Genomic DNA, 57,671 nt, shown 5'->3' on the forward strand with positions numbered 1-57,671 from the left:
TGATCCGCTACTGCCATGCGCGTGCGATGTCCTTGTTGTTGTGTGCGTGTCCTTCTGCGCGGCAAAGATTATTCGTACTCAGTTTGCTCACAGAGGCCACCGGGCCGGGCCGCGGTGTAACGCTTGAACAGCTGGTTGGCGGCCCCCAACGGCCAGGCACTCTGTGCGAGAAGGGCTTGACGAATGCGGCCCGTCTATGACAGGGCGCAGGCGCTTCTGGCCCTATATATTGGGGTTTGCCTGAATTGCGATACAAGATAATGCGGTTTGGGGTGTAATGCAAGCTAACTGTGCTGGGGGTAGCTTGTGGATAAAATGTGGGTAATTGGCGAGGTCAGTAACCACTAATCGCCCAATATAGATGGCTGAGGCATTCGCGTTTTGGCGGCGGTAGCGCGGTGGCTTCGTGTATAGTTATACCGTTTTGTTCTATAGGATTTTTGCGATTGTGGCCGCCCAAAGTGGCGAGGGCAAAAGGCTGCACACCAACGGAGGCCGGTGATGGCAAACCATATGAAAGGCGCCCAGCAAGGCTTGGGCAGGGTAGTTAAAGCCACCCGATATTCCTGGCAGGGGTTGCGTGCCAGTTGGCAAACAGAGGCGGCGTTTCGTGAAGAGGCGATGCTTGCCATGGTGATGGTGCCTTTGGCCTTGTGGCTAGATTTGCCCGCAGTGGAAACAGCGCTGTTAATTGTTACCGTGATGTTGGTGCTGGTGGTTGAGCTGATCAACTCGGCGCTGGAGGCGGTGGTAGACAGGGTAGGGCTTGAGCACCATGTGCTCTCGGGCAAGGCGAAAGACGTGGGCTCGGCGGCGGTATTTACCATGTTGCTCACCACGGCCCTGACCTGGGGCCTGATATTGGTGGAGCATTATGGTTAGTTGCTAATCGTTAATTCCTAATCGCTAGAGACTAGAGACTAGAGACTAGTGACTAGAGACTAGAGACTAGAGACTAGAGACTAGAGACTAGAGACTAGAGACTAGTGATTAGCAACTTCTAAAGCCGCAGGCGCTTTACAGCTCGCCCAATAAAAACAGCATGAGCGCTTTTTGGGCGTGCATGCGGTTTTCCGCTTGATCCCATACCTTGCTGATAGCGTCATCTTCCAGCAACTCGGTAGCAACCTCTTCTTCACGGTGTGCCGGCAGGCAGTGCAGGAATATGGCATCGGCTGCGGCCTTGGCCATGAGCGCGTGATCCACTTTGAAATCTTTGAAATCGCGCATGCGGGTTTGCTGTTCTTCTTCCTGGCCCATAGAGGCCCAGACATCGGTGGTTACCATGTGCGCACCCGCCACGGCGGCGGCCGGGTCGTGGAAGATTTTCACGCGCGCACCGCCTGCATTTACAAACTCCTCGCTGGGCTCGTAGCCGGGTGGGCAGGCAATGTGCAGGTTAAAGCCAAATTTGATGGCGGCATTGATGTAAGACTGGCACATGTTGTTGCCATCACCCACCCAGGCCACGGTCTTATCGGCAATGGGGCCGCGGTGTTCGGTGAAGGTTTGCACATCCGCCAGCAGTTGGCAGGGGTGCAGCTTATCGGTGAGTGCGTTGATCACCGGCACCGAGGAGTACTCGGCAAAGCGCTCAAGCCCTTCGTGGGCGAAGGTGCGGATCATTACGATGTCTACCATGCGCGAGAGCACCCGCGCGGTATCTTCCACGGGCTCGCCCCGGCCCAATTGGGTGTCTCTGGGGGAGAGAAAAATCGCGCTGCCGCCCAGTTGGCTCATGCCGGCCTCAAAGGAGACGCGCGTGCGGGTGGAGGATTTTTCGAAAATCATACCCAGCACTTTACCGGTGAGCGGGCGTGGGCCACGGCCTTCACGGTGCAGGGTGCGCAGCTCTGTGGCCTTGGCAATAACCTGGTTTAATTCCTCGGTGCTGAGGTCGTCTAGTGATAAAAAATGTCTGCAACTCATGGTCTTGGTTTCTATTTTTTAGTTTCTGTTTTTTGGTTTGTATTTTTAGTGCTTCATTAAAGGTGCTAGCGACAGCTGCTCGCGCGATCAGGCGGGGCGCAAATTACGCGGGGCCGGGCAGCAGTGGCCCGGTAGGTTGTTTACCGGGCGACCTTTAACGCGGCTTGCAAGCAGGCGCCTTGTATCAGGCCGGGCTGAATTCACGCACCAGTTGAATAACGCCATCGCACAATTCGGTAAAATCGTCGTCGTTGATATTGAGCGTGGGCAGCAGGCGCAATGTGTTGCCGGCGGTGACGTTAAGCAGCAGGCCCTGCGCGCGCGCCTTGCCCACAAGTTCCGCGCAGGGGCTGGTAAGTTCTACGCCCACCATCATGCCCAGCCCGCGAATATCGGCCACCTGGGGGAGTTCACCCAGTGCCGCTTTGAGCCTGTCTACCAGCTCTTTGCCGCGGTGAGCGGCCAGGGTAATACACCCCTCGCTTTCCAGCGTGTTAATCACCGCAAGCGCCACCGCCGAGGCCAGCGGGTTGCCGCCAAAGGTGGTGCCGTGGTTGCCCGGTTGCAGCACCTTGGCCGCCGCGCCGCGCGCCAGTGTGGCACCAATGGGAAAGCCATTGCCCAGGCCTTTGGCGGTGGTGAGTACGTCGGGCAGTATGCCGTTGTGCTGGTAGGCAAAAAATTTACCGGTGCGCCCGTTGCCCGTTTGAATTTCATCGAGCATCAGCAGCCAGCCGTTTTTGTCGCACAGGCTTCTCAGGTTGTTCAGGTAGTCGGGTGCCGGCACGTGCACACCGCCTTCGCCCTGCACGGGCTCTACCAATACCGCCACAATCTGGTTGTTGCCTGACAGCGCCTCGACAGCGGCCACATCGTCGTAGGGCACGCGAAGAAACCCTTCCACCAGCGGTGCAAATCCCGCTTGAACTTTGGCGTTGCCGGTGGCCGAGAGCGCGCCCATGGTGCGGCCGTGAAAGCTGTGCTCCATCACAACGATGGTGGGGCATTGAATGCCCTTTTCGTTACCCCATTTGCGCGCCAGTTTAATGGCCGCCTCGTTTGCCTCGGTACCGGAGTTGCAGAAAAACGCGTTATCCATGCCGGTAATCTGGATGAGTTTGTCTGCCAGCTGCTCTTGGGCAGGAATGTTGTATAAATTTGAGGTGTGCACCAGGGTGGCGGCCTGGCTGGCAATGGCCTCGGTGATGGCGGGGTGGCAATGGCCCAGGCCACACACGGCAATGCCTGAAATGCCGTCCAGGTAGCTGTTGCCGGCGTCGTCCCACAGGCGCGAGCCCTGGCCTTTTACCAGGGTCAGGGTTCTTTCGCCGTAATTGTTCATGAGTGCCGATGTGGTCATTGCCGCTAATCCTTTGATTTATAAGGGCTTGAAATAAAAAACCGCAGATTCTGCGGTTTGGTTGCTCTTAAAGTGCAGATTATTCTATTTCCGTGCGCAGGCCTTGGCAAGGGGGTGGCCCGTTATTTCGCCTGCCTGCAGCCTTCCTCACGATAACAGGGATGCGTAATCCGATTCCAGTTGCTGGAAATTCAAGCCCGCAATAAACCGGCTAAAGCTAAGCCAGGCCGCCAGGCCTTTTAAATCGGCAAAGTGCGGCGGTACAAACTTGGGCGGCACCACAATGCCTTCTTGCATGAGTTGCACGATGGTGGGCATGTCTTCAAGTTGAATTTTGCCCACAAACAATAGGGGCAGTTTATCCAGCTTGCCCTGGGCAACTGCAAGCCGCATGAAGTTAAAGGTTTGCACAAAGCCTTTCATGTAGGCGATGTCTTTGGTGAAGGGCTTGCCAGTGGGGGTGCTGCCGCGAAATACCCGGCTCGCAATCTGGTAGCTGTCGTCGGCGGAAAGCTCCTTCTCCCTTAAATAGTTAAACACCTGCAGAAAGTCGGCACCGTTTTCTGCCAAGGTGACCGCGCGCACGCGATTGATGAGCTTGTACAGGCGCGTTGGCGTAGAGCGCAGGGTGATGATTTCGGTCAGCACCGCCAAACCCTCCTGGGTAACGGTGGAGGAGGGTTGGCCCTTACCCAGAAACGTGCAGTAGGGCTGAGCCATGCCGTTCAGGGTGGTACCCAGGTGTACCCAGCCCTCGTGTGCTTCCAGTACGTCTATGTCGTTTTGGTTTAGCGCTGCACCCTTGCGGATTTTGATGTAGTCGGTGCCGGCGGCGGCATCGGCGGTAATGCCATCGCTGATCATCACCCGAATGCCGTCGCTCGGAAATACCTGCCCCATGCGCCGGTTTAGCTCGGCCACGGCGGCCTCGGCATCGATGGTTTTGGGTGCTTCTTGCATGGAGCTGTGCTTCAGCAGGCTGACCAGCGTGGTTTCCATGTTGGTGCCAAGCTCTGCAACCGTTGGATCGCCTGCGTGAAACACGTCTGAGGCAGAGCCGTACAGCTCTTGCGACAAATCGCCAAACTCATCGGTGCCACGGGCCTCCAGCATGCGCACCACCATCTGGTATTCGCGGCAGGCGCGCCGCATCATGCCTGTCACCGGGCTCAGCTGGCCCAGCAGCCGGTTGATGTCGCGCTCGATGTTGTGAAACTCCTTGCGCTTGGCGTGCGGGTCGAAGCCGAGCTTGGTGTTGTCGTAGTAATCGGGGGTTACGGCGGGCAGTGCCTTGCAGTTGGCTGCAAAAAACTGGCGCTTGATGTCTGAATCCCATTTCACGGCATCGAGAATGCGAATGGGCTTTTGCGCCTCAACAATACGGTCTGAAAGGGCTTTAACCGTAGCGAGGTACTCGGAAGTGGCGGCCATGTGGTGTCCTTGGCGAGCGCAATAAAAGGCAGGAGTGTGACTAATTTATAGCAGCTTGGGAACCGCTAAAGGCGGCCCGTAGCGAAAGCGGGTGCGCTTGGGGTAGAATGCGCGGCAATACCTGAGTGCGTCAGTAGGAATTGCGGCGTACTCTTCTGGCAACACAGGCTTTGAAGTGGGGGTTTACTGTGGAAACGATCGAAACTATTAAGCAACAAATCGGCGAGAACGCCATCATCCTTTATATGAAGGGTTCGCCCAATGCACCGCAGTGCGGTTTTTCCCAGCGTGCATCGCAGGCCATCATGGCCTGTGGCCAGCGCTTTGCCTATGTGGATATCCTGGCCAACCCTGAAATCCGCAGCGAGCTGCCCAAGTACGCCAACTGGCCCACCTTCCCGCAGCTGTGGGTAAAAGGCGAGCTGATTGGCGGCTGCGACATCATCACCGAAATGCACGAAAAAGGTGAGCTGAAGCCGCTGCTGGACGAAGCCGCCAGCTAATTCGCCTGTTGGCGTATACAGAAAGCCCCGCATGGGGCTTTTTTTTCGCCCGCCATTTGGCGGGGCAGGTTAAATTAGGTTTGGTTATATAAACAGCGTCAAATAATCTTAGACTTTATAACGGCCCTATTTTATGTTGCTGCCTTTCTGGCCACCCTGCGCATTATTGCCCCATGCTGAATTTGCTTGAGTACTCCGAGACGCTTTCGCTGCTGCTGGTAGCGGGGTTGTTGCTGTGGATGCTCTACGCCTTTGTGCGCGAGCAGTTCAGCCCCGACGTGGTGGTGGCCATTGCCGTGGCCATTTTGTTGGTGACGGGCCTGTTGGAAAGCCGCGAAGTACTTGGTGTGCTCAGCAACAATGCCCCGGCCACCATTGCCTGTATGTTTATATTATCGGCAGCGCTAGAGCGTACGGGCTGTGTGGATTGGCTGGCCAACCGCATTAAAGCTATGTCGGGCGCCAGCCCCCGGCAGGCCATGCTGGTGTTAATGCTCTCGGCCATGGCCATGTCTGCCTTTATTAACAACACCCCGGTAGTGGCGATATTTACGCCCGTGGCCATTGCCCTGGCCGCCAGCCGCAACATCAAGCCCTCCAAGCTTTTGATCCCGCTTTCTTACGCCACTATTTTAGGTGGCACCATGACCATGATTGGTACCTCTACCAATATTCTGGCCGACGGTGTGGCGCGTGATTTTGGCATGACGCCCTTTTCCATGTTTGAAATTACAGGCCTTGGCCTCGGCATGGCGCTGGTGGGGGTGACGTTTATTGTGCTGTTTTCCCAGCGCTTGCTGCCGGATCGTGAAACCCTGTCAAACCAGCTGCGCATGAGCGGTGATCGCACCTTCATGACCGACCTGATGGTGCCGCACAACTCGCCCATGATTGGTAAAACCATTGCCGAGGCCGATTTAAACGGCAATAGCGGCAATCAGGTGCTGCGTATTTTTCGCGGCGATGAAGAACTCACCGAGCCCGCGCACAGCACCATTCTGGCCTCGGGCGATCGCCTGATATTGCACACCAACATGCAAGATGTGGTGGAGTTGCGTGAAAACGGCTTGCTGGAATTTACCGTTAACGGTGACGATAAATTTGAAACCATCACCACCCGCGATGTGATTTTGGTTGAGGCCATTGTGGGCCGCAACTCGCGCTATTGCGATCGCCCCATGCGCGATTTGAACCTCACTGCCCGCTACGGCATCCACGTGCTGGCCGTGCACCGCCAGGATGAAAATATTCAAACCAACCTCGACGACCTGCAATTGCAATTTGGCGATGTGATGCTGGTAGAGGGCAGTGCCGGGCAGATTAAAAAGTTCTCCGATAACGGCGACATGATTTCCCTCAACGCCGTGCAAGAGCGCGCCTATCGCCGTGATAAAGCGCCGCTGGCGATTTTCTGTGTGCTGGCGGTGATGGCGCTGGCGGCCTTTAACGTGATGCCCATTGAAGGTCTGGCGCTGGTGGCGGCGGCGGCGGTAATTATGTCTGGCTGTCTGGATGTAGACGACGCCTACAAGGCGGTGGAGTGGCGCATTCTGATGATTATTCTCGGCATGCTGGCCTTTAGCCTGGCCATGTCGAAGGTGGGGCTGGTGCAGTTGATTGTGGATCAGTTTTTGATTTGGTCGCCCTACCTGGGCCCCTGGCTGATGCTGAGCCTGATTTATTTGCTGACCTCGGTGCTCACGGAAATTCTCTCCAACAATGCGGTGGCTGTACTGGTGGTGCCCGTGGCCATTGGCCTGGCCCAGCAAATGGGCGTAGACCCGCGCCCCTTCGTGGTGGCGGTGATGTTTGCGGCCAGCGCCAGCTTCGCAACACCCATTGGGTATCAAACCAACACCTTTGTGTACTCCGCCGGTGGCTACCGCTTTAGCGACTTCCTGCGCTTGGGGGTGCCGCTCAATCTGGCCATGTGGCTGGTTGGTTCTTCGGTGATTCCGCTGATCTGGCCTTTCTAGGTGCGTGTTTAAACGCCTAAGTGTTTGTTGATGGGCCTCTCATTACCAGAGCGTCAATTGCCTCTTGTTTCTCTCTTACACCTAGCTTGTGCCTTTCTTACCCTGGTTCCTCTCTTACCCGATAGCACCGAATTTAACTGTGCATTTTTTAAGCAGTTTTACCGTTTGGCTAAGCGAAATACGGCCAAGGGCAATTTAAACTCAATCTAGTTGCGAGTGTTGTTGATAATGTTTCTCAAAAGCATTAAGATCCGCGCCATCTTGATTCAGTAGCCGCTCAAGCGGGCCCATTTAAGGAAATTAAGGAAAGGCACCATGTTGAAACAATCTTTGTTGGCGTTGGCCGTAAGCAGCGTTGCCATGAGCGCAGCCGCCCAGGAACCCACCAGCGCCGAGCTGTATGAGCTGATCAAGCAGCAGCAAAAGCAAATTGAAGCGCTGCAGCAAAAGCTCGAAGAAACAGACAAAAAAGTGGTGATTACCGAGCAGGATCTGGGTGCCAAAATTGAAGCCACAGCAGATGCCGTAGAGCAATCTGTGGCCGCCGGTGGCGCCTCTAAAACCTCTATCGGTGGCTACGGTGAATTGCACCTGAACCGCTTGAACGGTGTAAACGGTAAAGCCGACAAAAACCAAATTGATTTCCACCGCTTTGTGTTGTTCTTCGGCCACCAGTTCAACAACAAAGTGCGCTTCTACTCAGAGTTCGAGCTGGAGCACGCGCTGGCAGGCGAGGGCAAGCCCGGTGAAGTGGAGCTGGAGCAGGCTTACATCGAGTGGGATTACGCGGCCAATCACAGCGCCCAGGCCGGTGTGTTTCTGGTGCCGGTGGGCATCCTGAATGAAACCCACGAGCCGGATACTTTCTATGGTGTTGAGCGCAACAGCGTAGAGAGCGCCATTGTGCCCTCTACCTGGTGGGAAGGCGGTTTGAATTTCAAAGGTGAGCTGGCCGAGGGTTTAAGCTACAACCTGGCCGCTCACTCGGGCTTGTATTTGGATGTTATTGGTGATCCCGGGAATGAAAAAAATCCAGAGTACAAAATACGTAGCGGCCGAGAAAAAGTGGCGAACGCCCCTGCAGATACCTTTGCCTACACGGGTCGTATCAAGTACACCCCAGCACCTGGCCTTGAGCTGGCGGCTACCTTGCAGTACCAGGATGACCTTTTGCAGGGCAGCGATGCTCTGGGCCAAGGCAAGCTGGATGCCACCTTGTTTGAAGCCCACGCGGTATACCAGGCCGGTGATTTTGGCCTGCGCGCACTTTACGCCCAGTGGGCTTTGAACGACATGATTGACGATGTTAAAGACGGCGCCAGCGAGCAGGCCGGTTGGTACCTTGAGCCGAGCTACCGCATCAATGAAAACTGGGGCGCGTTCATTCGCTACAGCACCTGGGATAACCAGGCCGGTGCCTCAAACGATACCGACACCGTTGAATGGAATGTGGGTGCCAACTACTGGGTTGCGCCAACGGCTGTGTTGAAGTTCGATGTGATGCAACAAGAAGTTGGCGGCAGCGAAACTTACGAAGGCTTTAACCTGGGCGTGGGTTACTCTTTCTAAGTGGCCCACCAAGGTTAAAAGCGTGCAGCTGCGGGGTGTGAAACGCCTCGCAGCTTTTGCCGTTGTGGAGGGCAGTTGCTTTATACGGCTTCAAAGGTTGCTGCCAGTCACTAATGCTCGATTAGCAGTTGCAATTAACAGTTACCTGTAAACAGCTTCGCACCGGAGGTTGATGTGCTGACAACGAAACGCCGTTTAGCCAGACGTTCTGTATTTTGGTGGCTGCTGTTGTGTAGCTGGGCACTGGCTGCACCTGCACAGGCGCAACGTGGCGTATTTTTAACGGTAGATGAATTTCTAAACCAGCATTTTGACGGCGCGCCGCAAAGTGAAAGCTTCTGGCTAACGCCAGAACAAAAAACCGTTGCCCAAGATATTCTTCAACGCAGGCCGGGTTTGCGGGCCCGTTACTTTCGCGAAGGTGCCCGCACCGCCTGGATTCTGGAAGAAATTGGCAAGGAGCTACCCATCACCGTGGGCGTAGTGGTAGAACAGGGTCAGGTGGTGAATTTGGCGGTGCTTGAATACCGCGAAGTGCGCGGGGGCGAAGTGCGCTACCAGAGTTTTACCTCGCAATTTGATGGCGTGCGGCTACGCAATGAAGAAAACCAGCTCGATCGCCACATCGATGGCATTTCCGGCGCCACATTATCCGTGCGCGCGCTGCAAAAGATCGCTAGACTTGCCCTCTATTTTCACCAACAAGTAGGGGCGGCTCACGCCGACGTCACACCATCAACATGCTCAGAAAAACATGGCGACCCATCCTGTGGCGCTGGCACAAGCGTATCGGCCTCGGGCTGATCCTGCTGCTGCTGTGGTTGTCTGTTACCGGAATTTTTCTCAACCATACCGATGATCTTGCGCTGGCCGAACAGCCGCTGCGCCACCGCTTGCTATTAAATCTCTATGGTATTAGCGAGCCTGAAGTAGCGAGCCTCGCCATTGGCGAGGGCCAATGGCTCTCGCGCGCCGGTGATTACCTCTATTGGAATAGCCGCAAGCTCGCGCGCTGCCCCGGCAGCCAGATCAGCGCCGTGCCCCTGGCGCAAGATTTGTTGCTGGCACGCTGTGATCAGGCGCTGCTCATTCTGGCCAATGGGGAAATTGCCGAGCGCATCGGCGCAAGCTACGGCACGCCCCAACCCATGGGGCCCCTTGGCCATTGTGGTGGCGCTGTGTGCATGCAATCTGGCCGGGCCAATTACCTGTTTGATGTTGATCAGCTGCGCTGGACGCGCACCGAACAGGCCTTCACTCACACCCTTGAGGAGCAGCAACCCCCGGCACCCTTGCAGGCGGAACTGGGCAAGCGCTGGCTTACTGCCGATGTTAACTGGCAGCGATTGATGCTCGATCTGCACGCCGGTCGCCCCTTTGGTTTGGGGCCCTGGTTAATGGATGCGGTGGCCTTGCTCATTATTGTTTTGGCCATGAGCGGCTTCGGTATTTGGCTGGCCGGCCGCAAGCGCCGCCGCTAGAGCGCCTTTATTGCGCACCCGTTTGCGTGATTGCGACCTCAAGATAAACCGCTAGGCAACAGCCATAAAAAAACCGGTGCAACAGCAATGTTGTACCGGTTTTTATTTTTGCCAGTGGGCGCAAGGGCTTATGCGCGCTTCATAAATTGCAGCATCACATCCAGGTTGGCGGCGCCCAGGTGTTTGCTGCGCGCGGGCGACCAGCCCGCCATAGGCTCGGGCGTTTCAACGGTGTCTTTAAAGGGCATTTCCAGCGTCATGGCCAGGCAATCGAAGGTGTGGGCAATGAAGTTGGTGCAAATGGTGAGGTTGGCGGTGCCGGGTTTGTCTACGGCGTAACCGTGGGCTACCTGGAAGTCCGGATTAACGGCCATCAGGGTGTGCTTGTAGAAATCGAGCTCCGCTTGCTTGGCGTCACTCCAGGCTTCTATGCCTTCGGCACCGGCAATAAAGTTGTAGGGCAGGGCTTCATCGCCGTGCACATCCAGGCAGAAATCCAGCCCCACGGCTTTCATTTTGTTGAGCACGTACAGCACTTCCGGGCTGGCCTCGGCTGTGGGGTTCAGCCATTCGCGATTGAGGTTGCTACCCACGGCGTTGGTGCGCAGGTGGCCACGGCGGCTGCCATCGGGGTTCATGTTGGGCACCACGTAGAAGGTGGCGCGCGCCAGCGCCTCACGGGCGATGGGGTCGTCGGCATCGAGCAATCGCTCCAGAAATCCTTCAATGCACCACTCGGCCATGGTTTCACCCGGGTGCTGGCGGCCAATAACCCAATACTTTTTCTTGCTGGCTGCTTGATCGCCAATAATTAGCAAGTCCATGTCTTGGCCATCGAGGGTGTGGCCCAGGTGCTCGTAGGTCACGCGGTTATCGGTGCTGGCCCAGCTGATCAAATCGGCGTGGCGCTCCATGGAGTAGGGCGCGAAATAGGCAAAATAGATGCTGTTGGTGGCGGGGGTGTGCGTGATGCAAAGCGTGCTGCCGTCGAAGCTTGTATCTACCCGGAACCAGTTTTCACGGTCGTATGAAGCCACGGCCTGATAGCCTTTAAAGCCATCAACATAGGCGGCTTGGCCTGCGTTGGTAATTTTCAGTGTGCAGTCTTGGCCTTCGGCGCCAGTCAGTCGGAAGTGGAACCACTGGTAGAAATCTGATTGATTGTCTTTGCGAATGCGCAGCTGAATGTCTGCCGCATGTTCACACTGTACGACGTCAATGTTGCCCGCGTCGAATTGGCTACTGATCTGCATGGCGAAATGGTTCCTTTCACTGAGTGGATGCGCCGGCGCCTCTTGGGCTGGCGCTAGTTTAATACGCGGTATCCGCGCCCGCGCAGGCAGTTTTTGACTACCCGCTGCTGTTCTTGTTTACCGCTAGCCGCACCGCGTGCAGCGCCCGATATGGCGCCCACACCGGCGCCTTTTTGCGCCCCTTGGCTGCCGTTCAAGACGGCACCTATGGCGCCGCCAACAATGGCCCCGCCGGCGGCTCCACCGGCAACTTTGCCGCCGGTGTCTACCTGGGTGCTAATGGCCTGGCATTGTGCCAAATCTTGCTGGTAGAGCGCCATATTTACCCCTTGGGTATCAATAATAGGCGCATTGCGGGCACATCCTACCAGCAAAGCGGTAAATACAACGATAACTGCATAGAATTTGGCGTGGTTCATGGTGGCGTCCTCGTGCATCGGGTTGAAAGCGTGCGGTGTATCTTTGATACAACGCAACGCGCCAGCATCCGTTGACAACCAAGGCTAGGCTTGGGTAGCCACGGCAGCGAGCCCGGCCACCAGACACTCCCAGAAGGCGGCAACCGAGGCTATGTGTACCCGCTCATCGGGCGAGTGGGCGCCGCGAATAGTGGGCCCGAAGGAAATCATGTCCCAATTGGGGTAAATGGCGCCCAGTAACCCGCACTCAAGGCCTGCGTGAATCACTTTCACCGCCGGCGGCTTGCCGTACTTTTGCGCGTAGACTGCGCGCATTTGCTCAAGCAGTGCCGATTGCATGTTCGGGGCCCAGCCGGGGTAGGCGCCGTCGAGCAAGGTGTCTGCATCAATTAGCTGGAAATGGCGAGCGATATTAGCTGCCAGGTCGTCACGGGCTTCGTCTATCAGGCTGCGCACCAGGCACTGTACCACCAGGGTGTCGCCCTCTATGCCCACTGTGGCTAGGTTGTTTGAGGTTTCCACCACGCCTGCCAGTTGCGGGCTCATGCGCTGCGCGCCGTGGGGGCAGGTGAGCAGGGCGCTCACCAGCGCCCGGGTTTGCAGGGCGCCAAGGGCGCTGGCCACGGGCTCGGCCGGGGCAAGCGTGAGCGACATGCCGGTTTCCAGCTGGCCGTAGCAGTGCTGTACATCGGCCAAATATTTATCGAAGGCGGCACCCACCGCCTCGGCCAGGGCGGCAGGCACGGTGAACACCGCCCGGCCATCGCGCGCGATGGCGTTGCGCAGTGTGCCGCCTTGAATGTGTGCAATGCGTACCGGCAGTGCGTCAGACAGGCGCGCAATAAACTGGGCAATGAGCAGGTTGGCGTTGGCCCGGCCCAGATTGATATCAAGCCCCGAGTGGCCACCTAGTAGGCCGCTCACACTCAGCTGAAAGCAGGCGCTCTGGGCATCGGGCTCGCCCCAGTGGCCTGCAATGCGGGCGTTGACATCAATGCCGCCGGCGCAGCCCACGTAGAGCTCGCCTTCGTCTTCGGTATCCAGATTAAACAGCAGCCGGCCTTGCAGTATGTCCGGGCTGAGGCCTTTGGCGCCGGTCATACCGGCTTCTTCGTCAATGGTAAACAGCGCTTCCAGCGGCCCGTGAGTGAGGTTGGTGCTTTCCAGTACTGCCAAAATGGCCGCCACGCCAATGCCGTTGTCGGCGCCGAGGGTGGTGCCTACTGCGTGCACCCAGTCGCCCTGGATCACGGTTTGAATAGGATCTTGGGTGAAATCATGCCGGGCGGTTTGGCTTTTTTGCGGCACCATATCCAGGTGGCTTTGTAAAATGACCCCCGGGCTGTGTTCATAGCCTTTGCTGGCGGGTTTTCTGATCACCACATTGCCAACGTCATCGCGCAACACCGTTAAGCCAAGCCCGGCTGCAAAGGCTTCTATTTTTTCTATGATGGCCGCCTCATGGCCCGAGGGCCTTGGGGTGTTGCACAGGGTTTCAAAATGGCGCCACAGGGCGCGGGGCTCTAATTGTTGCAAGTGGCTGTTGGTCATGGGGCTTCCAAATGGTTGGCGATATCGGGTTGCAGGCGAGCGGTTAGGCAATGGTAGCAAGGCCTAAGGCGATGTTGTCAAAACTTGCTGTTGGCAACGTAGGTGTAAACGCAGGTGCAGGTGTGCAGACGAACAAAACAGCCCAGGCCCCAACGCTGGCTAATCAATCCGCCTGCCTGTGCAATTTATAACCGGCTCTGGCTGCTATTTGTGCGGTTAAAGCCGCAGCTTGCAGTGGTATTTGACTAAACTGTTGCAACACGGCATAAAGACCGCTCAATTGCACGCACACAGTCGGGCCCCTCTTGCCAAGCCGACAGGCACAAGTAGAACTATAAGGCCTCATGGACATACCGGGTTACAAAATCATCGATCGGCTGGGCCAGGGCGGCATGGCGACCGTCTATCTGGCCATTCAGGAAAACTTTGAGCGCGAAGTGGCACTTAAGGTGCTGCTGCCCGAGTTATTGCGCGACCCGGCCTTCGGTGAGCGCTTTCTGCGCGAAGCCAAAATTGTATCGCGCCTGGTGCACCCGAACATCGTCACGGTTTACGACGTAGGCGTGCAGGGTGAGCACCACTACCTGGCCATGGAATATGTGCCGGGCAAAGACCTCAAACAATTACGGGTAAAGCTTTCGCGCGAACAAAGCCTGCAGGTGGTGAAAGACATCGCCCGGGCACTCGATTACGCCGCGCGCAAAGGCTATGTGCACCGGGATGTAAAACCCGAAAATATCATGATCCACGCCGAAGATGGCCGCGCCGTGCTGATGGATTTTGGCATAGCCCGGCCCGCCGACGTTGCCGGCGGTATGACCCAAACCGGAACAGCCATTGGCACGCCTCATTACATGAGCCCCGAGCAGGCCAAGGGCAAACCCGTTGACGCCCGCTCAGACATCTACAGCCTGGGCGTGGTGCTGTTTCAATTAATTACCGGCCGCGTGCCCTTTGATGCAGATTCCGCCGTGGCCGTTGGCATCAAGCACGTGGCCGAACCCATCCCGCGGCTGCAGGCGGCCTTTGGTATTTTTCAGCCCATTATCAATCGCGTATTGGCTAAAAACCCGGATGAGCGATACCAGTCTGGCGCGGAGCTTGTGGAAGACCTCAATCAAATTGATGCCGACGACTTGCGCCGCGTAGATGAACTGATAGACCTGGCTGCGCAGCAGTTGCCAGAAGCAGACCTGGATGCGCCCACGGTTATCAGTGAGGTGGGTTCCTCAAGCAATACCGCCGCCATCAATGCCGCCTCTGAAGCGGCCGAGCAGAATGGCGCCCACGCACAATATTGGCCGCAATCCGGCCAGGGTACGCCGGTGCAATCCATCGGCTCCCGGCAATCGCAAAACCCATTTGGCGCCAGCCACTGGCTTCGAAATCTCATCTTGCTGAGCCTGCTTGCGGTGCTGGGGGTGTTTTTCTTGCGCCAGCAACTACCCGCCCCCTGGCCTGAAAAAATCACCACATGGCACCATGGGGCGCTCGACTATTTACGCACGCAGCCACTGCCGCTTACTGAACAACAATGGCACGGGCTTTACAGCCTGGGTGGTGCCGAGGCTCCCGCGCCTGCGGTGCCTGCAAACCCGCCATTGCCCGAGCAAAAGGTGCCTCCAGAAACAGCCAGCCCGGCTGTTAAAAAAACGCCTGCCAATAACAATACGCCAAAGAGCCACCACGACAGCGTGCTGGCAGACACCCGCCCGGTGTTATCCGAGGAGGGCTTGCGCGCGCGCCCAACGCTAACGCCCCAAGCAGTAGCTACCCAGCCAGAGGTAAACGCCGAACAACTTGCCAGTAAGGCCGCAGAGCTGCAGGCAGATCTTGAACAAAATGCAGCGGGTGCGGCCGGCGCCTTGGCCGCGTTTTACGCAAGCGCAGCCACCAGGCCCGGCGCCGATGCGATGCTGGCCGAAGGTGAGGTGTGGGTTGAGGGGTTTTATCAGAAGGCCATAGAGCAAGCGGTAGCCGCAGAGGATTTTACACAGGCACAAGGCTTACTCGATGCCTGGCAGCGCCACTTCCCCCATTGGGCAAACACTGCATTTATAGAGCAACATCAAGATTTAATATCACAAGCCCGCGCGCGCGCTGAATTACTGGCTGACGCCCGCGAGTACCTGCGCGCCGATGCGCTGTTGTCGCCCAAAGGGGCAAACGCCGTGGAAAACTACCGGGCGGTGTTGGCGCGCTTCCCCGGTGATGCCGAGGCAGAGGCTGGCCTTATAGCCGTGGCTGATCGCTACGCTGAGCTTGCCAATGCCAAGCTTGAGGCGGGCGACTGGCAAAACGCGAAAGCCTTGGCCGGGCGTGGTTTAACCCTTGTGAGTGGCCATAAAACACTGCGCCGCCTGCAAGATGCCGCAAACAGCGGCCAAGCCGCGCAACAAGCCCGGGCCGAGCAGTTGGCAAGTTTGGTGAGTGGCGCGCAGGCAGCTGAGCAGGCGGGTAATATTTTTGGTGCAGAAGGTGCGGCCGCCAAGTACCAGGCGGTGCTTGCGCTGGATGCCAACCACGCGGGCGCGCGCGCGGCGATAGAACAATACGTGAGTGATACGAGCGTGCAGATTGATCAGCTGCTGGCAACCAAAAAGTATGATCAGGCCCGCCAACAGTTTGCCATTGCAAAAGCGCAACTTCCCGATCACACCCAGCTTGCCCGTATTGGTGCGCAACTGGATGCCGCAATAGCGGCGGCCATGCCGCGCATTGATAGGGTACGCGTGAGGGCACAAGCGCCTGTGGATATGAATGCTCAGCAAGGGGTGCTGCAACAGGTAGAGCGCACCTTGTACATTGGCCTTACGTTTAAGAACTTTGATGAAACGGCAGTGGTGCAAGCCATTTTGCTAGACGGTGCACGCGCTGTGCACATCGCCCAAGTGCCCGTGGTTATCAGCGGCAAGGCCGGTGAAAAAACCTTTCGCATTGATCGCCCGGTTGAGGGTTTTGCCGAGGGCGGCTATAACTTGGACCTCATGCTGAATGATCAGTTGCTACTGAGCCAGCACTTCCAGATAGACAACCCCTAGTTACACCCCACAGGAGATCCTTATGGGACACTTCGCTCGCATTGGTGTGATATTGGCTTTGACCGCTGCAGCCACCGGCTGCCAGGCACCCCAAAGCACCCAGCAGTTAACCCAGCAAAATGCCCAGCTACAAACCCAATTGCGCGAGGCGCAAGGCACCATCGCCCAGCTACAGGCCCGTGAATCTGCGCTGGAGGCCGATGTGGCCGAGCTTAACCGGGTAATGGGTGTACTGGGCAATGAAAAAACCTCACGGGTACAGGAGTCTTCCCAGCTGCGCGGCTTAATGCGCGTGTTTGTTCAAGATCAAATTGATTTACTGAAAGACTTTCTCGTAAAAGGCGATCTGCTGGACTATGTGGGCGGTGAGCTGGTGGCGCGCAATGGCCTGGGTGAAGCTGTTGAGCAGCAGCGGCTGTTGGTGGATTTAAAAAATGCACTGCCCAGCGAAGGCGTGTTAACCGGAGTAGGGGGTTATTTTACCCAGCCCGGCAGCTTTCGGGTAAAGGTGTTGCGCCAAATAGAAAACAATCTGGTGGTGGTGTGGGAAAGCAAGCTGTTGCCCGTGGCAAGTGCAGGCAAGCAACGGGTCAATTTCCCGGTGAGCGTAGGCGTTGATGCCGGTGATTTGGTGGCCTATTACTTCCCGGGCCAGGTGATGGTGGCGGTAGATGCCGGCACCGGTGATACGCGCACCTACGGTGAAGACCTGGCGCTGGGCAAAACCCTCAGCGTGCGTGCGCTTGATCATGCCAAACAAAAACGTGCCTATTCTCTGGGCGTGTATGGGCTTCTTAAAACCAGTGCGCCTTAGAATTGGCAAGGTGTTTACGGTTAAAGGCTGAGTAATTTCCGGGCGCTAATGATTTATATAAGCAAGGCCGCCGTGGGAAATTACGGCGGCCTTTTTTGTGTGCGCCTGATTATTCAAACCGAAAATCTGCACGCGCGGGGTTAACGCTAAAGCCAAACAGCGCCCCGTAAAAATTTAACTCAAGCTCCAGCTGATCAATGATCGATTGCGCTTCGCGAAAGCCATGGCCCTCGGATGCAAAGGTCACGTAGCTTGTGGGCACCTGCTTGGCTTTTAAGGCGTGCACCATAGCCTCGGCCTGGTTGGGTGGCACCACCTTGTCTTTTAAACCCTGAAAAAATGCCACGGGGCAGGTGAGCTGCTCGATATGAAACAGCGGCGAGCGCGCACGATACACAGGCTCGCCGTCAGGCCATGGGGCAACCAATGAGTCGAGATAGCGCGATTCAAATTTATGGGTGTCTTTTGCAAGTGCCGTTAAATCACCAATGCCGTAGAGGCTGGTGCCCGCGCAAAACACATCGCGGAAGGTGAGTGCCGCCAGCACAGTATAGCCACCGGCGCTGCTGCCTTTAATGATCAACCGCGCAGCATCTGCAAGGCCCTGTTGCACCAGATATTCGGCGCCGGCGCAAACATCGTCTACATCCTTTATGCCCCAGCTACCTTTGAGGCTATCGCGGTAGGCGCGCCCGTAACGGGTGCTGCCGCGATAATTGACATCCAGCACGGCAAAGCCGCGGCTGGTCCAGTATTGGATTTTAAAATTCAGGGCACTGCTGGTGGCAGCGGTGGGGCCGCCGTGGCTCAGCACAATCAAGGGCGGCTTTTCCCCGTCACGGCCCGTGTAATCCGGGTGGGTGGGCGCATAGTAAAAGCCGTGAGTTTGGGTGTTGCCCGTGGTGGGGAAGCTTACGGTTTGCGGTTGTGCGATAAACGCGGGCTCGATGGGGTTTTCCAACGAGACTTTTTCGCAATGCCATTGCGATTGATCAAATCGCCAGAGTGCGCTGGCGGTTTCGGGGTTGCTGCCCAGCATTAACGCCTGCCCATTGGCACAGGTGACATTGCCGATTTCGGTGAGCGGTGTGTCCACCGGCTGCCACTGGCCCGTATCTGTTGCCAATATGCCGCAATACCAAAGCCCGTTCTGGGCGTAGGCGGCAAACAGATGGGTGTCGTCCAGAAAACCGTAGCAAGACATGCCAAACACCCATTGGGGGGTGGCAAACTCGGCATCCATGGGCAGCAGGGGCGCCCATTGCCCGTTGCGCCAGGCATACAGATTCCACCAGCCGCTGGCATCGTGTGCGGCAATCAGTTCGCCCGCTGGCGACCAGCAGGGCTGGTAACCACTGCAACCTTGCGCCAACAGTGCGCGGGACCCGGCGAGCTCGCCGCCGTCGGTGATATCTGCAAGCCAGATCTGGTTTTCATCCCAGGGCATGTTCGGGTGTTGCCAACTGATCCAGGCAAGTTGTTGGCCGCAGGGGCTGAGGGCGGGGTAGCCGTAAAAATCTGCACCGCTGGCAAGCGCACTGAGGGTGCCTTGCTCAAGGTCTATGGCCACCAGCCGATGCTCGGGCTCACGGGCTTTGTGGTGGTGGATTTCTTCAACGGCAATGAGCCGGTTGCGGGCTGCGTCGTGGCGGATATCGGCAAACCGGCTGTTGGGCGCGCGGGTAATCTGGCGCGGTGGCAGCGGGTGCGATTGTGCGTAAACTTGCTGATCATCAGCATTTACAAAAAACACCCACTGGCCCGATACCGTAAAATCGCCGCCGCCGTACTCGTTCACTTTCGATCGAACATTAAAGCCTGCTGGCGTAATATCTGTGGGCTGGCCGCCGATGCCTTGGCGCACAATCACACCGCGGCCCTTTTCCTCTGGCCGCGACTCCAGCCAGTAAGCGGTATTACCAACAAGCATCGGCATGGCCAGCGACACAGCGCTTTGGGTAAGCAGGTTTGCGTGAATGGGCGAGGGCCAGCTGCCAAAGGGCAATGGTTGTTTGTTTGTCATAGGGTGGATCCTGCGTGTTGGTGTTGCCTGCGGCTTTTGTGCATGCCTGCCGGAAAGTCCGTGCGATACAGGCAATCCCAAAGGCGACTTACAGTGAGTTTGTTTGATTTGCACCTTTGTGACATGGGCATTGATTTCGCGCTTCAGCCAACGCACATAAGTTCAACGGTGTATTCAGTACAGTGGTTGCAAACTGTAATGGAATTTTTAGCCCCTGGCCATGTTGGGCAGAAGCTCGTGTCAAGCCAGTTGCAAGTGGGCGCAATTACTTTAAAAATATCCACACACTTTTCTCATACAAAGAGGCTAGAGGGTGCAGCACAACCATTGGGAAGGCTTTTATACACACTGGCTTGTAGTAATTACCCTGCTTGCAGCAGCGCTGCGCTTTTGGGGGCTGGGGGATGTGCCGGCCGCCTATTTCGATGAAATAAATATTCCGCACTTTGGCTACGCGTTACTTAACGATCTACAGCAAACTCCCTTTGTTACCGCGCACCCGCCGCTGCCTCATTACCTGTTTGCAGCGGCTATTGAAATTTATTACTGGCTGCCCTGGGTTGATGGTGCGGTGACAGACCCGTGGGGTGTCATTGATCCTTTGAGCTACCGCTGGCTTAGTGCCCTTACCGGTACGCTGTGTTGTGTATTGTTGGCCGCAATAGTGAAAAGCCTGGGCGGGGGTGCTGGCTGGGCCCTGTTGGCGGCACTGTTTGTGGCAATCGATGGCGCCTTGATTGTGGATTCGCGCGCGGCACTGAACAATATACTTATGCTTTTTTTCGGCCTGGCGGCGGTGTGGGCATTTTCGTGTGCGCTTGCGCGCGGCTATGCCTGGCGGCCGCTGGTTTTATGTGGCCTGTTGATGGGCGCCACTGTTTCAGTGAAGTGGAATGGTTTGGGCTTTTGGTTGGTAGCCTTGGCAGTGCTTTTGGGGGTGGCCGTTTTTCAAGCCCGCGGCGCCCTACAGATGGCAACTGGTCTGGCGCCGATCAACGGCGCGCGCGCGTGGCGATTGGTGCTGTGTTTGTTGGTGTTGCCGGCGGCCACCTACTGGCTGCTATGGCAGCCTTATCTGGCACACGAGCAACACTGGGGTTTTATTGAAATGCATCAACGCATTAGCCGTTTTCACACAGAGGAGGTGGGGGCGGCGAGCCATCCCTATTGTTCAGCCTGGTACCAGTGGCCCTATCAGGGGCGGCCTATGAGTTATTTGTTCGAGCGGGTGCCCTTGGGTGGCGGCGAAGGGTTTCGGGCTATTCATTTGTTGGGCAACCCCTTGCTCTACCTTTTAAGTGCATTGGCAGCCCTGTGGCTAGTGATGGTGTGTGGCCGTGACTTCCTTGTGGCGTGTTTTTCCAAAGCCTCGGCCCTCGCTACGCGCCCCTTGTTGTGGGTAATAGTGGCAGGTTTTTTAGGTAACTGGTTGCCTTGGTTACTGGTCAGCCGGTGCCTGTTCAGTTACCACTATGAACCGGCCAGCGTATTTGCCTTTGCTGCACTTGCCGGGCTTTTGGCGCAGGCTGGCCGGGCCAGAGGCCGAGCGCCCCGTGCTGTATGGGGGCAGGCATCCGCCGTGGCTGCCGTTTTAACCGTGCTGGCTATTGTGGCTGTGGCGGTTTACTTCATGCCATTGGCGCTGGGGCTTCCCGTAAGCCGCGAGGGCTTTTACAGCCGCATGTGGTTTTCATTCTGGATTTAACTTACCGCCTATTTTAACTTACCGCTTATTTTAACTTGGCCGTCTATTGACCTGCGTGTCGGGTGGCGTTTCCTTATGATTCGAAACGAATGTAATGGTCATAAAAGTGTCATATTACCTTCCGTTTCAGCTTAAAAATAATATTTTATATTTCAAAATGCTTTGGCATGAGGATTATATTTATTAAAAGGGTCTGCTCGGTTGTTCGAAAGTAGTAGATGGGCTAAACATTAATCTCCTACCTACGTTTTGGAGATTCATCAATGTTACTTTCCCGCTGCCTCCTCTTTCCTCTGATGATGCTGTTCAGCGCTGCGGTATTCGCCGGTACTTGCGAAATTCAATATGAGCGCACGGCTTGCCCGGGCAAAGAAAAAATCAGTTACAAAAAGTGTGACGGCGAAAAAGCCTGTTCGAAATTTATGGAATCCGCAAGTGCAGCCGAATGCCGGGTTGCTGCAACCAAATCCTGCGCCAATAGCCGTTTCACTGTCACCAAGTCCAAAGTGATCAACGCGGTGTTTGATGGTTCGGCCATTACGACCGATAGCGGCAAAGCGGATTTTTGTGAAGAGTACGCAAACCGGGCCACCGAATTTAATCAATGTTAGGGCGGTAACACCTGATGCGATTTACGGTAACTGCACGCATCGCCGGTGGTTTTGCGCTGATGCTCACGCTTTTGGCGGGCCTATTATGGACTGGTATCAGCGCCATCAGCCGTATTAACGATGGGCTGATCGAATTAAACAGCAAGACCAAGCCACTGGTGGTCGCCAGTGGCCAGGCGCAAGAGTCGTTACTGCAAGCACGCCTTGCGGTGAACCGGTTTTATCTCAGTAAGAAACTCACGGCGCTAGACGCCATTGAAGCCCAGTTCAATCAGCAGCAGGCCCGCAATGAAGCTGCAATGCAAAAAGCGCTTGGGGTGAGCCAGGTCTTTACGACACTGAGCGACCAGTTAAAGCAAGTGCAGCAATCTACTGCCTCGGTGTTTCAGGTAGCCCCCGACATCCTCGCAGCGCACCGTGAAGATCTTCAACTGGCGGCGGCAGTGGCGCAAAAGCGTAGCTTATTTACCGATATGTCTGATGAGATTGAAAGCAATATTATCGACTTGCAGGCCAGAGCCGGTAGCCGGTATGCAGCTGATTTGGATGAGCTCTACGATGCGGTTATGGGCGCTTCGGATCTGTCTGTGCGCGTGCTGGATCGCCCGCAGCGTATGGCGGTGCTCTCTGCGCGCAGCACAGTGCAAAAGCGGCTGCAACGCATTGAGGGCCTGTTGTCTGATTTGTCTGTAAGCTTCTCTGGCAGTAGTGAAATGCAGGCTGTTGCCGGTGCGTTCCAGCGATTCAAAACTCAGGTATCAGGTGATGACGGCTTCCTTGCGCTATACGTAAAGCAGCTCTTGGCCCGCGATCGCGCGGATGACTTGCTGGCCCAGCTCGATGGCCATATGGATAAAGCGGTGTTGGAGCTCGACGAGGTGGTATCGGGTGCCCAGGCCATTGCGCAATCGCGCGCCAATAAAGCACAGGAGACTGTTAGCAGCAGTCGCTTTACCCTGCTGGCGTTTTTTGGCCTGGCTCTGGTTGTTGCAGTACTTGCCTCGCTCTACATCATCCGCTCCATACGGGAGCCGCTGCAAAAAGTGGTGCATTTTTTAACAGATATGGCGCAAGGCGATGTGCGTTATGACTTGTCTGTTCAGCGCGACGATGAACTGGGCGAGCTCGCCAAAAATACCAATATTCTGGCAAGCCGGCTGCGTGAAGCGTTACTGGAAATTCACCAAAATGCGGAATCTCTGGCGGGGTCATCAGGCAAGAGTACAGGCCTTGCCGAGGCCGGCGATCAAACCGCCAAGCAGCAGATGGAGCACACGCGGCAATTTGCGATATCCATGACGGAAATGGTGAACACAGTACGGGAAGTGGCCAGCAGTGCCAGCCAAACCCTGGAGCAGGTGCGCACGGCAACAGAGCAAGCAGACTCGGGCCAGCAGGTAGTGAACGACAATATCCAGTCGATCAATTCGCTGGAGGCTGAAATCGCCCGCGCCGCGGATGTCATTGCAAAGCTGAATGAAAGAAGCAACAGCATCAGCGAGGTGCTGGAGGTGATTCGCAACATTGCCAACCAAACCAATTTGCTGGCCCTGAACGCGGCCATTGAAGCGGCTCGCGCCGGTGAGCAGGGGCGAGGCTTTGCCGTAGTGGCCGATGAAGTTCGCACACTGGCCAGCCGCACCCAGGACAGCACCACTGAAATCCAGGATATGATCGAGCGCTTGCAGCAGGAGGCCCGCGAGGCAGTAAACGTGATGGATCACAGCCAGCAGGAGGCCGCTGTCAGTGTGGAAAAAGCGCGGGATGCCGGCGTAGTGCTCGAAAAGATCAACGACACCATGCAAGGCATCAGTATGATGAACGCGCAGATTGCCAGCGCCGCAGAAGAGCAAAGTATGGTGAGCCGGGAAATGGAAAAAAATATTGAGGAAATTTCCGCAATGGCAGAAAACACCGCGCTGGCCTCGAAGCAAGGGCTTGAGGCAAGCGCCGATGTAGCCCGCCTGGCGGCTGGCCTCAAGCAGATGGTGGGGCAGTTCAAATTGCAGAGCTAGATTGGCAGCCGGGGATGGGTGTTACGTAAAACTGATGTGAATGGGGTAGTATGCGTGCTTGTTTCGGCGCGCCTTTGCATCAGTAAAATGTTGACCCGGTAAGATGACAAACCCACCTTTGAACAATTCTTCAGGCGCTAAGCCAGCGGCCAGCAGGCCAGATTGGCTGGCGGCTTTCGGCGAGCGCCTGCGGCGCGATTTTCCCGATGTGTTCGCCGCCCAAAAGCTTTCTGTGGCCCTGTCTGGTGGGCTGGATTCTGCCGTGCTTTTACATCTGTTGGCTGGGCTCGGTTTGCCGGTACATGCCATTCACGTCAATCACCAGTTATCCCCCAACGCCGATGCCTGGCAATCACACTGTGAACAGCTGTGTGCGTCGCTCGATGTGCCCTTTGAGGCCCACAGGGTAACGGTGGCAGCGCGTGGTCGCGGGTTGGAAGATGCAGCCAGAGCCAGCCGGTATCAGGTGTTTGAACAGGCCCTTGCCCACGGGGGCCTACTCGTTACCGCGCATCACCAGGATGATCAGGCCGAAACCTTGCTGTTGCGATTGCTGCGTGGTGCCGGAGTGGAAGGTATGGGGGCCATGGCGGCCAGACGGCCATTGGCCGCCGGCGAATTGGTGCGCCCGCTGCTAGCCGTGCCCCGCAAACAGCTTGAGCAATGGGCGCATACGTTGGGCGTGCGCTACGTTGAAGATGAAAGCAATTCCGATGAGGCGCTTGATCGCAACTACCTGCGCCATCGGGTGCTCCCATTGCTGCATGAAAGGTGGCCGGCCGCAGCCCGCCAATTGGCAGCCGCAGCCGAATTAAGCGGTGAATCCCGGGTGCTGCTGGCAGACCTTGCCGAACTTGACGCAGCCCGGCTTGACGCAGCCCGGCTGGACGCAGCCCGGCTGGACGCAGCCCGGCTGGACGCAGCCCGGCTGGACGCAGCCCGGCTTGACATACGGCCCGAGCGTTTGGGTGAATCCATTGATCTGGCGGTGCTGGCGGGCTTGTCTGCGCTGCGACAAAAAAATCTGGTGCGCCATTGGTTGGCGCAGCGATCGTTGGTGTTGAGCCGGGTGCAATTGGCGCAACTGCTCCAACTTTGGCTGGTAGCCGAGGCAGACACACAGCCCCAGTTGCTATTGGCCACGCCCGGTGGTCAGGTGCGATTTTACCGCTACCAGCGGCGCGGTTATCTCATCCGGCTGGGCCATAGCAAAGGCGACGCCGCCTCATGGTCACTGCCGGCCGGGCCTTTGTATCCAGAGCGTAGCTATCGCTTTAATACAGCCTTGGGTGTTATGGGGCTGGCAATGCGCGCAGCAAGCACGGGGCTGGCTCTGCCCGATGCTGGCCATTGGTGGTTGCGCAGCCGGCAGGCGGGCGACAGGTGCCAGCCCGCGCACCGCAATCGCTCCCAAACGCTTAAAAAGTGCCTGCAGGAATCCGGACTGGTGCCCTGGCTACGCCCCATGACGCCCTTGGTGTGCAACCCTCAAAACCCGCAACAGATTTGGGCGGCGGGTGATCTTTGGCTCGACCGGGACGCGCCTCTGGCAGAGGCAGGTGGCTACCAATTGCACTGGTGGTTTGAGGGTGATTTGTAATTGAGGCCGCAGGGGTTTTCTGGTAGTCTGGCGTCCCATCTCAAGGGTGGTGGCTCTCTTATCCCCCCAGTCGCAAAAAGATCGTCAGAAGGCCCCGTTAAACGGCTCGGCTTTCCGGCGTTTTGTGCTTTTGTGTGGTGTGAGCCAGCCCAGGCGGGAAGCCCTGTTGAATCGGGCTACACTGCCAGCTGTCTTTAAACACCGCGGCACACTTATTGGCTGCACTTAGCTCTGGAAAAAGGTTCTCATGACCCGTTATATATTCGTTACCGGTGGCGTTGTTTCCTCACTGGGTAAAGGCATTGCCTCCGCTTCATTGGGTGCCATTCTCGAAGCCCGTGGCCTGAAGGTCACCATCATGAAGCTGGACCCATACATCAACGTAGATCCGGGCACCATGAGCCCGTTCCAGCACGGCGAGGTGTATGTCACCGGCGACGGCGCCGAAACCGATCTCGACCTGGGTCACTATGAGCGTTTTCTGAAAAGCCAGATGACGCGCCGCAATAACTTCACCACCGGGCGGGTGTACGAAACCGTGCTGCGCAAAGAGCGCCGCGGCGACTACCTGGGCGGCACTGTGCAGGTGATTCCGCACATTACGGATGAAATCAAGCGCCGGGTACTTGAAGGTGGCTCCGATTACGACATCGCACTGGTAGAAATTGGCGGCACCGTGGGTGATATTGAATCCCAGCCGTTTTTGGAAGCCGTGCGCCAGATGAAAGTGGAAATGGGCAGCAATCGCGCGTTGCTGATTCACCTCACATTGGTGCCCTATATCGCCACCGCCGGTGAAACCAAAACCAAACCCACCCAGCACTCGGTAAAAGAGCTGCGCTCAATCGGCCTGCAGCCAGACGTGTTGTTGTGCCGCTCGGAAGTGGAAGTGGATGAAGATTCGCGCCGCAAGATCAGCTTGTTTACCAACGTGGAAGCGCGCGCTGTGGTGCCGCTACCCGATTGCGACACCATTTACCGCATACCGGGCCTGCTGCAGAGCCACGGACTGGATAACTTCGTTACCGAGCGCTTCGGCCTGGATTGCCCGGCGGCGGATCTGTCCGAGTGGGAGGCGGTCATCGACGGCAAGCTCAACCCGGAGCGCGAAGTGACCGTGGCCATGGTGGGCAAATATATGGACTTGCTCGATGCCTATAAATCCCTCAACGAATCCCTGAGCCACGCCGGCATTCACACCAAAACAAAAGTGAATGTGAATTACATTGATGCCGAAGACGTAGAAAAAGAAGGCACCAGGCTTTTGGAATCGGCCGATGCCATTCTTGTGCCGGGCGGCTTTGGTGAGCGCGGTGTGGAAGGTAAATTGATGGCCGTGCGCTACGCCCGTGAAAACAAAGTGCCTTACCTCGGCATTTGTTTGGGCATGCAATCGGCGGTTATTGAGTTTGCCCGCAATGTGGTAGGCCTTGAAGGCGCCAATTCGACAGAATTCAACAAAAAGGCCGAGCACCCCGTGGTGGGCTTGATTACCGAGTGGATTGATAAAGAAGGCAAGCGCGAAACCCGCGATGAATCTTCAGATCTTGGTGGCACCATGCGTTTGGGTGCACAGGAGTGCCGTTTGGTAGCCGGCTCCAAAATTCGCGATATCTACAATGCCGATGTGATTGTAGAACGCCACCGTCACCGCTTTGAGGTGAACAACAACTATGTGGATCAGCTGCAAAAAGCCGGATTGAAGATTGGCGGCTGGTCTGCCGACGACACCCTGGTTGAAACCGTAGAAATTGAAGATCACCCATGGTTTGTGGCCTGCCAGTTCCACCCGGAATTCACCTCCAAGCCCCGTGAAGGCCACCCGCTGTTTACCGGATACATCAAAGCGGCCATCGCCCACAGCGGCAAATAATTGCAGTAGGAATTGAACTATGAGTAAGACCATTAAGCTTGGCGATATCTCGCTTGCAAACGATGCCCCCTTCGTACTGTTTGGTGGCATGAATGTGTTGGAATCCCGTGATATGGCCATGCAAGTGGCAGAAAAATACGTAGAAGTGACTCAAAAACTGGGTATCCCCTACGTGTTCAAGGCCTCCTTCGACAAAGCCAACCGTTCGTCTATTCACTCCTACCGTGGCCCGGGTATGGATGCGGGCCTCAAAATTTTTCAGGAAATCAAAAGCACATTTAATGTGCCGGTGATTACCGATGTGCACGAAATTTACCAGTGCCAACCCGTAGCCGAGGTGGCAGACGTTATTCAACTGCCCGCGTTTTTGGCGCGCCAAACGGATTTGGTAGAAGCCATGGCCAAAACCGGCGCGGTGGTAAACATTAAAAAGCCGCAGTTTCTAAGCCCTTCGCAAATGAAAAACATCGTGGAAAAATTTCGCGAGTGCGGCAACGAGCAAGTGATTCTGTGCGATCGCGGTACCTGTTTTGGTTACGATAACCTGGTAGTGGATATGCTGGGTTTCCGTACCATGAAAGAGGTCAGTGGTGGTGCGCCGGTTATCTTTGATGTAACCCACGCCTTGCAATGCCGCGATCCTTCAGGTGCAGCCTCCGGTGGCCGTCGTCACCAGGTGGCAGAGCTTGCGCGCAGTGGTATGGCGCTGGGCCTTGCGGGCTTGTTTCTGGAAGCGCACCCCAACCCCGATCAAGCCAAATGCGATGGCCCCAGTGCGCTGCCGCTCGACAAACTCGAACCCTTTTTAAGCCAAGTTAAAGCGGTGGATGATTTAGTAAAAAATCTTCCCGATTTAAATATTGATTAAGAGCCCAAAGAGGCTTTAACCACAACCTACGGAATACAGCTGGAGTTTACACAGATGACAAAGATTGTTGACGTTCGCGCGTTTGAAGTACTTGATAGCCGCGGCAATCCCACCGTGAATGCGGACGTAATCCTCGAAGGCGGCATTGTGGGCACAGCCTGCGCGCCAAGCGGCGCCTCAACCGGCTCACGCGAAGCCCTTGAGCTGCGCGATGGCGACAAGTCCCGCTACCTGGGCAAGGGCGTACTAACCGCCGTTGCCAACATTAACGACACCATCAAAGGTTTGCTGGTGGGCATGGATGTTGAAGACCAGCGCGCACTCGACGACGCCATGATCAAAGCCGACGGCACCGACAACAAATCCAAGCTTGGCGCCAACGCCATTCTGGCGGTGTCTCTGGCGGCGGCCAAGGCGGCTGCGCAAGCTAAAGGTGTGCCTTTGTACGCGCACATTGCCGATGTTAACGGCACTCCCGGTAAGTACACCATGCCCGTGCCGATGATGAACATCATCAACGGCGGCGAGCACGCAGACAACAACGTAGACATTCAAGAATTCATGATCCAGCCTGTGAAGGCTGCAAGCTTCACCGAAGCGCTGCGCCAGGGTGCCGAAATTTTCCACGCCCTGAAAAAAGTATTGAGCGAGCGCGGCTTGTCTACAGCAGTTGGTGATGAGGGCGGTTTCGCTCCTAACTTGCCTTCCAACGAAGCGGCACTCCAGGTAATCGCCGAAGCCGTTGAAAAAGCCGGTTACAAATTGGGTGAAGAAATTACCCTGGCGCTGGATTGTGCATCATCTGAGTTTTACAAAGATGGCAAGTACAACATGGCGGGTGAAGGCAAGATCTTCAGCGCACCGGAATTCGCCGACTACCTCACCGAGCTTGCCAACAAGTACCCCATTTTGTCTATTGAAGACGGCATGGATGAAAGCGACTGGGATGGCTGGGCCGACCTCACCAATAAAGCCGGTGAAAAAGTACAGCTCGTGGGTGATGACCTGTTTGTAACCAACACCAAGATTCTGCGTGAAGGTATCGAGAAGAAAATCGCCAACTCTATCCTGATCAAGTTCAACCAGATCGGTTCGCTGTCTGAAACCTTAGATGCCATCAAAATGGCACAGGACGCCGGTTACACTGCGGTTATCTCCCACCGCTCCGGTGAAACCGAAGACACCACCATTGCCGATCTGGCAGTGGCAACCGCTGCCGGCCAGATTAAAACCGGTTCACTGTGCCGCTCTGATCGCGTAGCCAAGTACAACCGCTTGATCCGCATTGAGGCCGAGCTGGGCGCCAATGCGCCTTACCGTGGCCGCGCTGAATTCAAGGCGTAATTCACGGTGATTGCAAAACGGGTAGCGCAGGCATCGCCGCGCTACCCGTTTTTCGTTTAAGCTCTGGCAAACACACGCTGCAAATGGTTCACAACGCGCAATGAAATGGCTACTTCCCATATTGGTTTTACTGCTGGCGGCCCTGCAATACCGCCTGTGGGTGGGTGAGGGCAGTTATGCCGAGGTGGCACGCCTGGAGGCCGCCATTGAGCGCCAGCGGGTTGAAAACGACAAAATGCGTGAACGCAATCGCGTACTGGCTGTTGAGGTGCGCGAGCTAAAAAATGGCCTGGATGCCATTGAAGAACGCGCACGGCTGGAAATGGGCATGATCAAAGAGGGCGAGTCCTTTTACATGCTGGTTGAACCCGAGCCGGAAGCACGCAAATGAGTGCCCTATGGGTAGTGGTACCGGCTGCCGGTATTGGTTCACGCATGCAAGCGGCTATGCCAAAACAATACCTGCCGTTGGCCGGGCGTACTGTGATAGAGCACACCCTGGAGCGCTTGCTGGCCATCGAATCCCTAGCAGGCCTCATTGTGGCCCTGCATCCGGACGATGCGCACTTCCACCATTTGCCCCTTTCGAGCAATCCGCGCATTACGCCCATTACCGGCGGTGCCGAGCGTGCCGATTCCGTGCGCCGCGCCTTGAGCGCGCTCTGCACCAAAGCCGGCCCGGATGATTGGGTGCTGGTACATGATGCGGCGCGCCCGTGTATTACGCCCGAGGTATTGAACAGTTTTGTTGCACGGGTACTGCAGTCGGCTAGCCACACCCATTGTGGCGCGATACTGGCAGCCCCTGTGGCCGATACGCTAAAGCGTGTGGGCGAGGGCGCAACCATTGCCGAAACGGTAGACCGCCGCGGGCTGTGGGCTGCCCAAACCCCGCAGATGTTTCGCTATCAGGCGCTCCAAAACGCCTTGGTGCAGGCGCAAAATTCGGGCCTTGTAATTACTGATGAAGCCAGTGCCATTGAGGGCGCAGGCCTTAGTGCAATGGTAGTGAATGGCCCCAGTGATAATCTAAAAATTACCCGGCCTGAGGATCTGCCCTTGGCGGAGTTAATTTTGCAGGCTCAAAAACAAAGTGACAGGTCATGAGAATAGGTAACGGCTACGATGTGCACGCCTTTGGCGAGGGCGACAAAATTGTGCTCGGTGGTGTGATGATTCCCTACGAGCGCGGTTTGATTGCCCACTCAGATGGCGATGTATTGCTGCATGCGCTCGCCGATGCGCTGCTGGGTGCCTGCGCCTTGGGCGACATTGGCAAACACTTCCCCGATACCGATGCCCAGTTTAAAAACGCCGATAGCCGCGCGCTGTTGCGCATGGTGTACGCCAAGGTGAAAGCGCTGGGTTATCAGTTGGTGAATGCCGATATGACCATCGTGGCCCAGGCACCCAAAATGGCGCCCTACATCAGCCGAATGGCCGAGCACATCGCCGCCGATTTAGAGGCCGGTGTGGGCCAGGTAAATGTGAAGGCCACCACCACAGAGCGCTTGGGGTTTACCGGCCGCAAAGAAGGCATCGCCTGCTACGCGGTAGTGCTGTTGGGCCCACGCACGTGAACGAATTTAATCTGGATTTCCCCCGTGCGCTGGGCGCGCCAGAGGTAAGCGCAGGTTTTCGCGTTGAATGTGAAGACTTTGTGGTGAATGAAGTGCTGGGTTTTGAGCCTTCCAATGACGGCGAGCACCAGCTGCTTGAGGTGATCAAACGCGACGACAACACCCCCTGGGTGGCCAAGCAAATCGCGCAGATTGCCGGTGTAAAACCCATGGATGTGGGCTATTGCGGCATGAAAGACAGGCGCGCAGTTACCCGCCAGTGGTTCAGCGTGTATTTACCCAAAGCGCAACCTCTCGACTGGCAGGCATTGAATACTGAAACTACGCAACTTGTGCGCGTTGCCCGCCACCATAAAAAGCTGCGCCGCGGTGAGCATCAGGCCAATGAATTTTTAATCCGGCTGCGCGACTGCCAGGGCGATCTTGCCGGTGTGGAGCAGCGCCTTGCGCGTATTGCCGAGCAGGGCGTGCCGAATTATTTTGGAGAGCAGCGCTTTGGGCGCAATGCCAGTAATTTAATAGCGGCAGAGCAGGCCTTTGCGCAGGCGGCCAGTGAACCCGAGGGTGCGCGCCCGCGCCGCTCGCGCAAAAAAGGCGGCCGGCGCCCGGCCGCGCAAGGCGGTGCAGGCATGAGTGTGTCGGCGGCGCGCTCTTGGTTATTCAACCAGGTACTCGCAGCGCGGGTTAACGCCAGCCAATGGCGCGAGCCCATGGCCGGCGAGCCAAATCCTGAACCCTCAGGCCCGCTTTGGGGGCGCGGGCGCAATCCGGCAGGCGAGGCGCTGCTGGCATTGGAAGATTCGGTGCTCACACCATGGCGCAACTGGTGCAATAGCCTCGAGCACGCAGGGCTTTCCCAGGAGCGCCGGGCCTTGTGCCTGCAGCCGCAGGCGTTGCGCTGGCACTTCGAGGGCCAGGATCTGTGTTTGGCTTTTACCTTGGCGCCGGGCCAATTTGCCACGGCGGTGCTGCGTGAAATCGCAGTGCTGATCACGCCTGAGCTGGCCGCTGAATAATTAACAAAGGGCAGGTGAGAGCCTGCTGAACGAGGCTTACGCTGTGATATAGTTCACGGCGCTAAGTGGCCCATGAGGCCGAGAAGAATAAGCAGGACCTTGTGGGGACAGTTGCGTGACCAATTTATTACTGCAGGGGGTTGGAATGACCTCCCAGCGCACCCGAGAGCGTCTGATTCAGCGGCTGATGGATCAGGGTGTTTCAAACGAACAGGTGTTAGATATTATTCGCAACACCCCGCGCCATATATTTCTGGACGAGGCGCTCTCCCATCGCGCCTACGAAGATTCCTCCCTGCCTATTGGCTTCGGCCAAACCCTGTCGCAACCCTATATCGTGGCCCGCATGACGGAACTCCTGGTGGGCGCCGCTGCCAAACTGGATAAAGTGTTGGAAATCGGCACCGGCTCCGGTTACCAGACTGTGGTACTCGCCCAGTTGGTAAAGCAGCTCTACAGTGTGGAGCGCATTAAGCCATTGCAGGATAAAGCCCGTGAGCGCATTCGCACATTGGGGTTGCGCAACGTTTTCTTGCGCCACGCCGATGGTGGCTTTGGTTGGCCCGAGCAGGGCCCGTTTGATGCCATCTTGAGTGCCGCCGCACCGCGCACAGTGCCGGAGGGGCTCAAAAAACAGCTGGCCCCTAACGGTGTGCTGGTTATTCCCGTGGGAGGCGATCAACAGGAGTTGCAATTAGTGATGCGCGATGGCGATACCGACACCTTCGTCACCCGCACTATTGAACCCGTTAAATTTGTGCCGTTGCTCTCTGGTACAACCCGATAATACAGGAACCTCTCTCACATGAAAGCAGCCTTCAAGCGCTATCTCCCCGTGTATTTAAAAGGTATGGCGATGGGGGCGGCTGATGTGGTGCCCGGTGTGTCTGGCGGCACAGTGGCCTTCGTTACCGGCATCTATGATGACTTTATCAATGCGTTGCGGGCCATCAGGCCCGCCACATTTTCCGTGTTATTAAAAGAAGGCCCCGCCAGCGCCTGGCGCGCCATTAACGGGAATTTCCTGCTGGCAGTGGTGGCGGGCATTGCCACCAGCCTGTTTACCTTTGCCGGTATTATCAGTTATTGCCTGGCAACCTATCCGCTGCTGGTGTGGTCGCTGTTTTTTGGTTTGATTTTCGCCTCCTCCGTCTACATGTATCGCCAGCTTGAACAGCGTGGCAGGGCCGAGTGGGTGTTTTTGATTATCGGGCTGTTATTTGCCTGGGGGGTAAGCCTGGTACGCCCCACGGAATTCCCCCCCTATGACTGGATGCTGTTCTTTGCCGGCGCCCTTGCCATCTGCGCCATGATTTTGCCAGGCATTTCCGGCAGCTTTATCCTGTTGCTCATTGGCGCCTACCCATTATTTTTGCACGCCCTTAAAACCCCGGATCTGCCCATGCTCGGGTTCTTTTTAGCAGGCTGTGTAACCGGATTGCTGCTGTTTTCCCATGTGCTCGGTTATCTGCTTGCACACTTTAGGGCCCGTACCCTGGCACTGCTTACGGGCTTTTTATTTGGCTCTTTAAGCGTCATTTGGCCCTGGAAGCATGTTGTGCAAACCCGTGTAAACAGCAAGGGCGAAACAGTGCCCTTTATTCAGGAAAATGTAATGCCCCTACAATACGAGGCGCTGGCAGGTCAGCAGTCGCAATGGGAGCTGTGTGTATTGATGATGCTCGCAGGCTGCGTGTTGGTATGGGGTATTGAATGGGTTGCTGGGGTGGTGGCACGTAGGTCTACCTCTGATCCGAAGAAATCCTCGGATGATCGTAATTCGTTCACAAACTAACAGAATAGTTTTAGATAATTTTCTAATATGTCTATTCTGTTAATTATCAAAGTGAATATAAGGTCAGCGCGTAAGTCGTGCCATTTCAATCGCTAAAGCAAAAAACGGTTATATCGGCATTTGGCCAACTTGGCCAAATGGCAGTGGCGCTGGCGTTGCTTTTGGGGCTGTTTGGGTGCGCCTCGGGCGGTGGTGGTGCACCGGTATCGGAGCGCACGCGGCCTGCCCCTATTTCGGGCGTTGATCGCCATGTGGTAAAACCCGGCGATACCCTCTATTCGATCGCATGGCGCTATGGCGTTGATTATAAAGCACTTTCTCGCCGCAATGGCATTGGTAGCAGCTACACAATTTACCCGGGCCAAATAATTTACCTCGATGTCGATAAAAAACCAGTGACTGCCAAGTCACGCCCAGTAGTAAAAAGAAGCCCGACCACAACACAGAAGCCCGTGGCCAAAATGCCAGCCGCTAAACCTGTCATTCCTGTCAAGACTGCAGGTATGATAGGTCCGGTAAACTGGGTCTGGCCAGCGAAAGGGAGAATCATTCGCAATTACTCCCCGGCCAGTGGGCTGAATAAAGGGATTGATATTGAAGGGCGTTTAGGAGAGCCTGTGCATTCCGCTGGCGCAGGCACCGTTGTTTACGCCGGCGATGGATTAAGGGGTTACGGCAAGTTGCTCATCATCAAACACGATGAAACTTACCTAAGCGCTTATGCACACAACAGCAAATTATTCGTTAAAGAGGGAGATAAAGTTAAAGGCAATCAGAAAATTGCCGAAATAGGGTCAAGTGGTACTGATACCACAAAGCTTCACTTTGAAATCAGACGCAAAGGACAACCGGTAGATCCGCTCAAATACTTACCAAAGCGGTGACAAAAACCGGGACGCGCAGAAGTGAAAGCCGACATTTAGCCAATAAAGATAAGCAGTCTTAAACTGCAGGCTAAATAGTCCGTCAAGGGTGTAGGGTTTGGGAAGTGCCTGTAAGGGCTTTCTTGGATTTTGCTAACCGAGAAGAAAGGGCTAGAACTATGGCAGTACAAAATAACAGGGATTCAGCATCCTACGGAATTGAAGACGTAGCAGTACACGGCGCAGATGAAATTCTAAAAAGTGTCTCTTCGAAAAAATCTGATTCAACACGATTGACCAGCGCATTTGATGAGGCTGGTACCTACCAAAAAACGCTAGACGCAACACAGCTTTACCTCAATGAGATTGGCTTCTCGCCGCTTTTGTCGGCAGAGGAAGAAGTGTACTTTTCCCGCAAGGCCCTGAAGGGCGACGAAAGTGCCCGCAAGCGCATGATAGAGAGCAACCTGCGGTTGGTTGTGAAAATCGCAAGGCGCTATGTAAATCGCGGCCTGGCACTGCTGGATTTGATTGAGGAAGGTAATCTGGGGCTTATTCGAGCCGTTGAAAAATTCGACCCGGAGCGCGGTTTCCGCTTCTCTACCTATGCAACCTGGTGGATTCGTCAAACCATAGAGCGCGCCATCATGAACCAGACGCGCACCATCCGTTTGCCGATTCATGTGGTTAAAGAATTAAATGTTTATTTGCGTGCAGCGCGTGAACTCACCCAGAAGTTGGATCACGAGCCCACGCCAGATGAAATTGCAACACTGCTAGAAAAACCCGTGGCCGATGTAGAGCGTATGTTAAAGCTCAATGAGCGGGTAACCAGTATGGATGTGCCCATGGGGCCATCGTCTGACAAGGCGCTGGTAGATTCCATTCCGGATCAGCAAGAGTCAGACCCGGTGATGTTACTGCAAGACTCGGATTTGCATGAAAGCCTTGATGGCTGGCTGTGTGAGCTGACAGAAAAACAGCGTGAAGTGATTGCCCGCCGGTTTGGCCTGCGCGGTTTTGAAACCAGCACCCTAGAAGAAGTAGGGCGTGAAATTGGCCTCACCCGTGAGCGTGTGCGCCAAATTCAGGTTGAGGCCTTAAAGCGTTTGCGCGACATTCTGGAAAAGCAGGGCCTTGATGGCCAGGCATTGTTCAGCGCCATGTAGCAGGCATTTAGCTTTTCGGTTGCAATAAAAAACCCGGCATGCCGGGTTTTTTATTGCCTGAAGGTTGGGGCGCGCTATTGAAGTGTGAAGTTCAATTTGCGCGTATCAGCTTCAATGCCGTTTAAGGTGACATTCACCGGCGCATCCAGGTGCAGCACTTGGCTTGCATTGCCGTCTTCGTCTTTGAGCGTAAGGGTGAGGGCTATGGGGTCGAAATCCGGTTTGCACTCTTTGGTGCGAATCAAGGCAAAGCCTTCGGCCCCGTTTTGATCCAGCCGTACGCCTATACCGGCACTGTTAACCATGCTGATTTTGCCGGTAAAAGTTTGGCCGATGTGTGCTTGCATAAACTGGCACAGCAGCCAGCTCTCGGTTTGCCGAACCGCCTGGCGGCCGCGGCTTACACAATCTTGCAGCCTTTCAACCGAGCCCTCGTTAATGGGGGTTGAGTCAGCTTTGGTGAGCCAGTTCACAATCAATTGCTGGTTGTAGAGGTCGTTAAACCTGCGAATGGGCGAGGTAATTGTGGCGTAGTGCGCAAAACCCAGGCCCAGGTGCGGCTGGGCATTCAAGCTGAGCTTGCCCGGTTGCAGCTGGCGGCGGAAATTCGACAGCAAATGGTTTTGTGCTTCGCGCTCCATGGTTTTTACAAGCCCTACGTAGCCCTCAAGGGTTTGCGCGTCAAAGGCGGCCAGCGCAGGCTCTTCGGTAAACATTTGCTTGAGGGTATCAAGGCGCTCCTCGCGGGGGCCTGCGTGGGTAGAAAAAATAGCAGGCAGTTTTTGCTCTGCGAAAAACTCACCGGCGGCCACGTTGGTAGCAAGCATTGCCTCTTCAACAATCTGGTGTGCCTTGGTGCGCTCGCTAACGGTGACTTCGGCGATTTTGAATTTTTCGTCCAGGGTAAATTCGTAATCGGGCTTGTCTTCCATAATCAGGCAATGGGTGGCACGCCATTGATTGCGCAAGCTTGAGAAGCGGTATAGATCGTTGATGAGCCCTTGGTAGGCGGCGTCAACTGCGTCTACATTACCTTCGAGGAACTGGCTGATTTGCTCGTAGCTAAGCTTGGCGTGTGAGCGGATTTTGGCGAGCTCAAAACTGACCTCGCCAGTGGCGCCCTGTGCGTCAATCGTAAGGCTTGCAACGAGTGCAGGGCGCTCGGCACCGGGCACCAGTGAAAAGCTGTCGTGTGATAGCTGCTTGGGCAACATCAATTTTTGATTGCCCGGGAAGTAGAGCGTATTGGCTTTGGCTTGCGCTTGAGCCAGCAGCGGGCTTTTATCGTTTACCAGGCTGCCCGGTTGTGCAATAGCCACTTTTAACTGGAAGCCGCCATCGGCCAACGCAGTGACATGCAGTGCATCGTCCATATCCTGGGTTTTGGCGCTGTCGATGGTGACGAAGGCAAGTTCGGTGAGGTCTGCCCGGCCGGCTTGGTTAATCACGTCATCCAATTGCGCGGCAAGCTCTGTGGCGTGCTGTTCGGCCTCGCGGCTGGCTTTATCGCTCAATACCGGCAGGTCGAATTTGGCCAGCATATACTCGGTTTCAATGCCGGGCATTTCATCATTACCCACAATGCGCTCCACCCGTGCCTGGGCTTTGCCCTGGTGTTTAAAGGGGTGCTGGGAAATAGAGCACAGCAAAAAATCGCCGGGCTTTGCGCCTTTGCGCTCTTTGGGTGGCAGGAAAATCCAGCGCGAAAGCTGCGGCAGGTCGGGGGCGACAAAGTGGCCCTGGCCGCGCACGGTATAGCGGCCCACAAAGCGGGCGAGCTCTGTGCTCAGCAGTTTTTCAATTTTGGCTTCAAACTTGCCGGCTTGCTTGCCTTCGCTAACTTCAAAGATTTCCACCTCTACCCGGTCGCCAGGCAGTACGCGATCCATCTGCTCGGGCGCAAGAAAGGCGTCGCGGCCGTCATCTAAATTAACAAAGCCGAAGCGCGATTGCGTTCCGCGTACTGTGCCTTGGGCAATATCCCGACTGGCGCGAATATTCTGCTTCAGCTGCGTTAGTTGCTGCAGGGCTGACGGATCAAGCATTGGGGGAATCTCTTGAGGTATGAGCGGGCGCACATCATACCAAATGCCACCCGCTGGGGGCTATTTGTGCGCGTTTGGATATTCAACGAGGTTGGTGTGGGCGCAGGCCGCAAAATAGCTGGCCTACACAGTCGCAGATGTCGTCCAGATGGGCAGAGTCTGCATAGACGCCGTCGATTACCAGCTGCGCCAGGCCGTGTAGGGTGCCCCAGGTAACCTGGGTCAGGCGCAGGCTGTCTTGGTTGGCGGGCAGAATGCCGGCGGCCTGCCAGCGCTTCACCGCGGTCAGGTGGTGCTTGAAGGATTCGTGGGCAACCTCTTTCAAGGCTTGGTTGGCGAGCTTGTCGCGCCAGAGGGTGTGACCAAACATCAGGCCATACATGGAGGGGTTGGCGGTGGCGTATTCCAGGTACTGGCGTGCGAAGGCGGCGTAGCGCGCCGATGCTTGCGTGATGGTGCTGGCATCAATTGATTGAATCATGTGATCGAGCGCTGCAAAGCCTGCGGCCGCCAGCGCGCAAAGCAGGTCGTGTTTGTCTTTAAAGTGGTGGTAGAGCGCACTGCGAGACACGCCCACCCGATCGGCCAGCCGCCTTAGGCTAAGGCCGTCTATGCCTTCCTCGCCCAAAAGCCGGGCCGCTTCACGCAGCAGGCTCGCGCGTAAATCGCCGTGGTGGTAGGTTTTGCTGGCTTTGCTCATGGCGGCAATCTAGCAGTCTATCTTGACAGTGTCAAAATACCTTCGTAATCTTGACGCTGTTCAGTTTGCAGCCTGCTCTGTGAGCTAGGGTTAGCTAAATGCCTGCACCCGGCGTGCAGGAGGCAACTTTTTGGCAAAGGAGATGGTAGTGCACCCAATCGAGACAGCCTGCGCCGGTTTCAGCGCAATTCACATGCGTGTAGAGGGTGCCGTGGCGCACCTGCAGTTCGCTCGCCCCGAGGCCCTTAACACCATGAACGATGCCTTCTGGCGGGAATTCCCGGCCGCACTTGATGCGGTGTCTGCCAGTGGTGAGGTGCGCGTGCTGGTGATTTCATCCACCGGTAAACACTTCACCGCCGGAATGGATCTCGCCGTATTTGCCGATTTGAATGGCCCGCAATACCAGTTGGAGGCCTCGCGCAGGGCCGAGATGTTAAGGCGGTGGGTGTTGGAGCTACAGCAGTGCTTCAATCGGCTGGAAGCGCTCAGAGTGCCCGTATTGGCGGCCATTCAGGGTGGCTGCATTGGCGGCGGTGTGGATTTGGTATCGGCCGTTGATTGCCGCTACGCCACAAGCGATAGCTATTTTTGCATTAAAGAAATTGATCTGGCCATCACCGCAGATTTGGGCACATTGCAACGCTTGCCGCATTTGTTGCCCCAGGGCGTTGTGCGCGAACTTGCCTATACCGGGCGTAAGTTCAGCGCACAGGAGGCCCAAAATTTTGGCTTTGTAAACGCCGTTTACCCGGATCACGAGGCCCTGCTGAACGCCGTGCTGGAGAGTGCCCGGGCCATTGCCGAAAAATCACCGCTGGCCATTCACGGCACCAAAGAAATGCTCAATTACGCGCGCGATCACAGCGTGCAAGATAGCCTGCGCTACGCGGCAACCTGGCAAGGCGGCATGTTTCACGCGCACGAAGTGTTAGAGGCCATGACCGCCGGCATGGAAAAGCGCGCCCCGGAATTTGAAAACCTGCAACCCAATAATTTAAAAACTACCCGCTAACGAGAGAACAAACCATGTCTGCAACACCTTACCCACATTTGCTTGAACCACTGGATTTAGGTTTCACCCAGCTTAAAAATCGCGTGATCATGGGCTCTATGCACACGGGCCTGGAAGAGGCAGAAAACGGCTTTGAGCGTATGGCGGCCTACTTTGCCGAGCGTGCCCGGGGCGAGGTAGGGCTGATTGTCACAGGCGGTTTTGCACCAAATCGTGAGGGCGCCACCAGCGATCACGCGGGCGGCATGGAAACCGAGCGCGATGCGGAAAATCACACACTGATTACCCGGGCTGTGCATGAGGCGGGTGGAAAAATTTGTATGCAAATTTTACACACAGGCCGCTATGCATTTTCTGAAAAACTGATTGCCCCCTCGGCCATTCAGGCGCCCATTAACTTTTTTACCCCCCGCGAAGTTACCCAGGCCGATATAGAGCAGCAAATCGAAGACTTTGCCCGCTGTGCGGCACTGGCACAAAAAGCCGGTTACGACGGCGTTGAAATTATGGGCAGCGAAGGTTATTTCATTAACCAATTTATTGTGACCCACACCAACAAGCGCGACGATGCATGGGGTGGAGACTACGAAAATCGCATGCGCTTTGCCATTGAAGTTGTGCGCGCTGTGCGCGAGCGGGTAGGCTCTGAATTCATTATCATCTACCGGCTTTCCATGCTCGATTTAATTGAGCAAGGCAGCACTTACGATGAAGTGGTAACGCTCGGGCAGGCCATAGAGCAGGCGGGTGCAACCATCATCAACACAGGTATTGGTTGGCACGAGGCGCGTATTCCCACCATTGCCACCAAAGTTCCGCGCGCAGCCTTCACCTGGGTGACTGCAAAAGTACGTAAAGCCTTAACTGTGCCTGTGATTACTTCCAATCGCATCAATACCCCGGAGGTGGCCGAGGCAGTGCTGGCCCGTGGCGATGCGGATATGGTGTCTATGGCGCGGCCGTTTCTGGCTGATGCTGATTTTGTGAAAAAAGCCCGTGAAGATCGCGCCGATGAAATCAATACCTGTATTGGCTGCAATCAAGCGTGCCTGGATCATGTGTTCAGTTTGAAAATGAGCAGTTGCCTGGTAAACCCCCGTGCGTGTCATGAAACCGAATTGGTGATTGCCGAGGCTCAGGTGAGTAAACATTTCGCAGTTGTGGGTGCGGGGCCTGCGGGCCTGGCCTTTGCAACCACCGCCGCCGAGCGCGGCCACAAGGTTACGCTGTTTGATGCCGGCGCTGAAATTGGCGGCCAGTTTAATATTGCCAAGCGAGTGCCGGGCAAAGAAGAGTTTTATGAAACACTGCGTTACTTTAAACGCAAGCTTGAAATTACCGGTGTGGATGTACGCCTTAATACGCGAGTAGATGCGCAAGCATTAAACGCAGGTGCCTTTGATGCGGTGATTCTGGCAACGGGCATTGAACCCCGCCGGCCTGCCATTAACGGCATTGATCATGAAAAAGTACTGAGCTATTTAGATGTATTCGCCGGTAAACCCGTGGGTGATAAAGTGGCTATTATTGGCGCCGGCGGTATCGGTTTTGATGTTGCGGAATTCATTACGCACCAAGGCAAGTCTACCTCGCTTGATGTTGAGGCCTTTATGGCGGAATGGGGTGTGGATATGACACTTATGGCGCGCGGCGGCGTGGCAGGTGTGCCCAGGGCTGTAGAAAAAAGCGATAAAGAAGTGTGGTTGTTGCAGCGTAAATCCACCAAGGTGGGTGCGGGCCTGGGTAAAACCACAGGCTGGATTCATCGCAACAGTTTGAAGAATAAAGGCGTGCACATGGTTGCGGGCTGTGAGTACGTAAATATTGATGATGCAGGCCTTCATGTGCGGGTGGGCGATGAAACCCGGCTGTTGCCCGTTGATAGCGTCATTATTTGCGCAGGCCAAGAACCGCGCCGCGAATTGCAGGCAGGGCTTGAAAAGCCAGTACACTTTATTGGTGGCGCAGACGTGGCGGCAGAGCTGGATGCCAAGCGGGCCATTAATCAGGGCACGCGCTTGGCGGCGTCTTTGTAGTTAAAGAGGGCCATTAAAAAGCCGCGCAGTGGAAGCTGCGCGGCTTTTTTTTCGGCCTGATGCGCTAGCCCTTGGTGCCCAGTGCGGCCAATAGTGCTTGGGCCGGGTGTTGCAGGGTGCGGCTGGCAAAGCGCTTGGTTTGGCTGCGGCAGGAGTAGCCCGTGGCCAACAAGCGTGGCGTTTTGTTTGCCTCAACTTTCTGGCGCCAGCTCATGTCGAACAGTTTTTCTGAATTGTCTTTGTTGCGGCTTTCATGCCCATAAGTGCCGGCCATGCCACAGCAACCGGTATCCACAACCTTCAGCGTGAGCTCCATGCGCTCAAAAATTTGCTGCCAATTTTTAATGCTGGCGGCGGCGTTGGTTGTTTCCGTGCAGTGCGCCATCAGTTCATAGGGTGCATCGGTGTCTACTGAACTTGACGCTTGGGCTACCCAGTCTGCGGTGGCAAGCCACTCCTGCAGCAGTTTTACCTCGGGTGCGCGTTCGGCACCCAGAGTTTTTACATACTCTGCACGGTAGGCCAGCGTCATGGAGGGCTCGATGCCCACAAGCGCAATGCCGCTTTCAGACAGTGCATTCAGCATGGCGGCGTTTGCGGCTGCGGCGCGCTCAAAGGGTGCCAGAAAACCGTGTACGTGCAAGGGCTTGCCGTTGGGTTTAAAGGGCGCAAGCAAAGGCTTAAAGCCCAAGGCTTGCAGCAGGCTTAAGGTGTCTAGCAGTAGGTCGGTTTCAAAATAACTGACAAACGCATCCTGTACGATAATTACCGCGCGTTTGCGCGCGCTTTCATCCAGCCGTGCAATATTTTCAGCGGTGGCCCACAAAATACCACGTCCGGCGATGGCTTTTTCAATGGAAAGGCCAGTGAGTTGAGGGCTGTCTACCATGCCGGCGACTTTATCAAGCAAGTAGGCCACAGGTTTAAATGCCATCAATCCGTTGTACAGCCAAGGCACCTTGGCGAGGGAGGGCACCATGTACTCCAGCCCGCCAATAAAATAATCTTTTAGCGGGCGCAGGTAGCGGGTGTGGTAAAGCTCAAGAAATTTCGAGCGAAACGCCGGTACGTCTACCTTCACCGGGCATTGGCCCACGCAGGATTTGCAGGCCAGGCAACCGCTCATGGCATCCATTACCTCGTGGGAAAAATCGTACTCTTTACTTAGGCTGTTGCGGATGCGCCCGGGCAGGCTTGCCAAAAATGAACGGCTGCGCGCCGCTTGGGCCAACAGCAGTGGGTCGGCTGCGCGCTCTGAAAGCTGCTTGAGCCACTCGCGCACCAGTGAGGCCCGGCCCTTGGGCGAGTGGATGCGCTCGCGGGTAACTTTCCAGCTGGGGCACATGGCATCGTTGGGGTTCCAGTTGTAGCAGGCCCCGTTGCCGTTGCAATACATGCCTTCGCTGTAGCCGTCCCACACGTGCACGGGAATCTTGCGATCCTCTGCACCGCGGGTGGGCGCGGCATCGAGTTTGGTGAGGTGGTGGCTTGAGTCGGGCGTTGCAATTTTGCCGGGGTTTAACTGGTTGTGCGGGTCAAACACGCCCTTGATCCGCTGCAGCTGTGGGTAGAGATCGCCAAAAAACGCTGGCGCATATTCGCTGCGTAAGCCTTTACCGTGTTCGCCCCAAAGCAGGCCGTTGTACTTTTGCACCAGCTCAACCACGGCATCAGTAATACTGCGCACGCGCTGGATTTCATCGGGGTTTTTCATGTCGATGATTGGGCGTACATGTAGCACGCCGGCATCTACGTGGCCGAACATGCCGTATTCCAGCTGGTGGCCGTCCAACAGTGCGCGAAATTCGCCAATGAAATCCGCCAGGTGCTCGGGCGGCACGCAGGTGTCTTCTACGAAGGGAATGGGGCGCGCTTCACCGTGTACATTGCCCAAAAGGCCTACGGCTTTTTTACGCATGCCCCAAATTTTGTTTACATTGCCATGCCCGCGCACCAGGGAAAAGTCGCAATTTTTTGCGCTGGTGCCTTTTACAGCGGTGAGTTTGGCACTGATGTCGGCCAGCTTTTCTTCAAGCTCTGCCTCAGTTTCAGCAGTGTATTCCACCAGGTTAATACCGGCAACGCTGTCATCAACGGGCGGGAAAAATTCGCTCACCGAATGCCAGACGATGTCGTTCTTGGCGAGCGAAAATACGCGCGAATCGATGGTTTCAATAGAGGTTGGAGCCGCGCGCATCAGCTCGGTTGCATCGCGCAGGGCGGCATCAAAATTTTGGTAGAGCACATTCACAAGCGCTGTGTACTTGGGAATGGGTAAGAGGTTCAGCTTGGCCTCGGTGATAAACCCCAGGGTGCCTTCTGCGCCGCACAGGATGCTGTTGAGGTCTAGCTTGTGATCCTCGGTAAAAATATGGGCCAAGTCGTAGCCTGTGAGGCAGCGGTTCAGCTTCGGGAATTTTTCGCTGATGGCTGTGCCATGGGTGTTGGCGATCTCGCGCAGCACCCGGTGGGCTTCCCCCACCCGGTCTTGGCGCTGGCATATGGCCTCAAGCTCCTGGTCGCCCACAGGTTTCGAGCCCCAGTAGGAACCATCCAAAAAGATGCTGTGCAATTCCAGTACGTGATCGCGGGTTTTGCCATAAAGGCACGAGCCTTGGCCGGAGGCATCGGTGTTGATCATGCCGCCAATGGTGGCGCGGTTACTGGTAGACAATTCAGGCGCAAAAAATAGCCCGTGGGGCTTCAATGCAGCATTGAGCTGATCTTTTACCACGCCGCACTGCACCCGCACCCAGCGCTCTTCTGGGTTGATCTCCAGAATCTTGTTCATGTGGCGCGAGGTGTCTACTACCAAGCCATCGGTGAGCGATTGGCCGTTGGTGCCGGTGCCACCGCCTCTGGGGCTCAACACGATATCGCGAAATCGCGGTTTGGCGGCAAGTGCGGTAATGAGCAGTAGATCGTCAGCATGACGGGGGTACACCACGCCCTGGGGCAGCACCTGATATATGGAGTTATCTGTGGCCAGCACCGTGCGATTGGCGTAATCGGGGTTGAGTTCGCCGGCAAACCCCTCGGCCTTCAAGGCATTCAGGAAGTCGAGGTAACGCTCTTGTACGGGTGAAGTGGCGCGTATAGCTGGAATCATTAACGGCTGGCCTGCGGGCAATCTATGGTGGTGTGGGGGCGCATTTTAGCGATTTCATGGCGCGCTGGCCAATGGCGCCTGCGCTTTATGTGCAGCGCTTGCGCAGCGCCTCGGCCGCAAATACCCTGTGCAGCCAGTGCTTATGCCGCGCGGGGTTAGTGACGCGCGTAAGGCATTGGGGGCGGGGCGCGGTTATTGGCCATTTGCCTCTATAACTCAAATAGGGCAAAGCCCCGGCTCTTATGCCTTCAATCCACAAAAAGGCTGGATAGCCTTGTGGATAACTTTGGGGTAAGTGCAGCCATCAGGCATTCCCGCTGGGGCTGTGCGGTTGCGTTTGTTTTTTGATCGGTCTAATAAATAAATTTGATAGTTCGAAGTTGTGCGAAAGTCCTACTTATCTTCTATCTTTTAAAGAGTGCGGTGCCGGGGGATATCGCCCGCACAGACCACGGCAGCAACGCTGCTGCTATAACAAGCTGGAAGAGCAGGAATATCAATTGAAGCGAAGAGACTTGTTAACCGGCCTTTTTGCCGCCTCAACCTTTGCACTGGGCAATGGCTTACTCTGGAAGCACGCCCAAAATATCTATTCACCCCGCACTGCAAGCGATCCGCTCGTTACGGGTGATATCTCTGATTCCGAGTCGGTGCGCGCCTTGGCAGAGGCAGAGTCGGCTGCAGTGCAACCCCAAGCCCCGCTGGCGAAGCCCCAAACGCTAACCGCAAGCGCACCAGCCGAGCGTACTGCTGCCGCCACTGAGGCGGCTGTTGAGGTGCCTCAAGTACGCCCGGTTGAGGCCGAGGTGGCGGCCACTGAAGACCGGATTCTTGAGAAGGTGCGCAATTTTGAGCAAGAGTTCGCCGACGATATCTATCTTTCTGATCAAGAGCGCATTGTCATGCTCTCTGTGCTTGCCCGCATGGAGCGTGCAGAGGCGTTTATAGGCCATGGCAACTACAATATTTCCAGTTTCGACTACCTCATTAAGGTGGCCAGGCGCTTTCCGCAAGTGGGGGAGTTTACCCCGGTGGAGCTGGATTTCGTTGAGCGCATCTTTTTCGCAGACGCCCGGCGCTACGGCTTTATGGGCGAAAAGGTCATCTCTGATTTAACGGCAGCCATACCCGATAACGATATTTTCAAAGTGCCCTATAGTGGCCAGTTTATCTACCGTGGCCAATCTGAGCAGTATTATCAAAAGCTTAAGCGCGATATTGGCGATAGCATAATTCTTACCTCCGGTATTCGCAGCAACGTGAAACAAATGCACCTCTTTTTGGCAAAGGCTGCAGTCTCTAATTTCAATTTATCCAAGGCCTCGCGCTCGCTGGCGCCACCGGGGCATTCGTTCCACGGCGTGGGTGATTTTGATGTGGGTAAAGTGGGCTGGGGCATCGCCAACTTCAGCGACAAGTTCGCTCAAACCGACGAATTCAAGCGCATGCAGGATTTGGGGTACGTGCAAATCCGCTATACCGAAAATAACCGTTTGGGCGTGCGCTTTGAGCCCTGGCACATCAAAGTGGTGTGATCGCGCGTTATACTAAGGCCTGCACAAATACATGTGAGGCCTTGCCATGGGTGATGTGGTTCCCTTTAAAAAGCCCAAACTTAAAGACAAGTTCAAAGGTAAAACCTTGTGCCGCGAGGGTTTTCACAAGTGGGTGGTGGTTACTGCCAACCAGTTTGATGTTAAGCAGGGGCGTTTGGTAACAGTGTATAAATGTGCCCGCTGTGGCGAGCGCAAGGTCAAAGCCATTTAGGGTAACCCCGCTCCCCCTTGTTATTTGGCCAAGGCTTATGGCCGTAGTTTTTAGGCTATAGCCTGTAGCCAGATGGGCTTTGCAGCTCCCCCTTACATCCGCTTATTATCAGCTATTTGTGTTTGGGCAATAAGTGTGTGCGGCTATGGCTCAGCAGGTCGTGCAGGGTTTGGCTGTCTTTATCAATTAGCGCCCAAAGATACCCCAGCCCCAGTGCCAGAGCCGAGGCCCACGCAAGCAGCCAGCGCGTAATGGCGGCCTTGACTGTCAGCCGCTTGCCCGTTGGGTCTAGCACGGCAATGCGCCAGGTTTTCATACCCAAGGTCTGGCCGGATTTCACCCAGAAAAAAACAAAGTACAACGCCAGCAACAGCAGCCAGCCAATAAAGCCGGGCCAGCCCAGGTTGGCTTTTTCGCCTTCGGCCAGCACATAGCCAAACACCGCCACCTTGGCCCACAAAAATGCGGCCCCATAGGCAATGCTCACGGCAATCACTAACAGGAAATCGTAAAGCATGGCGCCCAGACGGCGCAGCAGCGAGGGGTATTGAATGTCGGTCATGAGTGCGCTTGCAGGCTTCGGTAAGTGAGGGTTAGGGGGGAATCGGCTGCCGGTGATCCGAGGCAAATCAGGCCGCAGCCTTCAAGGGGCAGTTCTTCACGGCGCAGGTAAATCTCGCGCTGGCCTTCCGGGGTAACGTAGGTGCCATTGGTGGAGTGATCCACCAGTACGAATTTGCCTCGGCGGTACAACAGGTGGCAATGCTCGCGCGAGGCTAGCGGCGTGTCTACCACCTGGGTGTTGCTCGCGGCCCGGCCGAAATAGAATGGCGTGTGCTCGGGTGCAATAACGGCTTTGATATTGGGCCCAAATACTTCCATCGCCTGACGCTGTACTTGCTGGGTGGTGTGAATTAACGACATCACTTGCGTGGCCTGGTGCTCAGTGCGCGCAGGCTGCCATTGGGCGCGGTAGATTACGCTGCGCTCGGCACCGCCCTTAAGGGCTACCCGGTCGAATTCGCTGCACAGTGCCTGTTGGGGTGCGGGTAGGGCGGCAAACATGCGGGCAGAGAGGATTATCTCTTCGGCCCGTGCCACCTTGGCCACAAAGGCTGCATCGTTCACGGTTTCGCCAAACAGGTCGTTATCGGCCTCGATCACTTCCCCGTAGCAAAGTCCGATACGCAGCTGCAGCGAGCCCTCAAGCGTCAGCCGTTGAATGTCTGTTGCTGCCTGTAAGCCATTGCCAGGCTTGCTAAAGCACGCCATGACTTCATCGCCGATGGTTTTTATCAGCACCCCTTGGTGCTTGGCGATAATGGCAGTGGCCGACTGCAGCAATTGTCTTATTTTGAACTCGGCAGCGTGATTGCCCAGCTCTTTGTAGAGGCTGGAACTACCACACACGTCGGCAAACATTACCGCGCACTGTCGAGAGGAATTGGGCATGCAGGCTACTCAACGATGAAAGTGGCAATTATGAAGGCAAGTGGTGCCGGTTACAATTCATGGGCTAGCGCCTTGCCGCCAAGACCGGGATGCAATTCACCCGTTGTGTGCCGGAGTTTGCTATCCTGCTGGCCACACACTGTTCAGTGAGTGCCCGTTTCTTGGCGCACAGTACGCGCGGCGGGTTAAACAGCGAAAAGGAGAAGCGAGATGGCGACTGTAACTTTGCATGGAAATCCCTTTGAAACCGTAGGGTCTTTGCCGGAGGTGGGCAGCCAGGCACCCGGCTTTACCCTGGCCAAGGCTGATCTTTCGGATGTATCGCTCGGTGATTTCACCGGCAAGCGCGTTGTGCTGAATATCTTCCCATCCATTGATACGCCCACTTGTGCCACATCAGTGCGTGAATTCAACAGCAAGGCCGCGGCTGCAGATAACGTTGCAGTGCTGTGTGTATCGGCAGATTTACCCTTTGCCTTGGGCCGTTTTTGTGGTGCCGAAGGTATTACCAATGTGGTGCCGGCCTCCAGTTTCCGCTCAAGCTTTGGTGATGACTATGGGGTTGCCTTTAAAACCGGCCCGCTAACAAAATTGTTGTCGCGTGCGGTGGTGGTAATTAATGAAGACGGCAAAGTGGTTTACACCCAGCAAGTTGCTGAAACCGGTGACGAACCCGATTACGAGGCCGCCCTCAACGCTTTGAGCTAGGCCCTTGTAATACTTGTTCACCCAAAGCCCCGGCAGGGGCTTTTTTATTGCCATTTTTTTGTGTGTACATGGCGTGATCTGCGGTGGCAATGAGTTGATCGAAGTTGCGGCCTTGGTCGGGAAACAGGGCAACGCCCAGGCTCGCCGAAGTGTACAGGGTGTGTTTTTTATACTCGATTGGGTGTGACAGCGCGTGCGTTAATTTCGTAACAATTTTTTCCGTTGGGGTGGTGATGGTGTGGTCGGGCAGAATAATTACAAATTCATCACCCCCTATACGGCACACCATGTCGTTGCTTCTGAGCGCCTCCTGTAAACGCTTTACCGATGTGCAAAGCACCTTGTCGCCGGCAGCGTGGCCGTAAGTATCGTTAATGGGCTTGAAGTCGTTGAAATCTAAAAACACCAATGCAATGCGGCTGCCATTGCGCTCCGCGGCACGAGCACACAGTTGGAAATAGTCGCGCCCGCGGCGCAGGTTGGCGGCCCCTGTGAGGGTATCTTTGCCCGCCATCTCCTGAAGTGCCGTAATTTTTGCATTTATTTTGGTGGCCATGCGAATAAATGCATTTTCCAGCTGCCCCAGTTCATCGGTGCGGTTGCTTGCCTTGGGGAAGTTAAAGCGCGCACTTTCAATACCTTGTACCCATTGAAGAAGTGCGGCCAGGGGCGCTGCAAATTGCCTGCGCAAATCCACAAATACATAAATTGAAAATGCCACTGAAGCTGCCAGTACACAGGCCGCCAAAATGAAATACCGATGTTGTAAATGTTGGGCGCGCTTAACGGCAAGGGCAGTGCGCGTATCAACGGATTCATAAAACAATTGAATGGGTTTCATGATGCGCGCTTTGGCATCGTGGTAGGCGCGATTAAACACCAATTGCGTGGCGTTGGCCTGCAGTGCAGGTGTAATGTTGGGTGGCTGTTGATTTGCCAGTGCGTGGTATTTATCCATCAATAACATCGCTTGATCTTCAATGCGAACAAGCGCGTCAGATTCACGTTTGGCTTGCGCAAGCAGCGAAAGCTCCGAATCGGTAAATTCGGCCGCCTGGATTTTTTGAATTAACGGTGTGGCAGCAGGGCCGTTCAGGTGTTCTGGCACTTCTTCAGACACCAGGTGCCAGTAAATTCGATTGTACTTTTCAGGCTGTTGGGTGGTGCCGTTACGAATATCGTGAATTTGCTGGAAGTAGTGGTAGTAGCGTCGATCACCGGTAACCACATAGCTGCGCACCATGCGCGTGAGATCATCTGAGCTGCGGCGCAATTCATCGGCCAGTTGGTAAGAGGTAAACCTCTCTGTCTGGGCCTGATTTAGCGCAAGCGTCGCCTTAAAGGCCAGGGCAATGCTTGTGACTAATCCACATAACAACAAGCCCGCCAATAGAAAGAATACGCCGAGTCGCGTTGCAATCGTCATGGGCGTTCATTTGCTTAAGATGATTTTAACGCCATCCAGTATACCCAAGGGACGCGGGCCAGCTGCTAATCCATTTGTAATGTCGCCGGTAGGCGCTTATAACTTTCCGGGCGGTTGTTATGTGGCCGGAATCGGGGCAAGTTTGAGGTATTTCAGAGGCTACAAAAAAGCCCCGCCCAATGGGCGAGGCTTTTGTGTTGGTACCAGAGGCCGGACTCGAACCGGCACGCTTTTAAGGGCGGGGGATTTTGAATCCCCTGTGTCTACCAATTTCACCACTCTGGCTTAATTCGTTTTCAAGGGCGCAGGGCCTTGAGAGAGCGTGATTATAGCGGCGACTTTCTGCCCGTCAACCGATTTTATATGCCAGCGCCAAGATTTTGCCGGCGGGCGGGAATTGGCGCGGCAGGCCTTTTGCTATACCCTTGCCGTCCTTTTTTATTAACTGATCAGATATTAACCACGCCATGCGCAGGCAAGACTTTTACTACCAATTACCCGATGAGCTCATCGCCCGCAACCCGGTGCCCGAGCGCACCGGCAGCCGCCTGTTGTGCCTGGATGGCGACACCGGCGCCATGTCGCACGGCCAATTTGCCGAAATCATCAACCTGGTGCAACCGGGCGATTTGATGGTGTTTAACGACACCCGTGTGATACCCGCGCGCGTCTACGGGCAAAAGGCCACCGGCGGCCAGGTAGAAATACTGGTTGAGCGGGTACTGGATCGCCATAACGTCAAGGCCCACGTGAAGGCCAGTAAAGCGCCCAAGCCCGGCACCCATCTGGTGTTGGAAGGCGGCGCCATTGTGCATGTGGAAGGCCGAGAAGATGCATTGTTTTTACTGCGCTTTGAAGGGCCGGCGCTGGAATTGCTGGAAGAAATCGGCCACATGCCCTTGCCGCCCTATATTGATCGCGCAGACGCTGCGGCCGATCGCGAGCGCTACCAAACGGTGTATGGCAAAAAGGCCGGCGCCGTAGCCGCCCCCACGGCGGGCCTGCACTTTGATGAGCGCCTGCTGCAACAGCTGCAAGATAAGGGCGTAGAGCTTGCGTTCGTCACCCTGCACGTAGGGGCTGGGACCTTTCAGCCAGTGCGGGTAGACAATGTGTTCGAACACAAAATGCACAGCGAAGTCATGGAGGTCACGGAGGCTGTGTGCGAGAAGGTGCGCGCCACCAAGGCCGCCGGCAAGCGTGTGATTGCCGTGGGTACCACCTCCGTACGCTGCCTGGAAACCGCCTCGCAAAGCGGTGAAATTGCGCCTTATCAGGGCGAAACCCAAATTTTTATCTACCCCAGTTATCGCTATAAAGTAGTTGATGCGTTGGTCACCAACTTTCATTTGCCTGAATCTACACTGCTGATGCTGGTTTCAGCGTTTGTGGGCTACCGCTACACCATGGATGCCTACCGGGAGGCGGTGGCCGAGCGCTACCGCTTCTTCAGTTATGGCGATGCGATGTTTATTACCCGAAACCCCGTGGCTCACGAAGAGCATGTGGGCGATCAACCCGGAGTTTAGCTGTGTCTTTTATGCACTTTGAGGTAGATACCTCTGACGGGCGCGCCCGCCGCGGCCGCCTGACCTTCCCGCGCGGTGTGGTGGAAACCCCGGCGTTTATGCCTGTGGGCACCTACGGCACGGTAAAGGGCATGTTGCCCCGCGATATTGAGGCCATAGGCGCCCAGATTATTCTGGGCAACACCTTTCACCTGATGCTGCGCCCGGGCACCGAGGTGGTGAAGGCCCATGGTGATCTGCACGACATGATTCAGTGGCAGGGCCCCATCCTCACAGATTCCGGTGGCTTCCAGGTGTTCAGCCTTGGCAAGATGCGCAAAATCACGGAAGAGGGGGTGACCTTTAAATCGCCCATTAATGGCAGCCCCGTAGAGCTTAACCCTGAAATCGCCATGCAGGTGCAGCGCGATTTGGGCTCAGACATCGTCATGATTTTTGATGAATGCACCCCATACCCGGCCACCGAAAAACAGGCCCGCAGCTCCATGGAGCTCAGCTTGCGCTGGGCCAAGCGCTCTAAAGATGCCCACGGCGATAGCCCGTCTGCGTTGTTTGGCATCGTGCAGGGCGGCATGTACGAAGATTTGCGCTCCCAATCGCTCAAAGGGCTTACCGACATCGGCTTTGATGGCTATGCCATTGGCGGCCTCTCGGTAGGTGAGCCCAAAGAAGATATGGTGCGCATTCTCAATCACATTGTGCCTGAAATGCCCAAGGAGAAGCCGCGCTACCTCATGGGGGTTGGCAAACCGGAAGATCTGGTTGAGGGCGTGCGCCGTGGTGTGGATATGTTCGATTGTGTGATGCCCACCCGCAACGCGCGCAACGGTCATCTGTTTACTACCACCGGCGTCATTAAAATTCGCAACGCCGTCCACCGTCACGACACCAGCCCCTTGGATGCCGAGTGCGATTGCTACACCTGTAAAAATTTCAGCCGCGCCTACCTGCATCACCTGGATAAATGCGGCGAAATGCTGGGCGCGCAGCTCAACACCATTCACAACCTGCGCTTTTACCAGCGCATCATGGCCGAGCTGCGCGAGGCCATTGCCAAGGGGGCGCTGGAGGCTTATGTGGCCAAGTTTTATGCACGCCTCGGCAAGCCAGTACCACCTGGCCCGGATGCGCCGCTTGTTGAGCAGGGCTAAGCGGGTATAATCGCCAACCTTGCAATCGGGTGACAGTGCCCATATTACGGTCAAAGACAATAATAAGACGCCAAGCGTTGGTCTGATCAAAAAGTGCACAACTCAAAATAACTGGGCGCCCGGGCGCCCGCGACGGAAACCACTATGTTGAATCGCTACCCTCTGTGGAAGAATCTGCTGGTTTTGGCAGTTATCGCCATGGCCTTTGTTTTTGCCATGCCCAACCTCTACGCGCCAGATCCGGCGGTGCAAATCTCCGGTGAATCCAGTGCCATGGAGCTGGATGAAGCTGTGCTCAATCAAGCTACCAAGGCGCTTACCGAAGAGGGGATAGACCACTTCGGCGAAACCGTGACGGAAAAAGCGGCGTTGATCCGCTTAACCAAAGCCGAAGACCAGCTGCCCGCCAAGCGCATTATCCAGCGCGCCTTGGGCGACAGCTATGTGGTAGCGCTCAACATGGCCCCCACCACGCCCGATTGGCTCACAGCGCTAGGGGCAGGCCCCATGAAGCTTGGCCTGGATTTATCCGGTGGTGTGCACTTTTTGATGGAGGTAGATACCGCCTCGGCCATCGCCAAGCGCCAGGAATCGAGCATTGCAGAATTCAAAGGCAAGCTGCGTGAAGAGCGCATTCGCTATGTGTCTGTGGATTTAAGCAAAGCCGGCGTGATTAGCGCGGTGTTCCGCTCGGCCGAAGATCGCGATGCCGCCGCCGCTATTTTCCGCAAAGATTTTGCAGATTTGGCCCGCGACACCGAAGATCGCGACGATGGCACCTTTGCCGTTACCGCCACCTATACCGAAGCCGCCATTCGTGAAATCGAAAACTACGCGGTAAGCCAAAACTTAACCACGCTGCGCAACCGCGTGAACGAGTTGGGCGTTTCCGAGCCCATTGTGCAGCGCCAGGGGCGCAACCGTATTGTGGTGGAGTTGCCCGGCGTACAGGATACAGCCGAGGCCAAACGCGTAATTGGTAAAACCGCCAATCTCGAGTTTCGTTTGGAGGCCAAGCCAAGCGAGCTGGTAACCAACAAAGAGCAGTTTGATTTCAGAAGTGAAGCCGATCAGCGCCGCACCGGTGGTGCATTTCTTGAGCGCCAGCTGATTATTTCGGGCGATCACGTAAGCGGCGCGCAGAGCAGCTTCGACCCTGAAACCAACCAGCCCCAGGTAAACATCAACCTCGATAGCGCCGGCGGCGCCAAAATGCACCGCTCTACACGTTCAAATGTTGGGCGCCGCATGGGTGTATTGTTTATTGAATACAAAACCCGCCTGGATCGCAGCATCAACGAGGCCGGTGAAGAAGTGGTGACGCCGCGCCAGATTGTTGAGAAGAAAATAATCTCGCTGGCCACCATTCAAAGTGCGCTAGGAGTGCAGTTTCGTATTACCGGGCTGGATAACGTAGCCGAAGCCTCAGAGCTTGCGTTGCTCTTGCGTTCCGGTGCCTTGGCGGCGCCTATGTATTTCGTGGAAGAGCGCACTATTGGCCCGTCGCTGGGTGCTGAAAATATTCGCGTAGGTGTGCTGTCTGTACAGATTGCCTTTGCCATCGTGCTGGTGTTCATGCTGCTTTACTACAAGGTGTTCGGCATTGCGGCCAACATTGCACTGGCGGCAAACGTGATATTGCTGGCTGCGTGTATGTCTATGTTGGGCGCAACACTTACGCTGCCCGGTATTGCCGGTATTGTGTTGACCGTGGGTATGGCGGTAGATGCCAACGTGCTGATTTTCTCGCGCATTAAAGAGGAGGTGGCCAATGGCTTGCCGGTACAAACCTCTATTAATGCCGGCTATGAGCGCGCCTTTACTACCATTTTGGATGCCAATATCACCACCCTGATTGTGGCGGTTATTTTGTATGCCATTGGTACCGGCCCGGTGAAAGGGTTTGCGGTAACGCTAAGCCTCGGTATTTTAACCTCGATGTTTACGGCCATTATGGTGTCGCGCATGGTGATCAACACCATTTACGGCGGCCGCAACGTTAAGAAGCTGTGGATCTGAGGAACTGACCATGATGACTATTGCAAAGAAAACAATTAATTTCATGGGCGCACGCCTGGTTGCCACGGTGATCTCTGGCCTGTTGATTCTCGGTTCAATCGGCTCGCTGGCGGTTAACGGTTTGGCCTTCGGGCTGGATTTTACCGGCGGTGTGCAAATTGAAGTGCGTTACGAGCACAAGGCCGATCTTGAAAAAATCCGCGGCATTTTAACGGATGCCGATTACAGCAACGTGGTGGTGGTGAACTTCGGTTCCGATGAAGACGTGCTGATTCGCATGCAGCAAGATTTTGAAGAAAGCCTTGGCGATGAAGTGCTGGGTCTGTTGAAGGCTGAAGAGCCCGGCCAGATTCAGTTGCGTCGTGTGGAATTCGTGGGCCCACAGGTGGGCGAAGAGCTGCGTGATAGCGGTGGCATTGGCATGCTGTTTGCGCTGGCGGTGGTGATGGCCTATGTGGCCATGCGCTTTCAGTGGAAGTTCGCCCTGGCCGCTGTTGCTGCCTTGGCGCACGATGTGATTATTACCCTTGGCTTTTTCTCGATTATGCAAATCGGGTTTGATCTTTCGGTGCTGGCTGCGGTGCTGGCGGTGGTAGGTTACTCGCTTAACGACACCATTGTAGTGTTCGACCGCATTCGTGAAAACTTCCCGGTGCTGCGTAAAACCGAGCCCGTTGAGGTGGTAAACGTTTCGCTGACACAAACCCTTGACCGCACCTTAATGACATCCGGTACCACCTTGATTGTGTTGCTGGTGCTGTTTTTCTACGGCGGTGAGCTGTTAAGCGGATTCTCCTCTGCATTGCTTATAGGTATTGTGATTGGTACCTACTCCTCTATCTATGTGGCTTCAAACCTGCTGATGGGCTTGAAAATCACCAAGGAAGATTTGATGCCGCCAGAGAAAGAGGGCAGCGAAGTGGACGAAATGCCCTAGTTGGGTTGCACTCTGATATGATTAATGGCGGCCTTGGCCGCCATTTTTTATGGGCCCTGTGGCTGCCTTTTCATCTTTTGCGGCAATGACCATGAGTGATTCAACCCGTTCCTCCAAAGATCAAGCCCGATTGCGGTATTTGTCGCTCACGCCTGAGCAAGTGGAGGCGGCAAGCCCCGATGAGCTGCGCGATCGGGTGATTCGCTACCAACGTATTTTTCAGGGCAGCCAGTGCGGCTTTTGGGAGTGGAACCTCAAAAGCAACAAGCTGTATTGGGAGGGCGAGTTCTGGGATAAGCTCGGTTACGATCGCGCCGCACGCGCTGCCATAGACAGCGGGCAGGATCTGTTTGCCTTTGTACACCCTGAAGATGTCCACCTCATTCAAGAGGCCATTGAGGCGCATGTTATTGATGGCGTGCCCTACAATGTTATTTACCGCATTCGACGCGCCGACGGCAGTTTTTGTTGGACCCAGGCACGCGGGCTTTCCTATAAGGCTGAAAACGGCAAGGTGGCGTTTTTATCAGGCGTGAATTTTGATATTTCCGAGTTAAAAGCAACCGAAGATAAATTGCGCCAGAGTGAAGCGCGCCATGAGCGCATTATTGCCGCCTCTAACGATGGTATTTGGGAGTGGAGCAGGGAAGATAAATCCCTGGATTTCTCCGCCCGCTGCTGGCAAATGCTGGGCTACGAAGAAAACGATGAAGTGTTAACCCAGGGCCGCAACCGATTGCAATTGTGGTATGACCTGATGCACCCGGAAGATGTGCCGCGCTTTAAGCAGATGTTGGCCGAGCACATAGGCCGCAATCGCCCCTTTGATATCGAATACCGCATGAAGGCTGTGGATGGCCGCTACCGCTGGATTAAGGGGCGTGGGTCTGCAGCGCTCAATGAGGCGGGTGAAGTGATCAGTATGGCGGGCAGCAATATGGATATCACCCTGCTGAAAGAGGCTGAAGAACGGGTGATGCTGGCCAAAGAGGGTGCCGAGCGCGCCAACCGGGCCAAGTCTGAGTTTTTGTCGAGCATGAGCCACGAGTTGCGCACACCGCTCAATGCCATTATGGGGTTTGCGCAGCTGTTTGATTACGACAACAACCTCAGCACTGAGCAGCTTGAAAATATTCGTGAAATTCGCAAGGCCGGCACCCACTTATTGCAGCTGATTAACGATGTGCTGGATTTGGCAAAAATCGAATCGGGCAAACTGTCGTTATCGCTAGAGCCGGTATTGCCTTCACGGGTAGTGCGCGAGTGTGTGCAACTGGTGCAATCTTTGGCGGAAACCCGTGCGGTAAAAATCAGTGTGGATTTCCGCAAGTGGACAAACACCTACATTCACGCAGATGGCGTGCGCTTAAAGCAGGTGTTGTTAAATTTAATGAGCAATGCCATCAAATACAACCGCATGGGTGGCTCTGTGGAGGTGGTGTTTTTTATGCCCGACGATGGCCACATTCGCATCGGTGTGCGCGACACGGGCGTGGGTATTCCCAAATCCAAGTACAAGGAAATGTACCAGCCCTTCAATCGGCTGGGTGCAGAGGGCGGCAAAATTGAAGGCAGCGGTGTCGGTTTGGTGATTACGCGCAGGCTTATGGAAATGATGGGGGGCACCATCGATTTTGAAAGTCGCGAAGGCCAAGGCACCACCTTTTGGCTAACTTTCCAGATTTCCGAGCAGCAAGACCCCGAGCTGCCTGCGCACACCCACACGCCGATCGCACGTGCAGAGCTTGAAATCACAAGCCTGCACCGGGTGCTTTACATCGAAGATAACCCGTCAAATATTCGTGTTATTCGCCAATTTTGCAGCCGCTTTGAGCAATTGCAGTTAGAGGTGGCCGAGGAGGCGTTTTTGGGCTTGTACAAGGCGCGAACCTTTTGCCCGGATGTCATTATTTTGGATATCAACCTGCCCGGTATGGACGGCTTTGAAGTGCTGGAGGTGTTAAAGGCCGACCCGGCTACAGCCTCAA

46 protein-coding genes and 1 tRNA gene (1 of these 47 only partly in view) are annotated in these 57,671 nt (G+C 55.7%); 32 read left to right on the forward strand and 15 right to left on the reverse strand.

From position 1 onward, the window contains the following. Positions 1 to 501 precede the first annotated feature (501 nt). Positions 502 to 882: a diacylglycerol kinase gene (locus L1F30_RS06145; RefSeq protein ID WP_305879922.1), complete on the forward strand. Its 381-nt coding sequence runs from the start codon at positions 502 to 504 to the stop codon at positions 880 to 882. Positions 883 to 1,017: 135 nt separating this feature from the next. On the opposite strand, the gene argF is transcribed toward L1F30_RS06145, so the two are convergent. The 3 genes from argF to L1F30_RS06160 all read right to left on the reverse strand — a co-directional run bounded on the left by argF (position 1,018) and on the right by L1F30_RS06160 (position 4,720). Beyond that, positions 1,018 to 1,929 carry an ornithine carbamoyltransferase gene (gene argF, locus L1F30_RS06150; protein ID WP_253360714.1) on the reverse strand — a complete coding sequence of 304 codons (912 nt, stop codon included), beginning with the start codon at positions 1,927 to 1,929 and terminating at the stop codon, positions 1,018 to 1,020. Positions 1,930 to 2,113: 184 nt separating this feature from the next. Then, positions 2,114 to 3,289, reverse strand: a complete 1,176-nt coding sequence (locus tag L1F30_RS06155; protein WP_253360716.1) for an aspartate aminotransferase family protein — start codon at positions 3,287 to 3,289, stop codon at positions 2,114 to 2,116. 147 nt (positions 3,290 to 3,436) lie between these two features. Continuing rightward, positions 3,437 to 4,720: a flavohemoglobin expression-modulating QEGLA motif protein gene (locus L1F30_RS06160; protein WP_253360718.1), complete on the reverse strand. Its 1,284-nt coding sequence runs from the start codon at positions 4,718 to 4,720 to the stop codon at positions 3,437 to 3,439. A 188-nt stretch (positions 4,721 to 4,908) separates the two neighbouring features. Here L1F30_RS06160 and grxD point away from each other — a divergent pair, with 188 nt between their 5' ends. The 5 genes from grxD to L1F30_RS06185 all read left to right on the forward strand — a co-directional run bounded on the left by grxD (position 4,909) and on the right by L1F30_RS06185 (position 10,249). Then, the gene (grxD, locus tag L1F30_RS06165; RefSeq protein ID WP_305879923.1) at positions 4,909 to 5,223 is read left to right on the forward strand and encodes a Grx4 family monothiol glutaredoxin; all 315 of its coding nucleotides are present in this window, start codon (positions 4,909 to 4,911) and stop codon (positions 5,221 to 5,223) included. A 173-nt stretch (positions 5,224 to 5,396) separates the two neighbouring features. Further along, the gene (locus L1F30_RS06170) at positions 5,397 to 7,199 is read left to right on the forward strand and encodes an SLC13 family permease (RefSeq protein ID WP_253360720.1); all 1,803 of its coding nucleotides are present in this window, start codon (positions 5,397 to 5,399) and stop codon (positions 7,197 to 7,199) included. A gap of 315 nt (positions 7,200 to 7,514) precedes the next feature. Beyond that, a complete protein-coding gene (locus L1F30_RS06175) occupies positions 7,515 to 8,768 on the forward strand; it encodes a porin (protein ID WP_253360722.1) in 1,254 nt (417 codons plus the stop codon). Between the two features lie 174 nt (positions 8,769 to 8,942). Continuing rightward, positions 8,943 to 9,572 carry an FMN-binding protein gene (locus L1F30_RS06180; protein WP_253360724.1) on the forward strand — a complete coding sequence of 210 codons (630 nt, stop codon included), beginning with the start codon at positions 8,943 to 8,945 and terminating at the stop codon, positions 9,570 to 9,572. Continuing rightward, on the forward strand, positions 9,509 to 10,249 hold the full coding sequence (locus L1F30_RS06185) for a PepSY domain-containing protein (RefSeq protein ID WP_253360726.1): 741 nt from the start codon (positions 9,509 to 9,511) through the stop codon (positions 10,247 to 10,249). Before L1F30_RS06180 ends, L1F30_RS06185 begins: the two co-directional genes overlap by 64 nt. A gap of 128 nt (positions 10,250 to 10,377) precedes the next feature. Here the strand turns inward: L1F30_RS06185 and L1F30_RS06190 are convergent, their stop codons facing one another. The 3 genes from L1F30_RS06190 to L1F30_RS06200 form a co-directional block, all read right to left on the reverse strand. Then, positions 10,378 to 11,502 carry a M14-type cytosolic carboxypeptidase gene (locus L1F30_RS06190; RefSeq protein ID WP_253360728.1) on the reverse strand — a complete coding sequence of 375 codons (1,125 nt, stop codon included), beginning with the start codon at positions 11,500 to 11,502 and terminating at the stop codon, positions 10,378 to 10,380. A 53-nt stretch (positions 11,503 to 11,555) separates the two neighbouring features. Further along, on the reverse strand, positions 11,556 to 11,921 hold the full coding sequence (locus L1F30_RS06195) for a glycine zipper family protein (RefSeq protein WP_253360730.1): 366 nt from the start codon (positions 11,919 to 11,921) through the stop codon (positions 11,556 to 11,558). An 84-nt stretch (positions 11,922 to 12,005) separates the two neighbouring features. Next, positions 12,006 to 13,472 (reverse strand): aminoacyl-histidine dipeptidase, encoded by a 1,467-nt coding sequence (locus L1F30_RS06200; RefSeq protein ID WP_253360731.1) that lies wholly within the window; start codon positions 13,470 to 13,472, stop codon positions 12,006 to 12,008. 344 nt (positions 13,473 to 13,816) lie between these two features. Here L1F30_RS06200 and L1F30_RS06205 point away from each other — a divergent pair, with 344 nt between their 5' ends. Together L1F30_RS06205 and L1F30_RS06210 are read left to right on the forward strand one after the other, a co-directional pair. Then, positions 13,817 to 16,513, forward strand: a complete 2,697-nt coding sequence (locus L1F30_RS06205; RefSeq protein ID WP_253360732.1) for a protein kinase — start codon at positions 13,817 to 13,819, stop codon at positions 16,511 to 16,513. 22 nt (positions 16,514 to 16,535) lie between these two features. Beyond that, on the forward strand, positions 16,536 to 17,327 hold the full coding sequence (locus L1F30_RS06210; RefSeq protein ID WP_253360733.1) for a hypothetical protein: 792 nt from the start codon (positions 16,536 to 16,538) through the stop codon (positions 17,325 to 17,327). A gap of 109 nt (positions 17,328 to 17,436) precedes the next feature. Here the strand turns inward: L1F30_RS06210 and L1F30_RS06215 are convergent, their stop codons facing one another. Continuing rightward, positions 17,437 to 19,350, reverse strand: a complete 1,914-nt coding sequence (locus L1F30_RS06215; protein WP_253360734.1) for a prolyl oligopeptidase family serine peptidase — start codon at positions 19,348 to 19,350, stop codon at positions 17,437 to 17,439. A 313-nt stretch (positions 19,351 to 19,663) separates the two neighbouring features. Between L1F30_RS06215 and L1F30_RS06220 the strand changes: the two genes are divergently transcribed. Then, on the forward strand, positions 19,664 to 21,055 hold the full coding sequence (locus tag L1F30_RS06220) for a phospholipid carrier-dependent glycosyltransferase (RefSeq protein ID WP_253360735.1): 1,392 nt from the start codon (positions 19,664 to 19,666) through the stop codon (positions 21,053 to 21,055). 266 nt (positions 21,056 to 21,321) lie between these two features. Here the strand turns inward: L1F30_RS06220 and L1F30_RS06225 are convergent, their stop codons facing one another. After that, a complete protein-coding gene (locus tag L1F30_RS06225; protein WP_253360736.1) occupies positions 21,322 to 21,660 on the reverse strand; it encodes a hypothetical protein in 339 nt (112 codons plus the stop codon). A gap of 20 nt (positions 21,661 to 21,680) precedes the next feature. Here L1F30_RS06225 and L1F30_RS06230 point away from each other — a divergent pair, with 20 nt between their 5' ends. The 13 genes from L1F30_RS06230 to rpoS all read left to right on the forward strand — a co-directional run bounded on the left by L1F30_RS06230 (position 21,681) and on the right by rpoS (position 35,789). After that, complete coding sequence (locus L1F30_RS06230) at positions 21,681 to 23,681, forward strand: methyl-accepting chemotaxis protein (protein WP_253360737.1); 2,001 nt, start codon at positions 21,681 to 21,683, stop codon at positions 23,679 to 23,681. A gap of 118 nt (positions 23,682 to 23,799) precedes the next feature. Beyond that, a complete protein-coding gene (tilS, locus tag L1F30_RS06235) occupies positions 23,800 to 25,281 on the forward strand; it encodes a tRNA lysidine(34) synthetase TilS (protein WP_253360738.1) in 1,482 nt (493 codons plus the stop codon). A gap of 247 nt (positions 25,282 to 25,528) precedes the next feature. After that, positions 25,529 to 27,154: a CTP synthase gene (locus L1F30_RS06240; protein ID WP_253360739.1), complete on the forward strand. Its 1,626-nt coding sequence runs from the start codon at positions 25,529 to 25,531 to the stop codon at positions 27,152 to 27,154. Between the two features lie 19 nt (positions 27,155 to 27,173). Continuing rightward, positions 27,174 to 28,022: a 3-deoxy-8-phosphooctulonate synthase gene (gene kdsA, locus L1F30_RS06245; RefSeq protein WP_253360740.1), complete on the forward strand. Its 849-nt coding sequence runs from the start codon at positions 27,174 to 27,176 to the stop codon at positions 28,020 to 28,022. Positions 28,023 to 28,076: 54 nt separating this feature from the next. Continuing rightward, positions 28,077 to 29,366, forward strand: coding sequence for a phosphopyruvate hydratase (eno, locus tag L1F30_RS06250; protein WP_253360741.1), 1,290 nt, complete (start codon positions 28,077 to 28,079; stop codon positions 29,364 to 29,366). 100 nt (positions 29,367 to 29,466) lie between these two features. Continuing rightward, positions 29,467 to 29,757 (forward strand): cell division protein FtsB, encoded by a 291-nt coding sequence (gene ftsB, locus L1F30_RS06255; protein ID WP_253360742.1) that lies wholly within the window; start codon positions 29,467 to 29,469, stop codon positions 29,755 to 29,757. Further along, complete coding sequence (ispD, locus tag L1F30_RS06260; RefSeq protein WP_253360744.1) at positions 29,754 to 30,473, forward strand: 2-C-methyl-D-erythritol 4-phosphate cytidylyltransferase; 720 nt, start codon at positions 29,754 to 29,756, stop codon at positions 30,471 to 30,473. The genes ftsB and ispD overlap by 4 nt, the downstream gene beginning before the upstream one ends. Beyond that, positions 30,470 to 30,946, forward strand: coding sequence for a 2-C-methyl-D-erythritol 2,4-cyclodiphosphate synthase (gene ispF / locus L1F30_RS06265; protein WP_253360746.1), 477 nt, complete (start codon positions 30,470 to 30,472; stop codon positions 30,944 to 30,946). The genes ispD and ispF overlap by 4 nt, the downstream gene beginning before the upstream one ends. Next, positions 30,943 to 31,962 (forward strand): tRNA pseudouridine(13) synthase TruD, encoded by a 1,020-nt coding sequence (truD, locus tag L1F30_RS06270; RefSeq protein ID WP_253360748.1) that lies wholly within the window; start codon positions 30,943 to 30,945, stop codon positions 31,960 to 31,962. Before ispF ends, truD begins: the two co-directional genes overlap by 4 nt. Positions 31,963 to 32,107: 145 nt before the next feature. Beyond that, positions 32,108 to 32,749, forward strand: coding sequence for a protein-L-isoaspartate(D-aspartate) O-methyltransferase (locus tag L1F30_RS06275; RefSeq protein ID WP_253360750.1), 642 nt, complete (start codon positions 32,108 to 32,110; stop codon positions 32,747 to 32,749). A gap of 18 nt (positions 32,750 to 32,767) precedes the next feature. Beyond that, positions 32,768 to 33,757, forward strand: coding sequence for a DUF368 domain-containing protein (locus tag L1F30_RS06280; RefSeq protein WP_253360752.1), 990 nt, complete (start codon positions 32,768 to 32,770; stop codon positions 33,755 to 33,757). A gap of 137 nt (positions 33,758 to 33,894) precedes the next feature. Continuing rightward, the gene (locus L1F30_RS06285; RefSeq protein ID WP_253361760.1) at positions 33,895 to 34,641 is read left to right on the forward strand and encodes a peptidoglycan DD-metalloendopeptidase family protein; all 747 of its coding nucleotides are present in this window, start codon (positions 33,895 to 33,897) and stop codon (positions 34,639 to 34,641) included. 158 nt (positions 34,642 to 34,799) lie between these two features. Next, positions 34,800 to 35,789, forward strand: a complete 990-nt coding sequence (rpoS, locus tag L1F30_RS06290) for an RNA polymerase sigma factor RpoS (RefSeq protein ID WP_253360754.1) — start codon at positions 34,800 to 34,802, stop codon at positions 35,787 to 35,789. A gap of 74 nt (positions 35,790 to 35,863) precedes the next feature. Here the strand turns inward: rpoS and L1F30_RS06295 are convergent, their stop codons facing one another. Together L1F30_RS06295 and L1F30_RS06300 are read right to left on the reverse strand one after the other, a co-directional pair. Then, on the reverse strand, positions 35,864 to 37,834 hold the full coding sequence (locus L1F30_RS06295) for a VacB/RNase II family 3'-5' exoribonuclease (protein WP_253360756.1): 1,971 nt from the start codon (positions 37,832 to 37,834) through the stop codon (positions 35,864 to 35,866). A gap of 82 nt (positions 37,835 to 37,916) precedes the next feature. Beyond that, a complete protein-coding gene (locus L1F30_RS06300; protein ID WP_253360758.1) occupies positions 37,917 to 38,534 on the reverse strand; it encodes a TetR/AcrR family transcriptional regulator in 618 nt (205 codons plus the stop codon). 148 nt (positions 38,535 to 38,682) lie between these two features. Here L1F30_RS06300 and L1F30_RS06305 point away from each other — a divergent pair, with 148 nt between their 5' ends. Both L1F30_RS06305 and L1F30_RS06310 read left to right on the forward strand, forming a co-directional pair. After that, complete coding sequence (locus tag L1F30_RS06305) at positions 38,683 to 39,549, forward strand: crotonase/enoyl-CoA hydratase family protein (protein WP_253360760.1); 867 nt, start codon at positions 38,683 to 38,685, stop codon at positions 39,547 to 39,549. 14 nt (positions 39,550 to 39,563) lie between these two features. Next, complete coding sequence (locus tag L1F30_RS06310; RefSeq protein ID WP_253360762.1) at positions 39,564 to 41,585, forward strand: FAD-dependent oxidoreductase; 2,022 nt, start codon at positions 39,564 to 39,566, stop codon at positions 41,583 to 41,585. A 64-nt stretch (positions 41,586 to 41,649) separates the two neighbouring features. On the opposite strand, the gene L1F30_RS06315 is transcribed toward L1F30_RS06310, so the two are convergent. Beyond that, the gene (locus tag L1F30_RS06315; RefSeq protein ID WP_253360764.1) at positions 41,650 to 44,694 is read right to left on the reverse strand and encodes an FAD-binding and (Fe-S)-binding domain-containing protein; all 3,045 of its coding nucleotides are present in this window, start codon (positions 44,692 to 44,694) and stop codon (positions 41,650 to 41,652) included. A gap of 500 nt (positions 44,695 to 45,194) precedes the next feature. Between L1F30_RS06315 and L1F30_RS06320 the strand changes: the two genes are divergently transcribed. Both L1F30_RS06320 and L1F30_RS06325 read left to right on the forward strand, forming a co-directional pair. Next, a complete protein-coding gene (locus L1F30_RS06320) occupies positions 45,195 to 46,229 on the forward strand; it encodes a M15 family metallopeptidase (RefSeq protein WP_253360765.1) in 1,035 nt (344 codons plus the stop codon). 46 nt (positions 46,230 to 46,275) lie between these two features. After that, on the forward strand, positions 46,276 to 46,461 hold the full coding sequence (locus L1F30_RS06325) for a hypothetical protein (RefSeq protein ID WP_253360767.1): 186 nt from the start codon (positions 46,276 to 46,278) through the stop codon (positions 46,459 to 46,461). 112 nt (positions 46,462 to 46,573) lie between these two features. Here L1F30_RS06325 and L1F30_RS06330 read toward each other — a convergent pair whose 3' ends face one another. Together L1F30_RS06330 and L1F30_RS06335 are read right to left on the reverse strand one after the other, a co-directional pair. Continuing rightward, positions 46,574 to 47,023, reverse strand: a complete 450-nt coding sequence (locus tag L1F30_RS06330) for an RDD family protein (protein ID WP_253360769.1) — start codon at positions 47,021 to 47,023, stop codon at positions 46,574 to 46,576. Beyond that, positions 47,020 to 47,913 carry an adenylate/guanylate cyclase domain-containing protein gene (locus L1F30_RS06335; protein ID WP_253360771.1) on the reverse strand — a complete coding sequence of 298 codons (894 nt, stop codon included), beginning with the start codon at positions 47,911 to 47,913 and terminating at the stop codon, positions 47,020 to 47,022. Before L1F30_RS06335 ends, L1F30_RS06330 begins: the two co-directional genes overlap by 4 nt. Positions 47,914 to 48,123: 210 nt before the next feature. On the opposite strand from L1F30_RS06335, the gene tpx reads away from it, so the two are divergent. After that, positions 48,124 to 48,621, forward strand: coding sequence for a thiol peroxidase (gene tpx / locus L1F30_RS06340; protein WP_253360773.1), 498 nt, complete (start codon positions 48,124 to 48,126; stop codon positions 48,619 to 48,621). Here tpx and L1F30_RS06345 read toward each other — a convergent pair. Beyond that, positions 48,605 to 50,047: a diguanylate cyclase domain-containing protein gene (locus L1F30_RS06345; RefSeq protein ID WP_253360780.1), complete on the reverse strand. Its 1,443-nt coding sequence runs from the start codon at positions 50,045 to 50,047 to the stop codon at positions 48,605 to 48,607. The genes tpx and L1F30_RS06345 overlap by 17 nt on opposite strands. A 198-nt stretch (positions 50,048 to 50,245) precedes the next feature. Next, positions 50,246 to 50,332 (reverse strand) — tRNA-Leu (locus tag L1F30_RS06350). Between the two features lie 182 nt (positions 50,333 to 50,514). On the opposite strand from L1F30_RS06350, the gene queA reads away from it, so the two are divergent. From queA to L1F30_RS06375, 5 genes are all read left to right on the forward strand, one after another. Continuing rightward, entirely contained in the window at positions 50,515 to 51,576 is a 1,062-nt protein-coding gene (queA, locus tag L1F30_RS06355) for a tRNA preQ1(34) S-adenosylmethionine ribosyltransferase-isomerase QueA (protein ID WP_253360782.1), read from the forward strand. Positions 51,577 to 51,587: 11 nt separating this feature from the next. Continuing rightward, a complete protein-coding gene (tgt, locus tag L1F30_RS06360; protein WP_253361762.1) occupies positions 51,588 to 52,727 on the forward strand; it encodes a tRNA guanosine(34) transglycosylase Tgt in 1,140 nt (379 codons plus the stop codon). A gap of 144 nt (positions 52,728 to 52,871) precedes the next feature. Then, a complete protein-coding gene (gene secD, locus L1F30_RS06365) occupies positions 52,872 to 54,746 on the forward strand; it encodes a protein translocase subunit SecD (protein WP_253360784.1) in 1,875 nt (624 codons plus the stop codon). Positions 54,747 to 54,759: 13 nt separating this feature from the next. Beyond that, positions 54,760 to 55,683: a protein translocase subunit SecF gene (gene secF / locus L1F30_RS06370; RefSeq protein ID WP_253361764.1), complete on the forward strand. Its 924-nt coding sequence runs from the start codon at positions 54,760 to 54,762 to the stop codon at positions 55,681 to 55,683. Positions 55,684 to 55,774: 91 nt separating this feature from the next. Continuing rightward, positions 55,775 to 57,671, forward strand: partial view of a PAS domain-containing protein gene (locus L1F30_RS06375; protein WP_253360786.1) — the 5' portion only. Its footprint extends 137 nt past the window's final position; the window shows 1,897 of its 2,034 coding nt (coding positions 1-1,897); it begins with the start codon at positions 55,775 to 55,777; its stop codon lies off the right edge, out of view.

This window comes from Simiduia sp. 21SJ11W-1, from assembly GCF_024138675.1.
In the GTDB taxonomy this organism is placed as follows: Bacteria; Pseudomonadota; Gammaproteobacteria; order Pseudomonadales; family Cellvibrionaceae; genus Simiduia.

Coding starts and splice junctions, on each gene's coding strand:
- L1F30_RS06145 (WP_305879922.1), top strand. CDS start 502: ATGGCAAACCATATGAAAGGCGCCCAGCAAGGCTTGGGCAGGGTAGTT.
- argF (WP_253360714.1), bottom strand. CDS start 1,929: ATGAGTTGCAGACATTTTTTATCACTAGACGACCTCAGCACCGAGGAA.
- L1F30_RS06155 (WP_253360716.1), bottom strand. CDS start 3,289: ATGACCACATCGGCACTCATGAACAATTACGGCGAAAGAACCCTGACC.
- L1F30_RS06160 (WP_253360718.1), bottom strand. CDS start 4,720: ATGGCCGCCACTTCCGAGTACCTCGCTACGGTTAAAGCCCTTTCAGAC.
- L1F30_RS06170 (WP_253360720.1), top strand. CDS start 5,397: ATGCTGAATTTGCTTGAGTACTCCGAGACGCTTTCGCTGCTGCTGGTA.
- L1F30_RS06175 (WP_253360722.1), top strand. CDS start 7,515: ATGTTGAAACAATCTTTGTTGGCGTTGGCCGTAAGCAGCGTTGCCATG.
- L1F30_RS06185 (WP_253360726.1), top strand. CDS start 9,509: ATGCTCAGAAAAACATGGCGACCCATCCTGTGGCGCTGGCACAAGCGT.
- L1F30_RS06190 (WP_253360728.1), bottom strand. CDS start 11,502: ATGCAGATCAGTAGCCAATTCGACGCGGGCAACATTGACGTCGTACAG.
- L1F30_RS06195 (WP_253360730.1), bottom strand. CDS start 11,921: ATGAACCACGCCAAATTCTATGCAGTTATCGTTGTATTTACCGCTTTG.
- L1F30_RS06200 (WP_253360731.1), bottom strand. CDS start 13,472: ATGACCAACAGCCACTTGCAACAATTAGAGCCCCGCGCCCTGTGGCGC.
- L1F30_RS06205 (WP_253360732.1), top strand. CDS start 13,817: ATGGACATACCGGGTTACAAAATCATCGATCGGCTGGGCCAGGGCGGC.
- L1F30_RS06210 (WP_253360733.1), top strand. CDS start 16,536: ATGGGACACTTCGCTCGCATTGGTGTGATATTGGCTTTGACCGCTGCA.
- L1F30_RS06215 (WP_253360734.1), bottom strand. CDS start 19,350: ATGACAAACAAACAACCATTGCCCTTTGGCAGCTGGCCCTCGCCCATT.
- L1F30_RS06230 (WP_253360737.1), top strand. CDS start 21,681: ATGCGATTTACGGTAACTGCACGCATCGCCGGTGGTTTTGCGCTGATG.
- L1F30_RS06240 (WP_253360739.1), top strand. CDS start 25,529: ATGACCCGTTATATATTCGTTACCGGTGGCGTTGTTTCCTCACTGGGT.
- kdsA (WP_253360740.1), top strand. CDS start 27,174: ATGAGTAAGACCATTAAGCTTGGCGATATCTCGCTTGCAAACGATGCC.
- eno (WP_253360741.1), top strand. CDS start 28,077: ATGACAAAGATTGTTGACGTTCGCGCGTTTGAAGTACTTGATAGCCGC.
- ftsB (WP_253360742.1), top strand. CDS start 29,467: ATGAAATGGCTACTTCCCATATTGGTTTTACTGCTGGCGGCCCTGCAA.
- ispD (WP_253360744.1), top strand. CDS start 29,754: ATGAGTGCCCTATGGGTAGTGGTACCGGCTGCCGGTATTGGTTCACGC.
- ispF (WP_253360746.1), top strand. CDS start 30,470: ATGAGAATAGGTAACGGCTACGATGTGCACGCCTTTGGCGAGGGCGAC.
- L1F30_RS06275 (WP_253360750.1), top strand. CDS start 32,108: ATGACCTCCCAGCGCACCCGAGAGCGTCTGATTCAGCGGCTGATGGAT.
- L1F30_RS06280 (WP_253360752.1), top strand. CDS start 32,768: ATGAAAGCAGCCTTCAAGCGCTATCTCCCCGTGTATTTAAAAGGTATG.
- L1F30_RS06285 (WP_253361760.1), top strand. CDS start 33,895: ATGGCAGTGGCGCTGGCGTTGCTTTTGGGGCTGTTTGGGTGCGCCTCG.
- rpoS (WP_253360754.1), top strand. CDS start 34,800: ATGGCAGTACAAAATAACAGGGATTCAGCATCCTACGGAATTGAAGAC.
- L1F30_RS06295 (WP_253360756.1), bottom strand. CDS start 37,834: ATGCTTGATCCGTCAGCCCTGCAGCAACTAACGCAGCTGAAGCAGAAT.
- L1F30_RS06300 (WP_253360758.1), bottom strand. CDS start 38,534: ATGAGCAAAGCCAGCAAAACCTACCACCACGGCGATTTACGCGCGAGC.
- L1F30_RS06310 (WP_253360762.1), top strand. CDS start 39,564: ATGTCTGCAACACCTTACCCACATTTGCTTGAACCACTGGATTTAGGT.
- L1F30_RS06315 (WP_253360764.1), bottom strand. CDS start 44,694: ATGATTCCAGCTATACGCGCCACTTCACCCGTACAAGAGCGTTACCTC.
- L1F30_RS06325 (WP_253360767.1), top strand. CDS start 46,276: ATGGGTGATGTGGTTCCCTTTAAAAAGCCCAAACTTAAAGACAAGTTC.
- L1F30_RS06330 (WP_253360769.1), bottom strand. CDS start 47,023: ATGACCGACATTCAATACCCCTCGCTGCTGCGCCGTCTGGGCGCCATG.
- L1F30_RS06335 (WP_253360771.1), bottom strand. CDS start 47,913: ATGCCCAATTCCTCTCGACAGTGCGCGGTAATGTTTGCCGACGTGTGT.
- tpx (WP_253360773.1), top strand. CDS start 48,124: ATGGCGACTGTAACTTTGCATGGAAATCCCTTTGAAACCGTAGGGTCT.
- L1F30_RS06345 (WP_253360780.1), bottom strand. CDS start 50,047: ATGACGATTGCAACGCGACTCGGCGTATTCTTTCTATTGGCGGGCTTG.
- queA (WP_253360782.1), top strand. CDS start 50,515: ATGCGCAGGCAAGACTTTTACTACCAATTACCCGATGAGCTCATCGCC.
- tgt (WP_253361762.1), top strand. CDS start 51,588: ATGCACTTTGAGGTAGATACCTCTGACGGGCGCGCCCGCCGCGGCCGC.
- secD (WP_253360784.1), top strand. CDS start 52,872: ATGTTGAATCGCTACCCTCTGTGGAAGAATCTGCTGGTTTTGGCAGTT.
- secF (WP_253361764.1), top strand. CDS start 54,760: ATGACTATTGCAAAGAAAACAATTAATTTCATGGGCGCACGCCTGGTT.